Origin of the sequence: Variovorax sp. CCNWLW186, from assembly GCF_037203865.1 — a bacterium.
GTDB lineage: Bacteria > Pseudomonadota > Gammaproteobacteria > Burkholderiales > Burkholderiaceae_C > Variovorax.
Genome location: NZ_JBBCBO010000025.1, coordinates 42,501 through 95,332, shown reverse-complemented (window position 1 = coordinate 95,332; position 52,832 = coordinate 42,501). Strand labels below are relative to the sequence as shown.

The 52,832-nt window shown below is 65.6% G+C and carries 45 protein-coding genes and 2 rRNA genes (1 of these 47 only partly in view); 28 read left to right on the top strand and 19 right to left on the bottom strand.

Features of this window, described 5'->3' with window-relative positions; all coding sequences use genetic code 11:
- Positions 1 to 104 precede the first annotated feature (104 nt).
- Positions 105 to 518 (bottom strand): rhodanese-like domain-containing protein, encoded by a 414-nt coding sequence (locus tag V9K97_RS23550; RefSeq protein WP_337315389.1) that lies wholly within the window; start codon positions 516 to 518, stop codon positions 105 to 107.
- A 219-nt stretch (positions 519 to 737) separates the two neighbouring features.
- Here V9K97_RS23550 and V9K97_RS23545 point away from each other — a divergent pair, with 219 nt between their 5' ends.
- The 3 genes from V9K97_RS23545 (at position 738) to V9K97_RS23535 (ending at position 4,539) form a co-directional block, all read left to right on the top strand.
- Positions 738 to 1,853 carry a TRAP transporter substrate-binding protein gene (locus V9K97_RS23545; protein ID WP_258502745.1) on the top strand — a complete coding sequence of 372 codons (1,116 nt, stop codon included), beginning with the start codon at positions 738 to 740 and terminating at the stop codon, positions 1,851 to 1,853.
- Positions 1,854 to 1,942: 89 nt separating this feature from the next.
- A complete protein-coding gene (locus V9K97_RS23540; RefSeq protein ID WP_337298712.1) occupies positions 1,943 to 2,563 on the top strand; it encodes a TRAP transporter small permease subunit in 621 nt (206 codons plus the stop codon).
- A complete protein-coding gene (locus V9K97_RS23535) occupies positions 2,560 to 4,539 on the top strand; it encodes a TRAP transporter large permease (protein ID WP_337321059.1) in 1,980 nt (659 codons plus the stop codon). The genes V9K97_RS23540 and V9K97_RS23535 overlap by 4 nt, the downstream gene beginning before the upstream one ends.
- A 22-nt stretch (positions 4,540 to 4,561) precedes the next feature.
- Here V9K97_RS23535 and V9K97_RS23530 read toward each other — a convergent pair whose 3' ends face one another.
- A complete protein-coding gene (locus V9K97_RS23530) occupies positions 4,562 to 6,622 on the bottom strand; it encodes a PEP/pyruvate-binding domain-containing protein (protein ID WP_337321057.1) in 2,061 nt (686 codons plus the stop codon).
- 138 nt (positions 6,623 to 6,760) lie between these two features.
- Here V9K97_RS23530 and V9K97_RS23525 point away from each other — a divergent pair, with 138 nt between their 5' ends.
- The gene (locus V9K97_RS23525; protein WP_258502750.1) at positions 6,761 to 8,731 is read left to right on the top strand and encodes a DUF6600 domain-containing protein; all 1,971 of its coding nucleotides are present in this window, start codon (positions 6,761 to 6,763) and stop codon (positions 8,729 to 8,731) included.
- Between the two features lie 100 nt (positions 8,732 to 8,831).
- Positions 8,832 to 10,190 carry a glutathione-disulfide reductase gene (gorA, locus tag V9K97_RS23520; RefSeq protein ID WP_337321054.1) on the top strand — a complete coding sequence of 453 codons (1,359 nt, stop codon included), beginning with the start codon at positions 8,832 to 8,834 and terminating at the stop codon, positions 10,188 to 10,190.
- Here the strand turns inward: gorA and V9K97_RS23515 are convergent.
- Positions 10,187 to 11,098: a ketopantoate reductase family protein gene (locus tag V9K97_RS23515; protein WP_337321052.1), complete on the bottom strand. Its 912-nt coding sequence runs from the start codon at positions 11,096 to 11,098 to the stop codon at positions 10,187 to 10,189. The genes gorA and V9K97_RS23515 overlap by 4 nt on opposite strands.
- A gap of 103 nt (positions 11,099 to 11,201) precedes the next feature.
- Between V9K97_RS23515 and V9K97_RS23510 the strand changes: the two genes are divergently transcribed.
- Together V9K97_RS23510 and V9K97_RS23505 are read left to right on the top strand one after the other, a co-directional pair.
- On the top strand, positions 11,202 to 12,719 hold the full coding sequence (locus tag V9K97_RS23510; RefSeq protein ID WP_258502753.1) for an AMP nucleosidase: 1,518 nt from the start codon (positions 11,202 to 11,204) through the stop codon (positions 12,717 to 12,719).
- A 99-nt stretch (positions 12,720 to 12,818) separates the two neighbouring features.
- Positions 12,819 to 13,829, top strand: coding sequence for a Bug family tripartite tricarboxylate transporter substrate binding protein (locus V9K97_RS23505; protein WP_337321050.1), 1,011 nt, complete (start codon positions 12,819 to 12,821; stop codon positions 13,827 to 13,829).
- Between the two features lie 21 nt (positions 13,830 to 13,850).
- On the opposite strand, the gene V9K97_RS23500 is transcribed toward V9K97_RS23505, so the two are convergent.
- The gene (locus V9K97_RS23500) at positions 13,851 to 14,564 is read right to left on the bottom strand and encodes an ArsR/SmtB family transcription factor (protein WP_337321048.1); all 714 of its coding nucleotides are present in this window, start codon (positions 14,562 to 14,564) and stop codon (positions 13,851 to 13,853) included.
- A gap of 110 nt (positions 14,565 to 14,674) precedes the next feature.
- Between V9K97_RS23500 and V9K97_RS23495 the strand changes: the two genes are divergently transcribed.
- The gene (locus tag V9K97_RS23495; protein ID WP_337321046.1) at positions 14,675 to 15,820 is read left to right on the top strand and encodes a cytochrome P450; all 1,146 of its coding nucleotides are present in this window, start codon (positions 14,675 to 14,677) and stop codon (positions 15,818 to 15,820) included.
- A 39-nt stretch (positions 15,821 to 15,859) separates the two neighbouring features.
- On the opposite strand, the gene V9K97_RS23490 is transcribed toward V9K97_RS23495, so the two are convergent.
- A complete protein-coding gene (locus V9K97_RS23490; RefSeq protein ID WP_337321044.1) occupies positions 15,860 to 16,819 on the bottom strand; it encodes a pyridoxamine 5'-phosphate oxidase family protein in 960 nt (319 codons plus the stop codon).
- A complete protein-coding gene (locus V9K97_RS23485) occupies positions 16,816 to 17,481 on the bottom strand; it encodes a glutathione S-transferase family protein (protein WP_337321042.1) in 666 nt (221 codons plus the stop codon). The genes V9K97_RS23490 and V9K97_RS23485 overlap by 4 nt, the downstream gene beginning before the upstream one ends.
- Positions 17,482 to 17,592: 111 nt before the next feature.
- Here V9K97_RS23485 and V9K97_RS23480 point away from each other — a divergent pair, with 111 nt between their 5' ends.
- From V9K97_RS23480 to V9K97_RS23470, 3 genes are all read left to right on the top strand, one after another.
- Positions 17,593 to 18,483, top strand: a complete 891-nt coding sequence (locus V9K97_RS23480) for a LysR family transcriptional regulator (protein WP_337321040.1) — start codon at positions 17,593 to 17,595, stop codon at positions 18,481 to 18,483.
- 83 nt (positions 18,484 to 18,566) lie between these two features.
- A complete protein-coding gene (locus V9K97_RS23475; RefSeq protein ID WP_337321038.1) occupies positions 18,567 to 19,514 on the top strand; it encodes an ATP-binding cassette domain-containing protein in 948 nt (315 codons plus the stop codon).
- Positions 19,515 to 19,517: 3 nt separating this feature from the next.
- The gene (locus V9K97_RS23470; protein ID WP_337321036.1) at positions 19,518 to 20,366 is read left to right on the top strand and encodes an ABC transporter permease; all 849 of its coding nucleotides are present in this window, start codon (positions 19,518 to 19,520) and stop codon (positions 20,364 to 20,366) included.
- A 403-nt stretch (positions 20,367 to 20,769) separates the two neighbouring features.
- On the opposite strand, the gene V9K97_RS23465 is transcribed toward V9K97_RS23470, so the two are convergent.
- Genes V9K97_RS23465 through glyQ form a run of 5 tightly spaced genes read right to left on the bottom strand, consistent with a single transcriptional unit; the run spans position 20,770 to position 26,223 of the window.
- Complete coding sequence (locus V9K97_RS23465; protein ID WP_337321063.1) at positions 20,770 to 21,735, bottom strand: M48 family metallopeptidase; 966 nt, start codon at positions 21,733 to 21,735, stop codon at positions 20,770 to 20,772.
- Between the two features lie 41 nt (positions 21,736 to 21,776).
- Positions 21,777 to 22,547 carry a lysophospholipid acyltransferase family protein gene (locus V9K97_RS23460; protein WP_258502516.1) on the bottom strand — a complete coding sequence of 257 codons (771 nt, stop codon included), beginning with the start codon at positions 22,545 to 22,547 and terminating at the stop codon, positions 21,777 to 21,779.
- Positions 22,547 to 23,125: a D-glycero-beta-D-manno-heptose 1,7-bisphosphate 7-phosphatase gene (gene gmhB / locus V9K97_RS23455; RefSeq protein WP_126748264.1), complete on the bottom strand. Its 579-nt coding sequence runs from the start codon at positions 23,123 to 23,125 to the stop codon at positions 22,547 to 22,549. Before gmhB ends, V9K97_RS23460 begins: the two co-directional genes overlap by 1 nt.
- A gap of 32 nt (positions 23,126 to 23,157) precedes the next feature.
- The gene (gene glyS, locus V9K97_RS23450) at positions 23,158 to 25,314 is read right to left on the bottom strand and encodes a glycine--tRNA ligase subunit beta (RefSeq protein ID WP_337321034.1); all 2,157 of its coding nucleotides are present in this window, start codon (positions 25,312 to 25,314) and stop codon (positions 23,158 to 23,160) included.
- 3 nt (positions 25,315 to 25,317) lie between these two features.
- Positions 25,318 to 26,223 carry a glycine--tRNA ligase subunit alpha gene (gene glyQ, locus V9K97_RS23445; protein WP_055808465.1) on the bottom strand — a complete coding sequence of 302 codons (906 nt, stop codon included), beginning with the start codon at positions 26,221 to 26,223 and terminating at the stop codon, positions 25,318 to 25,320.
- A gap of 234 nt (positions 26,224 to 26,457) precedes the next feature.
- On the opposite strand from glyQ, the gene V9K97_RS23440 reads away from it, so the two are divergent.
- The 3 genes from V9K97_RS23440 to V9K97_RS23430 are packed head-to-tail and all read left to right on the top strand — an operon-like array spanning position 26,458 to position 29,076.
- Positions 26,458 to 27,423: a diacylglycerol/lipid kinase family protein gene (locus V9K97_RS23440; protein ID WP_337321032.1), complete on the top strand. Its 966-nt coding sequence runs from the start codon at positions 26,458 to 26,460 to the stop codon at positions 27,421 to 27,423.
- Complete coding sequence (locus V9K97_RS23435; RefSeq protein ID WP_258502521.1) at positions 27,420 to 28,247, top strand: metallophosphoesterase family protein; 828 nt, start codon at positions 27,420 to 27,422, stop codon at positions 28,245 to 28,247. Before V9K97_RS23440 ends, V9K97_RS23435 begins: the two co-directional genes overlap by 4 nt.
- 10 nt (positions 28,248 to 28,257) lie before the next feature.
- Complete coding sequence (locus V9K97_RS23430) at positions 28,258 to 29,076, top strand: phosphatase PAP2 family protein (RefSeq protein ID WP_337321030.1); 819 nt, start codon at positions 28,258 to 28,260, stop codon at positions 29,074 to 29,076.
- A 6-nt stretch (positions 29,077 to 29,082) separates the two neighbouring features.
- On the opposite strand, the gene V9K97_RS23425 is transcribed toward V9K97_RS23430, so the two are convergent.
- The gene (locus V9K97_RS23425) at positions 29,083 to 30,153 is read right to left on the bottom strand and encodes an asparaginase (RefSeq protein WP_337321028.1); all 1,071 of its coding nucleotides are present in this window, start codon (positions 30,151 to 30,153) and stop codon (positions 29,083 to 29,085) included.
- A gap of 151 nt (positions 30,154 to 30,304) precedes the next feature.
- Between V9K97_RS23425 and V9K97_RS23420 the strand changes: the two genes are divergently transcribed.
- Positions 30,305 to 30,982 (top strand): TetR family transcriptional regulator C-terminal domain-containing protein, encoded by a 678-nt coding sequence (locus V9K97_RS23420; RefSeq protein WP_337298803.1) that lies wholly within the window; start codon positions 30,305 to 30,307, stop codon positions 30,980 to 30,982.
- A gap of 27 nt (positions 30,983 to 31,009) precedes the next feature.
- Here V9K97_RS23420 and V9K97_RS23415 read toward each other — a convergent pair whose 3' ends face one another.
- Positions 31,010 to 31,951: a LysR family transcriptional regulator gene (locus tag V9K97_RS23415; protein ID WP_337321026.1), complete on the bottom strand. Its 942-nt coding sequence runs from the start codon at positions 31,949 to 31,951 to the stop codon at positions 31,010 to 31,012.
- A 111-nt stretch (positions 31,952 to 32,062) separates the two neighbouring features.
- Between V9K97_RS23415 and V9K97_RS23410 the strand changes: the two genes are divergently transcribed.
- The 8 genes from V9K97_RS23410 to V9K97_RS23375 all read left to right on the top strand — a co-directional run bounded on the left by V9K97_RS23410 (position 32,063) and on the right by V9K97_RS23375 (position 40,224).
- On the top strand, positions 32,063 to 33,286 hold the full coding sequence (locus tag V9K97_RS23410) for an MFS transporter (protein ID WP_337321024.1): 1,224 nt from the start codon (positions 32,063 to 32,065) through the stop codon (positions 33,284 to 33,286).
- A gap of 112 nt (positions 33,287 to 33,398) precedes the next feature.
- On the top strand, positions 33,399 to 33,986 hold the full coding sequence (locus V9K97_RS23405) for an NAD(P)H-dependent oxidoreductase (RefSeq protein ID WP_337321022.1): 588 nt from the start codon (positions 33,399 to 33,401) through the stop codon (positions 33,984 to 33,986).
- Positions 33,983 to 35,257 carry an amidohydrolase family protein gene (locus V9K97_RS23400; protein ID WP_337321020.1) on the top strand — a complete coding sequence of 425 codons (1,275 nt, stop codon included), beginning with the start codon at positions 33,983 to 33,985 and terminating at the stop codon, positions 35,255 to 35,257. Before V9K97_RS23405 ends, V9K97_RS23400 begins: the two co-directional genes overlap by 4 nt.
- A 16-nt stretch (positions 35,258 to 35,273) precedes the next feature.
- On the top strand, positions 35,274 to 36,137 hold the full coding sequence (locus V9K97_RS23395; protein WP_337298807.1) for a creatininase family protein: 864 nt from the start codon (positions 35,274 to 35,276) through the stop codon (positions 36,135 to 36,137).
- 78 nt (positions 36,138 to 36,215) lie between these two features.
- A complete protein-coding gene (locus V9K97_RS23390) occupies positions 36,216 to 37,196 on the top strand; it encodes an ABC transporter substrate-binding protein (RefSeq protein WP_258502530.1) in 981 nt (326 codons plus the stop codon).
- 10 nt (positions 37,197 to 37,206) lie between these two features.
- Positions 37,207 to 38,037, top strand: a complete 831-nt coding sequence (locus tag V9K97_RS23385; protein ID WP_337321018.1) for an ABC transporter ATP-binding protein — start codon at positions 37,207 to 37,209, stop codon at positions 38,035 to 38,037.
- Entirely contained in the window at positions 38,034 to 38,840 is an 807-nt protein-coding gene (locus V9K97_RS23380) for an ABC transporter permease (RefSeq protein ID WP_281146824.1), read from the top strand. Before V9K97_RS23385 ends, V9K97_RS23380 begins: the two co-directional genes overlap by 4 nt.
- Before the next feature lie 10 nt (positions 38,841 to 38,850).
- On the top strand, positions 38,851 to 40,224 hold the full coding sequence (locus V9K97_RS23375) for an FAD-binding oxidoreductase (RefSeq protein ID WP_337321016.1): 1,374 nt from the start codon (positions 38,851 to 38,853) through the stop codon (positions 40,222 to 40,224).
- Positions 40,225 to 40,240: 16 nt separating this feature from the next.
- Here V9K97_RS23375 and lnt read toward each other — a convergent pair whose 3' ends face one another.
- The 4 genes from lnt to V9K97_RS23355 all read right to left on the bottom strand — a co-directional run bounded on the left by lnt (position 40,241) and on the right by V9K97_RS23355 (position 44,195).
- Entirely contained in the window at positions 40,241 to 41,830 is a 1,590-nt protein-coding gene (gene lnt / locus V9K97_RS23370; protein ID WP_337321014.1) for an apolipoprotein N-acyltransferase, read from the bottom strand.
- Positions 41,830 to 42,708 (bottom strand): HlyC/CorC family transporter, encoded by an 879-nt coding sequence (locus V9K97_RS23365; RefSeq protein ID WP_126748280.1) that lies wholly within the window; start codon positions 42,706 to 42,708, stop codon positions 41,830 to 41,832. The genes lnt and V9K97_RS23365 overlap by 1 nt, the downstream gene beginning before the upstream one ends.
- A 175-nt stretch (positions 42,709 to 42,883) precedes the next feature.
- Complete coding sequence (locus V9K97_RS23360; protein WP_157616095.1) at positions 42,884 to 43,612, bottom strand: GNAT family N-acetyltransferase; 729 nt, start codon at positions 43,610 to 43,612, stop codon at positions 42,884 to 42,886.
- Positions 43,613 to 43,721: 109 nt separating this feature from the next.
- Positions 43,722 to 44,195: an Lrp/AsnC family transcriptional regulator gene (locus V9K97_RS23355; RefSeq protein WP_157616096.1), complete on the bottom strand. Its 474-nt coding sequence runs from the start codon at positions 44,193 to 44,195 to the stop codon at positions 43,722 to 43,724.
- Between the two features lie 164 nt (positions 44,196 to 44,359).
- Here V9K97_RS23355 and hppD point away from each other — a divergent pair, with 164 nt between their 5' ends.
- From hppD to V9K97_RS23330, 5 genes are all read left to right on the top strand, one after another.
- A complete protein-coding gene (gene hppD / locus V9K97_RS23350) occupies positions 44,360 to 45,487 on the top strand; it encodes a 4-hydroxyphenylpyruvate dioxygenase (RefSeq protein WP_293407860.1) in 1,128 nt (375 codons plus the stop codon).
- 28 nt (positions 45,488 to 45,515) lie between these two features.
- Positions 45,516 to 46,310 (top strand): transporter substrate-binding domain-containing protein, encoded by a 795-nt coding sequence (locus V9K97_RS23345; protein ID WP_337321012.1) that lies wholly within the window; start codon positions 45,516 to 45,518, stop codon positions 46,308 to 46,310.
- A 16-nt stretch (positions 46,311 to 46,326) separates the two neighbouring features.
- Complete coding sequence (gene phhA / locus V9K97_RS23340; protein ID WP_337321010.1) at positions 46,327 to 47,208, top strand: phenylalanine 4-monooxygenase; 882 nt, start codon at positions 46,327 to 46,329, stop codon at positions 47,206 to 47,208.
- A 152-nt stretch (positions 47,209 to 47,360) separates the two neighbouring features.
- Complete coding sequence (locus V9K97_RS23335; protein ID WP_258502540.1) at positions 47,361 to 49,052, top strand: AMP-binding protein; 1,692 nt, start codon at positions 47,361 to 47,363, stop codon at positions 49,050 to 49,052.
- Entirely contained in the window at positions 49,053 to 49,982 is a 930-nt protein-coding gene (locus V9K97_RS23330) for an MBL fold metallo-hydrolase (protein ID WP_337321008.1), read from the top strand.
- A 111-nt stretch (positions 49,983 to 50,093) separates the two neighbouring features.
- Here the strand turns inward: V9K97_RS23330 and rrf are convergent.
- Together rrf and V9K97_RS23320 are read right to left on the bottom strand one after the other, a co-directional pair.
- Positions 50,094 to 50,206, bottom strand: a 5S ribosomal RNA gene (rrf, locus tag V9K97_RS23325).
- Positions 50,207 to 50,349: 143 nt separating this feature from the next.
- Positions 50,350 to 52,832 (bottom strand): 23S ribosomal RNA (locus V9K97_RS23320) (it continues 391 nt past the right edge of the window).

Sequence of the window (52,832 nt, the reverse complement as noted above, 5' to 3'; positions counted from 1 at the left end):
GAAATAAAGGAGGAGGCCGCAGGCCGGGGGACATTCGCGGAGAAAGGTACCCCGTCGGCGGGTGCGCCGCCCTGAACTGAACCCTCAAACAAAAACCCCGAACCCTAGTTCTGCTTCCAGGGCAACCCGCGCTTGCGCCAGCCGCCAAGCACCCCACGGTGCCCGTTGTCGTCCGGATTGCCTTCAAAGCCCTCGAGGATGTTGTACGCCTCCAGGCCCAGTTCGGTTGCGCGCCTGGCGGCCGCGATGGAGCGCACACCGCTGCGGCACAGCAGCACCAGCTTCTTGTTGCCGTCCTCGCCCGCGGCCCGGATGCCGCCGTCGAAGGCCGGGTTGAGCGTCATGCCCGGCCACTGCTTCCAGGCGAGCGGCACGGCGCCGGGTACGTAGCCGACCCACTCGCGCTCGGCATCGCTGCGCACGTCGACCAATACGGCCTCGCCGCTTGCCATCCACTGCGCGGCCTGCTCGGGCGTCACGTCGCCGGCATAGCCCTTTTCCCCAACAGGTTCAGTCATGTCTTTGAGTCCTTTTGATGGACGGGGCTTTCTACACAGGCAACAGCGCCTTTGCGCCGCCCCCGGAGCCCCGCCGGATGATGGAATTTTTCACCAGTTCGTGAAAACCCTGTTTGTCGCATATTCCCGCGCGCCAAAGATGCGTGTCGGGCCTGCCGAACATAGCGCCAAGAAGGTGGGCAGGGTTTTTCGGTCAGAACTTGTATGGAGAGAGACAACATGACAGAGAGCAAATCACCCCGCCGCCGCAGCCTTCTCAAGGGCGCGGCCGTGGCTGCGGGCGCCATGTCGGCGCCCATGGTCAGCATGGCGCAGACCACTTCGCTGCGCTTTCAGAGCACCTGGCCGGCCAAGGACATCTTCCATGAATACGCGCAAGACTTTGCCAAGAAGGTCAATGACATGGCGGGCAGCCGCCTGAAGATCGAAGTGCTGCCGGCCGGCTCCGTGGTGCCCGCATTCCAGCTGCTCGACGCCGTCGCCAAGGGCACGCTCGACGGCGGCCACGGCGTGGTGGCCTACTGGTATGGCAAGAACTCGGCGCTCGCGCTCTGGGGGTCGGGCCCCGGCTACGGCATGGACGCCAACATGGTGCTGGCCTGGCACAACTACGGCGGTGGCAAGGCGCTGATCGAGGAAATCTACAAGAGCTTGAACCTCGACGTGGTTTCGTACCTCTACGGCCCGATGCCCACGCAGCCGCTGGGCTGGTTCAAGAAGCCGGTGGCCCGCGTGGAAGACATGAAGGGCCTGAAGTTCCGCACCGTGGGGCTGGCGGTCGATGTGTTCACCGACATGGGTACGGCCGTGAACCCGCTGCCGGGTGGGGAGATCGTGCCGGCGCTGGACCGCGGGCTCATCGATGCGGCCGAGTTCAACAATGCCTCGAGCGATCGCGTGCTGGGCTTCCCGGACGTGGCGAAGAACTGCATGCTGCAGAGCTTCCACCAGTCGGGCGAGCAGTTCGAGATCCTGTTCAACAAGGGCAAGCTCGCGGCACTGCCGGCGGAGCTCAAGTCGATCATCGACTACGCGGTGCAGGCGTCCAGCGCCGACATGAGCTGGAAGGCCATCCAGCGCAATTCGCAGGACTACATCGAGCTCAAGAAAGCCGGCATCAAGTTCTACAAGACGCCCGACGCGATCTTGCGCGCGCAGCTTGCGTCGTGGGACAAGACCATTGCCAAGAAGGCCGCCGAGAACCCGATGTTCAAGAAGGTGCTCGACTCGCAGATGGCCTTTGCCGAACGCGCCGGCCAGTGGCAGAACGACTACACGGTCGATTTCAAGATGGCCTACAACCACTACTTCGGCGCGAAGGCCAAGAAGTCCTGACGCTGATCCGGTGATGCGAGGGCACCCGGCGGGTGCCCTCTTTTCATGCCCGCCCATGCTGCGCCGGCCGCAGCGAGGAGTTCTTTTCGATGCAATCTTTCCTGTTGGCCGTCGATCGTTTCTCGACATGGATCGGCAAGACCTTCGCATGGTGCGCGCTGCTGCTCACGCTGCTCATCAGCTGGGAGGTGTTTTCGCGCTACGTGCTGAACCACCCGCATGCATGGGTGCTCGACGCGCAGATCATGCTGTACGGCGCCATGTTCATGACGGCCGGCGCGTACACGCTCTCCAAGAACGGCCACGTGCGCGGCGACGTGCTCTACGGCTTCTTTCGGCCCCGCACGCAGGCGCTGGTCGACCTGGTGCTGTACATCATCTTCTTCCTGCCCGGCATCGTCGCGCTGACCTGGGCGGGCTGGATCTATGCGGGCGAATCGTTCGCGATTCGCGAGCAGACCTTCTCGGCCGAGCCGCTGCCGCTGTACCCCTTCAAGTACATCATTCCGCTCGCCGGCTTCACGCTGCTGCTGCAGGGCGTGGTCGAGATCATCCGCTGCGTGCAATGCATCCAGACCGGTGCATGGCCTTCGCGTGAGCAGGACGTCGAAGAGGTCGACGTCGAGAAGCTCAAGGAAATGGTCAACGTCAAGGACGAAGACATTGCCGCACTCGACCGCGTGGTGGTGTCCAAGGAGGCCGCACGATGATCCGCCGCGAACTCTGGTTCGGCCTCTCGTTCATGGCGCTGATCGTGACCGGCGCGGCCGCGGTGCTCGTGAGCGCCGACACCATCACCAACGGCCACCTGGGCCTCCTGATGCTCTCGCTGGTGGTGGTGGCCATCATGCTGGGCTTTCCCACGGCGTTCACGCTGATGGGCATGGGCATGCTCTTCACCTGGCTGGCGTACGACCGCGACTGGCACCGCACGCTCGACCTGATGGTGCAGGCCGCCTACAAGACCATGGCCAACGACGTGCTCATTGCGGTGCCGCTGTTCGTCTTCATGGGCTACCTGGTGGAGCGCGCGAACCTCATCGAGTCGCTGTTCAAGAGCCTGCACCTGGCGCTTGCACGGCTGCCGGGTGCATTGGCGGTGGCCACGCTGGTCACCTGCACCATCTTTGCCACCGCCACCGGCATCGTGGGCGCGGTGGTCACGCTGATGGGCCTGCTGGCCCTGCCGGCCATGCTGCGCGCGGGCTACAGCGTGCCGCTGGCCGCGGGTGCCATCACCGCCGGCGGGTGCCTGGGCATCCTGATTCCGCCTTCGGTGCTGCTGATCGTCTATGGCGCCACGGCAGGCGTCTCGGTGGTGCAGCTGTATGCGGGCGCATTCTTTCCGGGGCTGATGCTCGCTTCGCTCTACGTGGTGTACGTGATCATCATCGCGCGGCTCAAGCCGCAATGGGCGCCGCCGCTGTCGCAGGCGGAGCGCGCGGTGCCGCTCACCCCGCTCTCGCAACGGCTGGCGGACAGCCCCGCCGCGCATGCGGTGGTCGGCCTGCTGAAAGGCCGGCGCAATGCGGACGTGCCGTTCTCGCACGTGCTGCGGCAACTCGGTATCGTTGCCATGCCCGGCGTGATCTTTCTGCTGCTCGCCGGCTTAAGCTACAAGGCCGTGACCACCATCGAGGCGCAGGCGCGCTACGAGATCGAGGAGATCGGCGCCACGCGCAGCGGCACCGCCGAGGCCCCAGGCGCTGGCGGATTGCAGGAGCCACCTTCCACCGGCGGGCTCCAGGAGCCGCCGGCCTCGGGAGGCTTGCAGGAACCGCCTTCTGGCGACACGCCTTCTGCTCCTTCCGCTTCAGGACCGCTCGCCGAACCGCCTGGCGCATCCAGCCCGCCGGCCGAAGCAGCCGCGGCGCAGCCGCCCGCCGCAGGCACAGCCGCCGCTGCCCCGGCGGCAGAGGGCGCATCGGTGCGCCCCGCGCCCACTTGGTGGTGGGTCACCTTTGCAATCTTCGGCGCGTTGGTCACGCTGTTCTACCTGTTCCTGAGCTTTGCGCGGCTCGAGATCTTCAAGATGCTGCTGGCCTCGTTTTTCCCGCTGGTGCTGCTGATCCTGTCGGTGCTCGGCTCGATCGTGCTGGGCTTGGCAACGCCGACCGAGGCGGCGGCCATGGGTGCGCTCGGCGGCATGCTGCTGGCGGCGGCCTACCGGCGGCTCAACCTGTCGGTGCTGAAGGAATCGGTGTTTCTCACGGCCAAGACCTCGGCCATGGTGTGCTGGCTCTTCGTGGGCTCGGCCATCTTCTCGGCGGCGTTCGCGCTGCTCGGCGGGCAGGCATTGGTGGAAGAGTGGGTGCTGGGCATGAACCTCACGAAGGTGCAGTTCCTGGTGCTGAGCCAGGTGATCATCTTCCTGCTGGGCTGGCCCTTGGAGTGGACCGAGATCATCGTGATCTTCATGCCCATCTTCATTCCGCTGCTCGACAACTTCGGCGTCGACCCGCTGTTCTTCGGCCTGCTGGTTGCAATGAACCTGCAGACGGCGTTCCTGAGCCCCCCGGTGGCCATGGCGGCGTTCTACCTGAAGGGCGTGAGCCCGCCGCACGTCACGCTGAACCAGATCTTCCTGGGCATGCTGCCTTTCATGGGCATCCAGGTGCTGGCCATCGTGCTGCTGTACATCTGGCCGCAGATCGGGCTCTGGCTGCCGCAGCTGCTCTACAAATAAGCGGCAGGGCGGCGCGCGAACTTCAGCGGCGCCGCTCTACATAGGGGCGCGCCTGCAGCAGCACGATGCGGTCGCCCACGGTGGCCCATTCGATGTCCTGGTCGACGCCGCCGAACGCGCGCTTCACCGCCGCGCCTACGCCTGCGAGGCGCACCACCAGCTCGTCCGTCAGCACGGTGCGGCCGGCTTCCACCGGCACTTCCTTCACGCCGCCGCCCTTGTCGAGCTGCAGGGCCGTTTCCTCGGCCGAGCGGCTCAGCACCTGGATGGCCTTGGACCAGCTCGAATACATCACCTGCTCCGCCACACGCTTGCCTTCGACCACGCGGATGCCGATGCCGCGCTTGGCCGAGATGTAGGTGACGTGCGGATGCCCGGCGTCGAAGGGGTCGCGCGTGATCATCACGCCGGCGTTGGTCGAATCGATGGCGGTCTGCACGAACACGCCCATCAGCACCGACTCGGCGCCAAAGCCCGCGGCGCTGCGCGCCTCCCACGCCTCGGGGTTGAACACCGAGGCCCACACCCTCTTCACCGCAAGCTCGAGTGCATCGCCCGTCTTGACGTTGGGCACCGTGCTGTAGAGCCCCGCGCCGCTGAAGCCGGGCAGGTCTTCCGAATTGGACGAACTGCGCACGAACACGCCGCCGCCGCCAAGCTGCGACTGCCAAGCGGCACGCCACGCCGCCGCGGTGGCCGCATCGACCGGCCACTGCACGATCTCATCGCGCAACTGCGCCAGCGCCTTCTGCCGGGCTTGCGGATCGCTCGCGAAGCCGGGCTGCTGCTGCATGCGTGCGATGCGATCGGCAAGACCGTTCGCGCGCATGAAGCGGTCGTAATGCGCAAAGGGAATGCAGAAGCCGTCCGGCACCGTGGTCTGCGGAATGCGCGCGGCCAGCACGGCCCCGAGGTTGGCCGCCTTGGAGCCGCACTGCGCGCTGTTGCGCGCACGCAGCGACGCGAGCGGCAGCAGGCGGGTTTCGCGCAGGTCGGGCCTGGCAGCTTTCGCACCGCCCGGCACCGCGCCGATGGCCGCGGTGCGCACGTTGCGCGGCGGCAGCGCTGCAATCTCTTCGGGCGTGAGGCGCCGCAGCTGGTAGCCCGAGGCCGCGACCTTGAGCGCCACCCAGTGGCCTTCGTGCTCGCGCAGCACGGATGCGGCGTCGCGCACATAGGCGTTGGGAATGCCCCAGCCCTTGGCCAGCAGGTTGACGTGCGAAAGCGCGGTCGAGGGCCGCTCGGTCAGCACGCCGGCCACGGGCGGCAGGCTGATCGGCACCTGGCGCAGCACGGCGATGTCGTCGGGCAGCAGCGCATTCAACACATTCGCCCCGGAGGCTTCGTCCACGATGCGCACCCGGCCGGTGGCCGTGCCGAGGTTCATCGGCATGTAGGGCTGCTCGCGGATCAGCGCTTCCTGGCTCACGAAGTCGACGCCCGTTTCCTTCGCAACCCGCTCGTGCAGCGTGGAGTTGGTCTTGAACTTCACGGGTGCGAAAAAGCTGGCCTTCACCTGCGCATCGGCCTGCCGCAGCAGCGCCGGCGTGAGCTGGTCGCCCTCCCAGAATTCGTAGGTGAAGGTGCCGATGTTCTGCTGCCAGCTCAGCGTGCCGAACAGGAAGCGGCGGTCCGGCACAAGGTAGTTGCGGTCGATTTCGCGCTTGCCGGCGCGCGGCGAAAGCCCCGTATCGCGCACGAAGCGCACGTGCAGCTGAAAGCGCGGCGTGTCGATGTAGTAGGTGCGCACCGGTTTGGCCTGGCGATCGACGGCGAAGAGCACGTGGGCCAGTTGCATCGGCGTGCCGGCGTCGTAAACGCGCGCCAGGGCGTCGAAGTCGCCCCGGCTGCGAAGCATGGGCAGCGACGCGGGCGCCGCGGGGCGGGCGACCGCGGACTCGGGAGCTGCGTTGCTGCTGTTCTGCTGCTGGTAATAAGAGGGCTTGCGCGCCAGCTGGGCCTCGGCACGTGGCGCCGCGAGGAAGATCGCCGCACCGAAGCCGAGCGCCATCATTCCCCACGATTTGCTATGGTTCCGGTAGCGCACTTTGCCCCATGCACCTGGGCTGTTGTCGTTTTTCATGCAGAGTCCCTCATTACAAGCAGTTGCCGAATGTGCGTGCGCTTCACCAAGCAGGGGGCATGCGCTGACAGCGGCAGCGGATTCTCGCGCGTTACATGTGCATCGCTTTCATCCGGTCCCGCGAACCAGAGACAAACCATGAACCGCACCGCCTTTTCCCCTCTTCACCGGCCGCTGCATCGATGGCTGCTCGGCCTCGCGCTGCTGTGCCTTGGCGCGGCGGCCGGCGCGCAGCAAGACCCGCCGGGCCGCGTGGCGCGCCTGAACCTGCAGCAGGGCACGGTGAGCTTTGCGCCGGCCGGCGAAGACAGCTGGTACGACGCGCAGCCCAACCGCCCCATCACCAGCGGCGACCGGCTCTGGACCGACCGCAATGCGCGCGCCGAGGTTCACATCGGCTCGGCGGCGCTGCGGATGGACGGGCAGACGCATGTTGAATTTTCCGAGCTCGACGACGACACCGTGCGCATCACCGCGAACCAGGGCAACCTGCAATTGCGCGTGCGAGATGACCTTTCGGGCCAACGCGTCGAGGTGGACACAGGCAACCTCGCCGTGGTGATCGACGCCCCCGGCGAATACCGCATTGCCGCCGACCCGTCCGCCGGCACCACCTGGGTTGCGGTGGCCTCCGGCCGAGCGACGCTCCATGGTGAAAACGGCCAATCGCAAACACTGGGCGCGCGGCAGCAACTCACCGTGTCCGGCCGCGACCTTGCCGCGGTGAACAGCTTTCCGCCGCAGAACGGCAGCTTCGACGCGTGGGTGGCCGAGCGCAACCGCATCGAGGACCAGTCCGTTTCGGCACGCTACGTGTCGCGCGAGGTGGTCGGTTACCAGCAGCTCGACAACTACGGCGACTGGCAGAACGACCCCTCCTACGGCGCCGTCTGGTTCCCGCGCAACGTGGACGCCGACTGGGCGCCCTACCGCGACGGCCAGTGGGTGAACGTGGCCCCCTGGGGCCTGACCTGGGTCGATGCCGCGCCCTGGGGCTTTGCGCCATTCCACTATGGCCGCTGGGCCCGCGTGGGTCCGCGCTGGGCCTGGGTGCCGGGGCAGGCCACCGCACGGCCCGTGTATTCGCCCGCACTGGTCGGCTTTGTGGGCGGCGGCAGCGGCGGCGTGAATGCCACCTTGCAGATCGGCGACGGCCGCAGCGGCGTGGGCTGGTTCCCGCTCGCGCCCGGTGAACAATGGCGGCCCGCCTACAGCGCGAGCCCCCGCTACATCGATCGCGTCAACCGCATGGCCGCCTACCGAAACCGCCAGGCCGAGATGCGCAACGACTTCTATGCCAACCAGCGGATGCCGGGCGCGGTGACCGTGGTGCCGGCCGACCGCTTCGGCCGTGGCCCTTTCGGCCGGCGCGACCTGGTGCGCTTGCCCGATGACCGCTTTGCGCGCGTGCCGGTTGCGCCCGCTCCGGGCATTCCGATGCACGGCTTTGGCGGCGGCTATGGCCGGCCCGCCGCGATGCAGCCGCCGCCGCAGCTGCGGGCTCGCCAGCAGCAGGAGTTCCAGTACGAGCAGGCGCGGCAAGTCCAGCAGATGCAGCAGGCGCAGAACATCCAGGCCATGCAGCAGCGCGCCGCGCAACAGCAGGCGGCACAGCAACAACAGCAGCAGCAAATGGAATGGCAGCGGCAGCAAGGCCAGCGCCAGCAGCAGGAGTGGCAGCAGCGCGCCAACCAGAACCAATGGCAGCAACAGCAGCATCAACAACAGCTCCAACTCCAGCAGCAGCAACAGGCGCAGCGGCAACAGCAGGAACTGCAGCAGCGCGCCGCCCAGGCCCAAGCGCAGCAGATGCAACTGCAACAACAGCAGCAACGCGCCGCGCAGCAGGCGCTGGCCCAGCAGCAGATGATTCGCCAGCAGCAGGAGACGCAACAGCGCGCCGCGCAAATGCAGCAGCAAGCGCTGGCCCAGCAGCAGGCTCAGCAGAACGCCATGCGGCAGGCCCAGGAAGCGCAGGTGCGCGCAATGCAGCAGCAACGCGGCTTTGCGCCGCCGCCCCAACAAGCCCAGCCCCAGCCTCCACCCGGCCAGCGGGGCGGTGACGACCGGCGCAGGCTGATGACCTCGCCGGACTCGCAGCAGCGCTGAACGTCGAGCGCGCGGGGGTAGCGCATCGCCCCGCGCAAGACCCGCGAATACCGGTGCTCCCCGCCGGCGGCTAAAGTCGCCGGCAAGGAGCACCCTTCACATGCGCACATTCGACTTCGACCTTTTCGTCATCGGCGGCGGCAGCGGCGGCGTACGGGCAGCGCGCATGGCGGCGCAGCACGGCGCGCGCGTGGGCCTGGCCGAAGCGGCGGACCTTGGCGGCACCTGCGTCAACGTGGGCTGCATTCCCAAAAAGCTCTACAGCTACGCCGCAGGCTACGCCGAATCGTTCGAGGAAGCGGCGGGCTACGGGTGGAAGCTGCCCGAGGCACCGCAGTTCGACTGGGGCCAGCTCAAGGCCCAGCGCGCCAAGGAGATCGAGCGTCTCAACGGCGTGTATGCCTCGCTGCTGAAAAACTCGGGCGTCAGGCTGATCACGGGCTGGGCGCAGCTGGTCGACGGCCACACGGTGGAAGTCGACGGCCAGCGCCACACCGCGCGCCACCTGCTCGTTGCCACCGGCGGCACGCCCTTCGTGCCCGAGATTCCGGGGCGCGAGCACATCGCCACCTCGGACGCGATGTTCGACCTCGACCCGTTTCCCAAGCGCCTGCTGGTGGTGGGCGGCGGCTACATCGCCTGCGAGTTCGCATCCATCTTCAACGGCCTGGGCGCCAAGGTGACGCAGCTGCATCGCCGCGCGCACCTGCTCACCGGCTTCGACGACGACGTGCGGCAGTTCGTCGCACACGAAATGGGCAAGGCCGGCATCGACGTGCGGCTCAACGTCGAGGCGGCGTCGATTGCGCGCGGCCCGGGCGGGTTGGTCGTCACGCTGGCGCGGGGCCAGCAGGTCGAGGCCGACACGGTGCTCTTTGCCACCGGCCGGGTGCCCAACACCCAAGGGCTCGGCCTGGAGGCGGCGGGCGTTGCGCTCGACAAGCGCGGCGCGATCGCGGTCGATGCGAACTACCGCAGCTCGGTACCGTCGATCTACGCGGTGGGCGACGTTTCCACCCGCGTGCACCTCACGCCGGTCGCGCTGGCCGAAGCCATGGTGGTGGTCGATGCCTTGTTCGGCCAGGGCAAGCGCAAGCTCGAGTACGAATACATTCCCACCGCGGTTTTCACGCACCCGAACATCGGCACCTGCGGCTACACCGAGATCGATGCGCGCGCCAGGTTCGGCGAGGTGACGGTGTTCTCGAGCGAGTTCAAGTCGCTGCGCCACACGCTCTCCGGCCGCAGCGAGCGCACCTTCATGAAGCTGGTGGTGCACAAGGCGACCGACCGCGTGGTCGGCCTGCACATGGTGGGCGCCGACGCGGGCGAAATTGTGCAAGGCTTCGCGGTGGCCATGCGCGCGGGCGCCACCAAGGCGCTGTTCGACAGCACCGTGGGCATCCATCCCACGGCGGCCGAAGAGTTCGTGACCATGCGCGAACCGATGCCGGGCTAGAGGCCTGGCTTCTGCTGCTGCTTGCCTTCGAGCAGCTTCACCAGCACCAGCAGTACGCGGTTCGCCGGCGTGGGCACGCCCAGCGCCTCGCCGCGCCGCACCACAAGGCCGTTGAGATGGTCGATTTCGCTCGGCTTGCCGCGCGCAAGGTCCTGTGCGGTCGATGAATATTGCGAGGGCATCGACTGCACGATGCCACGCACGGCGGCACCCGTGTCTCCGGGTATGACGATGCCTTCGGCCTTGGCGACAGCAAGGCATTCATCGACTACATCGCGAATGACATCGTCCACGCCCTGGCCTTTTGCGAGTTCGCCGTACGGCAGTTGGGTGATGGCCGAGAGCGCGTTGTACGCGCAGTTCAACACCAGCTTGGCCCAGAGCGCGCCGCGCACGTTGTCGGAGATCTGCGTCGGCACACCCGCGGCTGCGAGATGCTGCGCCACCTGTTCGCTGGCGCGCGAAGGCGCAATCACCAGCTCGCCGCGGCCATGGTGCTTCACATGGCCCGGCCCCGCCATCTCTGTGGCCACGTAGACCACCGCGGCGGCCACCTCGTGGCGCGGCAGCACCGAGCGCACGCGCTCGTCGTTGTCGACACCGTTCTGCAGCGTGAGCACCAGCGCATCGGCCGCAAGATGCGGCTCGATCTGGGCCGCGGCCAGCTCGGTGTCGGTGGACTTCACGCAGAACAGCACCAGGCCGGCGCCCTGCACCGCTCTGGCTTCGGTGCTCGCGTCGAGCCACACATGCTCGTCGAACGCCTTGGTTTCCAGCCGCAGCCCATTGGCGCGAACGGCCTCCACGTGCGATGGCCGACCGATCAGCACCACCTCATGGCCTGCGCGCGCCAGCATGGCACCGTAGTAGCAGCCGACCGCGCCGGCGCCCATCACTGCGACCTTCATTGCTTCACCTTTCGGGATGTCTGTGGAGATCGGCCGAGAGTAATCGCTTCGTTTGCCCTTTGTCGCCAGGGCCCTGCGCGCACGGACATTGCACAATGCCGTCATGCCTCACATGCCCACTTTCGTTGCTCCCGCCCGCTTCAACGACGCCACTGCGGCGCTGGACCAGGTCAAGTCCATCTACCAGGGCGGCCTCGCGCACCTGAGGGAATCGATGCTGCGCTTCGTCGCCGGCGAGGCACTGCCCGGCCGGGTGCGCGCCTGCTACCCCTTTGTGCGGGTGCACACGCACACGGTGTCGCGCCACACGCCGCCGGCCAATGCCGGCCTGAGCTACGGCTTTGTCGCGGGGCCGGGCCGCTATGAAACCACGCTGACGCGGCCCGATCTCTTTTCGCGCTATTACCTCGACCAGTTCCGCCTGCTGCTCGAAAACCACCAGGTCGAGATCGAAGTCGGCACCAGCACGCAGCCGATTCCGATCCATTTCTCTTTTGCCGAGAACGACCATATCGAAGGCACGATGAGCGACGAGCGGCGCGCCCTGATGCGCGACGTGTTCGACCTGCCCGACCTGGGCGTGATGGACGACGGCATTGCCAACGGCACCTACGAAGCGCAGGCCGGCGAGGCGCAGCCGCTGTCGCTCTTCACTGCCGCGCGGGTGGACTATTCGCTGCACCGCCTGCGGCACTACACCGGCACGGCGCCGGAGTGGTTCCAGAATTTCGTGCTGTTCACCAACTACCAGTTCTACATCGACGAGTTCGTGCGGCTGGGCCACGAAGCCATGGCCGACGAGAAGAGCGAGTACATCGCCTTCATCGAGCCCGGCAATGTGATCACTCGTCGCCGCGGCCTGCCTGCGGGTGCGAGCACCAACTTTGGCACGCTGCTCGACGGCACCCAAGGCACCGCGCCGCCGCGGCTGCCGCAAATGCCGGCCTACCACCTGGTGCGCGAAGACTGCAGCGGCATCAGCATGGTGAACATCGGCGTGGGCCCGGCCAATGCCAAGACCATTACCGACCACATCGCCGTGCTGCGCCCCCACGCCTGGATGATGCTGGGCCACTGCGCGGGCCTGCGCAATGCGCAGCAGCTCGGCGACTACGTGCTGGCCCACGCCTACGTGCGCGAGGACCACGTGCTCGACGAAGAGTTGCCGCTGTGGGTGCCGATTCCGGCCCTCTCTGAAATCCAGCTCGCGCTGGAAAAAGCCGTGGCCGACGTCACGCGCTACACCGGGCCCGACCTGAAGAAGATCATGCGCACCGGCACGGTGGCGAGCACCGACAACCGCAACTGGGAACTGCTGCCCGGCAACCAGCCGCAGCGCCGCTTCAGCCAGAGCCGCGCGGTGGCGCTGGACATGGAAAGCGCCACCATTGCCGCCAACGGCTTCCGTTTTCGGGTGCCCTACGGCACGCTGTTGTGCGTGAGCGACAAACCGCTGCACGGCGAGATCAAGCTGCCGGGCATGGCCAACCACTTCTACCGTGAGCGGGTGGAGCAGCACCTTCGCATCGGTATGCGGGCCATCGACATCCTTCGGGAACAGGGGTCGACCCGGCTGCACAGCCGCAAGCTCCGAAGCTTCGCCGAGGTCGCTTTTCAGTAATATTTAACACTCATTAGGGTTTTTACCTACTTCGACAGGTAGGTGACAGACTCATTTCGCGGACATCATTGGTTACTTCTGCCAACAAATGGAAACGAAATGCCTAGTTCGTCGCCCGCGAGCCTTTCTCGCCGCAACTTCAATGCATGGATGGCGAGCGCAGCCGCGGTTGCGGGCGCCGGCCACGCCGCGCTGTGGTCCCGCCCGGCGAGTGCCGCCGAGCCGCAGCTCATTTCCAAGCTGCGCATCGTCATTCCGGCCAACGAAGGCGGCGGCTGGGACCAGACCGGCCGCGCACTTGGCGCTGCGCTGGTCGCCTCTGGCGCCGCGGGCGAAGTGATTTATGAAAACATCGGCGGCAAGGGCGGCACCATCGGGCTGGCCAAGTACGTCGAGAAATACGATGCCGACCCCGACACCCTGCTGATGAGCGGCATGGTCATGGTCGGCGCAGTCGCGCTGCAGAAGCCGCCCGTCACCATGGCGCAGGTCGCGCCCGTGGCGCGCCTCACCAGCGACTACGAAGTGGTGGCGGTCAAGGCCGATTCCGCCATCAAGACGCCCAAGGACCTGATCGCACAGCTGCGCGCCGATGCGGCCAAGACCATCATCGCCGGCGGTTCGGCGGGCGGCGTCGACCACATGTACGCCGGCATGCTGGCGCGCGTGGCCGGCAACACCGCGGGGCTGGTCTACCAGCCGTACCCGGGCGGCGCGCAGGTGGTCGAGGCGCTCATCACCGGCAAGGCGGTGGCGGGCATTTCGGGCTTCAGCGAATTCAGCGAGGGCCTCTCGAGCGGCAAGCTGCGCGCGATTGGCGTGTCGTCGAAGCGGCCGTTCCTCGGCATTCCATCGGTGCGCGAGCAGGGCGTGGACGCCGACCTGGCCAACTGGCGCGGCGTGCTCACCGGCAAGAAGGTGCCGCCGGACCGCAAGGCCGTGCTGCTCGAAGCCGTGCACCGCGCCACCACCGCCGACATCTGGAACAAGACCATCAAGCGCAACAACTGGGATTCGTTCTGGATGGCCGGCAAGGACTTCGAGAGCTTCCTCGAACTGGACCTGGCCATGGCCGGGCCGATGATCTATTTGCTCAAGCTGAAGGCCTGACAGGCGCTTCGGGCAAAGAGTTCAGGCAAAGAGCTCCGGCAGTTCGCGCAGCGCCTTGGGCGTGAGCGCCAGCTCACGGCCGTCGAGTGCCTGGCGCACCCAGCCGCGGCGCAGCGACAACTGGAGCCATGCCGCGCCGAGCGCACCGCCCAGGTGCGGGCGGCGCTCGCTCCAGTCGAGGCAGGCGCAGGCAAAGCGCCGCCGCGATTGGCGCACGGCATCGATCTCGACACCCAGGCTCTCCAGCGCCACCGCGCCTTCGGGCGTGAGTTCGTACGAACCGCTCTGCAGCCCGCTGAGCCAGCCCTGCGCATGCAATCGGTCGTGCAATAAAACGCCGGCCGTACCGGCCATGTGGTCGTAGCAGGTGCGCGCGGTGCGCAGCCGGCTCGGCGTGCTCGGCTCGAACGCAGCCGTGCGCGGCGTGCCCGCGACGACCATGAGGCTTTCGAGTGCCGCGGCCACGTTGTCGTCGGCCAGGCGAAAGTAGCGGTGCTTGCCTTGCACCAGCAGTTCGACCAGCCGCTCTTCCTTCAGCCGCGCCAAGTGCGCGCTGGCCGTGGATGCGGCCACTTCGGCCACCGAGGCCAACTCGGTCGCGGTGCGCGCATGGCCGTCCATCAGGCAGCTCAGCATGCGCGCGCGCGCCGGTTCTGCAATGGCGCCGGCCAACCGGGCGAGTTGGACATCCGCGTTTTCGGACACGGCCGGGCGCGGCGCTGAAGTAGTGCTCATCCCTTCATCGTAAGGCGCCTGTGCAACCGACACTTCGTTCGCGGGCGAAGTGTGCCGGCGGCTGCAGTTGCACACTGCGCGGCATGAATTCGAGCCTTTCTTTCCCAGCCATGCCCGCCGATCCGGTCGCGGCCGTCACGCATGCCGATCCCTATCCCTTCTACGAAACCCTGCGTGCCGGACCATCGTTCGCGTGGAACGAAAGCCTGCGCCTGTGGGTTGCGAGCCGCGCCGAAGTCATCGAAGCGCTGCTGCTCGCACCGGGCGCCTTGCGGGTGCGCCCGGTTGCAGAACCGGTGCCGCGCGTGATTGCCGGCAGCCCGGCGGGCGAGGTGTTCGGCCACCTGGTGCGAATGAACGACGGTCCGGCGCATGCCGCGCACAAGCCGGCATTGCAGCGCGCGCTGGCCGGGCTGGATCTTGGCGCCGCGCATGCCGCCGCGCTGCAGGTTGCGCGGCAAGTGCCGGAGGAGCAATCGCTGTCGGACACCTTGTTTGCCATGCCCATCCAGGCGGTCGCCCACCTGCTCGGCTTTGCGCCCGAGGCATTGCCGCAGGTCGAACTGTGGATGCGTGACTTTGTCGCGTGCCTCTCGCCGCTGTCGACCGAGCCGCAATTGCAGCGCGCCAGCAGCGCAGCCGACGCGCTGATGACCCGCTTCGAGGCCTTGGCCGCGGGCACGCCGCCGCGGCACGGCACGCTGCTTGCGGCCGTGCTTGCAGACAGCGCGGTAGGCGCTCCGCTTTCGCGCGCGTTGCTCGCCAACCTGGTCGGGCTGCTGTCGCAGACCTGCGACGCGACCGCCGGCCTCTTGGGCAACAGCCTTGTCGCCCTGCTGCGAGAGCCCGCGTTGCGCGCTATCGCACGCACACGCGACGGCCTGCATGCCATCGTCGAGGAGACGGCGCGGCACGATCCTTCTGTGCAGAACACACGGCGTTTCGTGGCGCAGCCCGTCACCATCTCGGGCGTGCCGCTGGAGGCGGGGGACGCGGTGCTGCTGGTGCTGGCGTCGGCCAACCGGGATCCGGCTTTCAATGCGGAGCCCGACCGCTTCATGCCGGTTCGCGCGCAGCGGCGCATGCTGGGCTTCGGACATGGGGTACACGCCTGCCCTGGCCAGGCGCTGGCGTGCACGCTGGCGGCCGCCGGCCTCGAGGCGCTCCTTGCGCGAAGCCTCGACCTCGACGCACTGCGCGAGCGGGGCTGGCACTACAGGCCTTCGGCCAACGCACGCATTCCGTTCTTCGTCTGAAGCGAGAAGCCCTTTTCGAGCCGCCGGTGATGGATGGCGTCAGCCCACCCAGCGGCCTGTGCGGGCCAGGTGCGGCGACACTTCCGCGCCGCCCCATCGCAGCGGCAGCGCACCCGGACGCCGCAGCACCTGCTCCACACGCAGGCGCAGCAGACGCTCGGCGCCTTCGAAAGCAGCGACCTCAGGGCCATCCCATACGATCTCGGCAGTGGCTGTCAGGTGCAGCAGGTCGCCGCTTTCGAAATCGATGAACAGCAGCCCCGCTCGCGGGTGGACCGACAGGTTGCCCAGCGTATTGAAGAAGCGGTTGCCGGTGAAGTCGGGCACGGTGAGCACGCCGTCTTCGCCGACTCGAATGAAGCCGGGCAGCCCGCCGCGATGCGATACGTCGACACCCTGCGCCGCCGGGTCGGCCTCGTCGCCGTCTGCCGCATGCTGCGGAAACGCGGAGGCGATGAAGAAGGTGTCGGCACGTGCGATGAGTGCGCGCGCCGCGTCGTCGATGCCATCGAGTCGCTGCGCCGGCGCGGCCGCCTGGCCCGCTGCGAACAACGGCTCGCGCGCCTGGATGTACTTGGGGCAATTACCGAAGCTCTGCTGCACCTCCACCATGAAGCCGGTGGCATCGATCGCCTCGACATTGCCGTTCATGCGATTGCGCCGGCGCGTGTGCGGCTGAATCCCGAGCAGGCCCAGCGATGCGCCTTGCACCAGCTGCGCGGCCAGCGGATCGTCCGCCATCGGCAATGCGTCGATGCGCAAGTGCGTCGGGTCCGGCGAATGCGCGAAGCCGGGCGGAGCCGCCAGCACGCTGGCCCAGGGCTGCAGCTGTGCATCCATGCTGCCGACGACGAGGAACGGCAGTTGCGCGAAGAACTCGCGGTGCTGGTCGGGCATGAAGTCGCGAATCACGCGCGAACCGGCCGCGGCCATGACCTCGCGCGAACCCGCCAGCGTTTGCAACGCGCGTTCGCCGGCGTGGAACGGTGCGGCAATCATGCGGCCGCCGCAAGCCCGATGGGCGTACGCACCATGGGCACGAAGCCTGGCAACGCCTCGATGCGTTCGAGCCAGCCGCGCAACTGCGGATACGGCTCGAGCGACACGCTGCCCTCTGGCGCATGCGCCACGTAGGCATAGTTCGAGAGGTCCGCCAGCGTGACCGACGGGCCTGCGAGAAAAGCCTCGCGCTGCAGGTGCGTTTCCATGACCGACAGCAGCACGTGCGAGCGCGACACCGTTTCGGTCGGATCCGCGGGCAGGCCGAACAGCGCCATGACCCGGGCCGCCGCCGGCCCATACGCCAGCGGACCCGCGGCCACCGAGAACCAGCGCTGCACGCGCGCAGCGCCGACCGGATCCCGCGGCATCCAGCGCGCCGGATCGGCGGCATAGCGCTCGTTCAGGTACACCAGGATCGCGTTCGAATCGGCCAGTGTGATCTCGCCGTCCTCGATCACGGGAACCTGGCCGAACGGATTGCGCGCAAGGAATTCCGGCGTGCGCGTGGCCTTCTTGCGAAGGTCGAGATCAATGGCTTCGACAGGGAGCCCGAGCATCGAGAGAAACAGCCGCACACGGTGCACGTGGCCCGAGATCGGCGTGCCATAGAGCTTGATGGGCTGTGCGGGAAGACGGGCGGCGGCTGTGCTTGCGTTCATGGAGTTTCCTTCGATGGCTGTTGGATGCCTGCATTCTTTTCTAATCCGATAAACGAATGAATAGCCTTTTCAGGATTTCACTGCTGCGTTTTTCGGTTTAATAATCGCGCCATGGACCGCTTCAAAGCCATGCAGACCTTCGTGGAGATTGCCGAGCAGGGCAGCCTCACCCGTGCCGCCGATTCGCTGGGCAGCTCGCTGCCCGCGGTGGTGCGCTCACTGGCCGCACTCGAGGCGCACCTGGGCGTGCGGCTCTTTCACCGCACCACGCGCCGCCTGTCGCTTACCGAAGAGGGCCGCCACTACCTGGCCAGTGCGCGCGATGTGCTGCTTGCAGCGGATGCGGCAGACCTTGCGCTCAAGGCCGAAGCTCACGAGCCCGCCGGCCAGCTCACCATTACCGCCCCCGTGCTCTTCGGCCACATGTACGTGGCGCCCGCCATCACACGCTTCATGAAGCGCTACGACAAGGTGCACTGCAGCGTGCTGCTGTACGACCGCACGGTGAACCTGCTGGAAGAGAACATCGACATCGGCATTCGTATCAGCCCGCTGGAGGATTCGTCTCTTGTGGCCCAGACGCTCGGCACCATCCGGCGCGTGGTGGCTGCGAGCCCCGACTTTCTCGCGCAGCACGGCACGCCGCGGCATCCGCGCGACCTGGCCGGCGCTCCGTGCGTGCGCGGCCGCATCGGCGCGTCGCCGCAATGGCAGTTCCACGAAGGCGGCAAGACGCTGAACGTGACGCTGAGCAACCGCCTCGAATTCAATCACCTCGCGCCCGCTGTGGAGGCCTGCGCCGCGGGCATGGGCTTTGGCTCTTTCTTTTCTTACCAGGTGCTGCCGTACGTGGCGCAAGGGCGGCTGGCGATGGTGCTCGAAGACTACGAACCGCCGCCGCGGCCGGTGAGCGTGATCTACCCGAGCGCGCGCCTGCTGCCGGCCCGCACGCGGGCTTTCATCGACTGGATGAAGACCGAGTTCAGCGGCTTGCGGATGTAGGGCCCGGCGTCGGCTGCTCCGAACTCGGCGGGGCTGTCCATCGGATGAAGCGATGGCGGCAGGTTTCGCGTGCCTGGGCCAGAATGGCCGGCGTGCAATCTTCCTCTTCCACCCCCCTCTTCCACGCCAGCCATCTCCTCAAGCGCTATGGCAGCACCACGGTCGTCGACGACCTGTCGTTCGAGATCGCGCCCGGCGAATGCCTTGGCGTGATCGGCCCGAACGGCGCGGGCAAGACCACCACCATCCGCATGTGCCTGGGCCTGACAACGCCCGACGGCGGCGAGATCTCGGCGCTCGGTTTGCAGATGCCGCGCGACGCGCTGGCCATCAAGGCGCAGCTTGGCGTGGTCTCGCAGTTCGACACGCTCGACCCCGATTTCAGCTGCGCCGAGAACCTGGTGGTGTACGGCCGCTACTTCGGTTTCAGCAAGGCGCAGGTGCGCGAGCGCGTGCCGCAGCTGCTGGAGTTTGCGGCGCTTTCGCACAAGGCCGACGCAAAGCCCGGCGAACTTTCTGGCGGCATGCGGCGACGCCTTTCGCTGGCGCGTGCGCTGGTGAACGACCCGAGGCTGCTGCTGCTCGACGAGCCCACCACCGGGCTCGATCCGCAGGCCCGCCACCTGATGTGGGAGCGGCTGCAGGTGCTGCTGCAGCAGGGCAAGTCGATCCTGCTGACCACGCACTTCATGGACGAGGCCGAGCGCTTGTGCTCCCGCCTGCTGGTGCTCGACCATGGCCGCAAGATTGCCGAAGGACGCCCGCGCGACCTGATTGCCGAGCACCTGGAGCCCGACGTGGTCGAGGTGTACGGCAACGGCGCGCTCTCGCTCGCCGAGTCGCCCGAACTCAAGGCCATGGCGGCGCGTGTGGAGGTGAGCGGCGAGACCGTGTTCTTCTACACGCAGGACGCGCGGCGCCTGCTCGATGCGCTGGCGCAGCATGGCCGGCTGCGCACCTTTCATCGGCCGGCGAACCTCGAAGACCTTTTTCTCAAGCTCACCGGCCGGCAGATTCGCGAGGAGGGCTAGCCAATGAACAACACGACGACAACATCGACGACCGCAGCAAGCGGCGCCACGCCGCCGACGCGCTCCGTATGGCGCGCGCCCGAACTCTCGCTGCGCTGGTGGCCTGTGTTTTTGCGCAACCTGCTCGTGTGGCGCAAGCTCGCGATACCGAGCCTCATCGGCAACATTGCCGAGCCCTTGATCTGGCTCGTGGCTTTCGGCTATGGCATGGGAGCGCTGGTGGGGCAAGTGGCGGTGGACGGCGTGAAGGTGCCTTACATCCTGTTCCTGGCCAGCGGCTCGATCTGCATGAGCGCAATGAACGCCGCGAGCTTCGAGGCGCTGTACTCGGCCTTTTCGCGCATGCATGTGCAGAAGACCTGGGACGGCATCATGAATGCGCCTGTCGGGCTCGACGACATCGTGCTGGCCGAGATGCTGTGGGCGGCGTTCAAGTCGATCTTTACGGTAACCGCGATCCTGTTCGTGATGCTTGGGCTGGGGATCAGCCACAGCCCTAAGTTGATCGTCGCTTGGATGGTGCTGGCGGGCGCGGGGATTACCTTCTCGTCCATTGCGCTGATCTTCAATGCGCTGGCGAAGGGGTACGACTTTTTTACTTATTACTTCACGCTGTTCATGACGCCGATGATGTTCTTGAGCGGGGTGTTCTTTCCTTTGGAGCAGTTGCCTTCTGCTGTGAGGGCTGTGGCGGCTTGGCTGCCGTTGACGAATGCTGTGGCTTTGGTGAGGCCTCTTTTTATGGATCAGTGGCCTTTGGAGTGGTGGCGGCATGCATTGGTGTTGACGGTTTATGCGGTTGCTGCGTTTTGGGTGGCGTTGGGGCTTACTCGGAAGAGGTTCAGGGCGTAGTTTTTTTCCCGGGGCCGGGTATCGCCCCGCGGGCGACCTTCGCTTCGCTCGGTCCCAACAGCCAACAGCCGAAACCAACAGCCAATACAAACATCCAATTCATCCCAACCACGGCGGCGCGCCGCGCCGCCGTGGCTTGGTGGCCGAGCGAAGCAAAGGCCCGTTCGGTTTCCAAGCCCCTCTGTATGCGCCGAGGAGCGGAGGGTTTCGCGGATCAGGGCTCGCAGCTGTTTGAGCGAAGCGAGTTCTGCGAGACCCCGCGAAACCCGAGCACCGCAGGTTGCCCGCAGCGAAGCGGAGGGTCGCAGACAGTGGGGTCGCCTTTTCTTTGCTTACTTTCTTTTGGCGAAGCAAAAGAAAGTGAGTCCGCCGCCGGGCGGAATCCCGGCCTCGGAACTCAAAATCAGCCCCACCGAGGCACAGCCTCATCCTTCAACTGCTGCCGCAGCAAGTCATAGTCCGGCACCACACTCTCCACCGTCTCCCAGAACCGATGCGAGTGATCCATCACCCGCAGATGCGCCAACTCATGCGCAACCACATAGTCGATCACCGGCAGGCGAAAGTGAATCAAGCGCCAGTTCAGCCGGATCGACCCATCCGCACTCGCACTCCCCCATCGCGTAGCGGCATTCGACAACGACAGCTTCTGCCACCGCACCCCAAGCCGCGGCGCAAAGTGATCGAGCCTTTCGATGAACAGCCGCCGCGCCTGCCGCATGAGCCACGCCTGGGCGGCATCGCGAATTTGAGAAGGCTCGGCGTTCTGCGCCACGGCCAAGCGCAAGATGCGCGGCCCGGCGCCGTCGCCGCTTGCCTCATCGAGCGTGCCACCGACGCTTGCAAAGCCGTGCTTGGGGTCGAGGCGAATCACGACCGGCTCGCCCATGAAAGGAAACTCCGCGCCGTCCCTCCACTCGATGCGCGTGGCCTCGACGCGTGCGTGGCGTTGCCGCGTTTCGAGCAGCTTGCGGATGATCCAGTCGGCCTTCTCCTGGATGGCGGCGTCCACGTCGCGCAACGTGACCCAGCGCGGCGCACGCACCGATAAACCTTCGGGCCCGACCACGAAGCCGATGGTCTTGCGCTTGCCGCGCTTGAACTCATAGGCGACGCGCGCTGAACCCAGCACCGTTTCGCGCGTGGCCTGCGGATGCACGAAGCTCGCGAGCGTCAGCGTATCGCGCAGCGGAATGGCGGGCAAAGCAGCGGGGCCGGTGTTGTCTTGCTGCTGGGCATCGGCCACAGGAGGCGAGGCAGCCAACGGCGTGGCCACCGGCGGCGCGGCCTTCTTCTTCACTTTTCGCGGCTTGCGCTCGGGCGGCGTGGCCGGCGCAAGCTCGTTGCCCAGCCCTTCGAACAGATCCATCGTGAACTGAAGCAGTCCCCGCATTTCGGGCTTTCTCTTCTTCAGTGCACTTCTGGCGCCGCCTGCAGCGGCGGGCTGTCGCGATAAGCCTCAGGGTCGAGCCGGCGCATTTCCGATTCGATCCAGGCTTCGACCTCGCGCATCAGCTCATCGGGCTTGCGGCCGACGCTGGGAATGGCAGGGCCGATCGACACGTCGACCACACCGGGGCGCTTGATGAACGCCTTGCGCGGCCACACCTTGGCCGACGTAACGGCAACGGGAATCACCGGCACGCCGGTCTCGCATGCGAGCCGCGTGCCGCCGCTCTTGTAGGTGCCCTTCTGGCCGCGCGGAATGCGGGTGCCTTCGGGAAACATGATGATCCAGATGCCCTGCGCAAGCAGCTTGCGGCCCTGGTTCACCACCTTGTTGAACGCCTGCGCGCGCTGGCTGCGGTCGATGTGAATCATGTCGAGCCGGGCCATGGCCCAGCCGAAGAAGGGCACGTAGATCAGCTCTTTCTTGAACACGAATGCCAGCGGATGCGGCATCAGCGTGGGCATGAGGAATGTCTCGAACGTGGACTGGTGCTTGACCAGCAGGATCGCGCCGGCGAGCTTGTCGGTCGGCAGGTTCTCCATGCCGGTGACGCGGGTCTTGATGCCCAGCAGCACGCGTGCGCCGCCAATGGCCCAGCTGAGCCATTGCACCGCCATCCAGTAGAGCGGTATGCCGCGCTTCCAGAGCGAACTGACGCACATGATGATGCCCCAGGGCACCACGGTGACGAGCATCCACAGTGCATGGACAACGGAACGGAGAAACGCCATCAGACAGCCACCTGCAGTGCGGCCTGCGCTTCGCGCGCAAGCAAAAAGTCGACAAAGGCGGCGAGGTTCTCGTGAACCATGGTGTTCGCCGGGTATTCGGGGGGCAGCGGGTCGACGCCGATGCAGGCTGCCCCCATGCCTGTGAGCAAAAGGTGCGGCTCGCAGCCCGCGGCGGCGCCCGCCTGCAGGTCGCGCAGGCTGTCGCCCGCAGTTGGCACGCCCTGCAGATCGATGCCGTAGCGGTCGCCGATCTGCAGGAACAGGCCCGGCTTGGGCTTGCGGCAGTCGCAGTCCTCGTCGGGGCTGTGCGGGCAATAGAACACCGCATCGACCTTGCCGCCCACGGCCGCGAGCATCTTGTGCATCTTGGCGTGCATGGCGTTGAGCGACGCCATGTCGAACAGGCCGCGGCCCAGGCCCGACTGGTTGGACGCGATCACCACGTGCCAGCCCGCATGGTTGAGCTTGGCCACCGCTTCGAGCGCACCGGGCAGCGGTGTCCACTCGATGTCGCTCTTGACGAAGTCTTCGCGGTGCACGTTGATCGTGCCGTTGCGGTCGAGGATGACGAGTTTCATGGCGTTGGCAAAAAAGCCCGTGCTGCTTCGCTTCAGACTGCCAACCGTTCGAGTTGCGCCACGCGGTTCATCGCGGCGTGCAACGACATCAGCAAGCCCAGCCGGTTGAGGCGCAGGTCGGCCTGCTCGGCATTGACCATCACGCCGTCGAAGAAGGCATCGACCGGCTCGCGCAGCGCAGCCAGGGTCTGCAACGACGCGGTGTAGTCGCCGGCATCGAACTGCGCATTGGCCGCGGGCACCACTTCGGCCATGGCGGCGTGCAGCGCCTTCTCGGCGGGCTCCTGCAGCAGAAGTTCGCTGACGTGCGCGTCGGCCTCGGGCGCCTTCTTGAGGATGTTGCCTATGCGCTTGTTGGCAGCTGCCAGCGCGGCGGCGGCGGGCAAGGCGGCAAAGGCGCGCACTGCCGCCAGCAGCTTGGGCACTTCGCCCAGGCGCTGCGGTCGCGGCGCCAGCACGGCGTCGACCTCTTGCGCACTGGCGCCCTGCTCGCGCAGGCTGCCGGCCAGGCGGTCGAGAATGAAGTCCTGCAGTTCGACGGTGGCCTTGCCGCTGTCGAAGCCGTCGATGTCCTTGAACTGCGCGGCGGCGTCCTGCAGCAGCGCGTCGAGCCCCAGCGGCAGGTCTTTCTCGATCAGCATGCGGATCGCGCCGAGCGCATGGCGGCGCAGCGCGAATGGATCGCGGTCGCCGGTGGGCAGGTTGCCGATGCCGAACATGCCGACCAGCGTCTCGAGCTTGTCGGCCAGCGCAACCACCAGGCCGACGGTGTTGCGCGGCAGTTCGTCGCCCGCAAAGCGCGGCTTGTAATGGTCTTCGATGGCATCGGCCACTTCGGCGGACAAGCCGTCGTGCAGGGCGTAGTAGCGGCCCATGGTGCCCTGCAGCTCGGGGAACTCGCCGACCATGTCGGTCACGAGATCGGCCTTGGCAAGCTGCGCCGCTTGCACCGCGTGCGCGGTGAGCGTGGCATCCGCGGGTTGCCCCGGCTGCCCCAGTTGCGCCGCAATGCCGCGCGCAATACGCATCACGCGCTGCACGCGCTCGCCCTGCGTGCCCAGCTTGTTGTGATAGACCACCTTGCCGAGCGATTCGACGCGCGAGGCCAGCGATTTCTTGCGGTCCTGGTCGAAGAAGAACTTGGCGTCGGCCAGGCGCGGGCGCACCACGCGCTCGTTGCCGCCAACCACCGCGCTCGCGTCCTCGGGGCTGATGTTGCTGACCACCAAGAACTTGTTGGTGAGCTTGTTCGATGCGTCGAGCAGCGGAAAGTACTTCTGGTTGGCCTTCATCGTGAGGATGAGGCATTCCTGCGGCACTTCGAGAAATTCGCGCTCGAAGCTGCAGACCAGCACGTTGGGGCGCTCGACCAGCGCCGTGACTTCATCGAGCAGCGCATCGTCATGAATAGGCACCGTGCCGCCGCCCACCCGCACGGCCGCGGCCGCAAGCTGGCGCGCAATTTCGGTGCGGCGGGCTTCGAAGCTCGCGATGACCGCGCCGTCGTCCTGCATCTGCAGCGCGTAGCTGTTGGCATCGCGCAGCACCACAGGGTCGACCGCCGCCTCGAAGCGGTGGCCATGGGTCTCGCGGCCGGCATGCAGGCCCAGCGCCTCGACGGGCACCACGGCGTCGCCGTGCAGCGCCACCAAGCCATGGGCCGGGCGCACGAAGCTCACGCTGCTCCAGCCGGGCAGCTCGCAGCCGCTTTCGAGCTGGTAGCTCATCACCTTGGGGATCGGCAGCTTGGCGATGGATTCGGCCAGCGCCTTCTGCAGGCCTTCGGTCAGCGTCGCGCCCTTGGCGGTGCTTTCGTAGAAGAGGGCTTCGGCCTTGCCGTCCATCGCACGCTTCAGGCCGGGCACGGCCGAGGCATCGGCGCCAAGGGCGGCCAGCCGCTTGAGCAGCGCGGGCGTGGGCTGGCCCGCGGCATCGAGCCCCACGGCCACGGGCATGAGCTTTTGCGACACGGCCTTGTCGGCGGCGCGCTCGGCCACGTGCGTGAGGTGCGCAGCCAGGCGGCGCGGCGAGGCGTAGGCGGTGAGCACCGAGGCGGGCTCGGCGAGCCCCTGGGCCACGAGCTGGTCGCGCAGGCCGTTGGCGAAGGCATCGCCGAGTTTCTTCAACGCCTTGGGAGGCAGCTCTTCAACGAAGAGTTCGACCAACAGATTCTTTTGCACGCTCGTCATCGCTCAAGCCGCTTTCTTCGTGATTTGTGCAACCCACTCGCGCGGCGCCATCGGGAAACCGAGCCGCTCGCGGCTCTCGTAGTAGCTCTGCGCCACGCTGCGCGCAAGGTTGCGGATGCGGCCAATGTAGGCCGCGCGCTCCGTCACGCTGATGGCGCCGCGCGCGTCGAGCAAATTGAAACTGTGCGCGGCCTTGAGCACCTGCTCGTAGGCCGGCAGCGCGAGCTGCTCCGTCATGAGGTGCTTTGCCTGCTTTTCATGCGCATTGAAGGCGGTGAACAGGAACTCGGCATCGCTGTGCTCGAAGTTGTAGGTCGACTGCTCGACCTCGTTCTGCTTGTACACGTCGCCGTAGCTCAGGCCTTCGGTCCACGTGAGGTTGTAGACGTTGTCCACGCCCTGCAGGTACATGGCCAGGCGCTCCAGGCCGTAGGTGATTTCGCCGGTGATGGGCTTGCAGTCGATGCCGCCCACCTGCTGGAAGTAGGTGAACTGCGTCACCTCCATGCCGTTGAGCCACACCTCCCAGCCCAGGCCCCAGGCGCCGAGCGTGGGGTTCTCCCAGTCGTCTTCCACAAAGCGGATGTCGTTCTTCTTCAGGTCGAAACCCAGGGCTTCGAGGCTGCCGAGGTAGAGCTCGAGGATGTTGCTGGGCGCCGGCTTGAGCACCACCTGGTACTGGTAGTAGTGCTGCAGGCGGTTGGGGTTCTCGCCGTAGCGGCCGTCCTTGGGGCGGCGGCTGGGCTGCACGTAGGCGGCCTTCCAGGGTTCGGGGCCGAGGGCCCGCAGGAAGGTGGCAGTGTGCGAGGTGCCCGCGCCCACTTCCATGTCGTACGGTTGCAGCAGCGCGCAGCCCTTGTCGGCCCAGTACGACTGCAGTTTGAGAATGATTTGCTGGAAGGTCAACATGAAGCTGGCCGGCGCAGGCCGGACATTTGGACGGTAGCGCGGCAATGCGCCGCGAAAGCGGACGATTTTACGGTCGGAGGGCAACTCTCCCACAGCAAGCCGGCATGCCGGCTGCCGGCGCGGCGGCCTGGCCCGTGCGACAAAGGCAGGCCGGTTGCATGCAATCGCCTTTTATCGGTCTTTTGCCGGTCTTTTTTCACCCGCCGGGTGTCCTTTCCCCTTGCTTCCACCGACATGCTGCCGCCCCAAATCGGTCCGAATTCCCCTTTGTTCATCGTTCTCAATGCCGGCTCGGGCAACGCGGACACTGCCGAAACCCGCCGGGTCATCGAGGAAGGCTGCGCCGCGGCCGGCCGCAAGCACCGCATCTTTCTTGTGGATGGGCGCACCACGGTGCAGGCGCTGGCGCGCGAGGCGGTGGAGCGGGCCCGCGCTGTCGGCGGCGTGGTGGTGGCCGCGGGCGGCGACGGCACGATCAACACCGTGGCGCAGGCCACGCTCGGCAGCGGGCTGGCCTTTGGGGTGCTGCCACAGGGCACCTTCAACTACTTCAGCCGAGCCCATGGCATTCCGGGCGATACGGCCGAGGCGCTGCAGGTGCTGCTGACCGCGCAGCCGCAACCGGCGCAGGTTGGGCTGGTGAACGACCGCGTGTTCCTGGTCAATGCCAGCATGGGGTTGTATGCCGAGCTGCTGGAAGAGCGCGAAAGCTACAAGGCGCGCTACGGCCGCAGCCGCTGGATCGCTTTTTTCGCCGGGCTTCTGACCGTGATGCGCGGCCACCGGCTCTGGAATCTGCGCATGGCCTGGCGCGGACAGGAGCGCGACATTCGCACGCCGACGCTTTTTGTCGGCAACAACCCCTTGCAGTTGCTGCAGGTCGGCATCGAGCACGCCGACGCCCCCGAAAACGGGCAGCTGGCCGCCGTGGTGCTGAAGCCGACCGGCGTGCTGGCGATGCCCGGGCTGCTGGTGCGCGGCGCGCTGGGCCGCCTTGGGAGCGCAGACGAGGTGCTGAGTTTTCCGTTCGAGTCGATGACGGTAAAGACCGGCCGGCTGCATTCGCCCCGCCGCGTGAAGGTGGCCACCGACGGCGAGATCGCCTGGACCGAGATGCCGCTGCTGTTTCGGGTGTCGCCCGAGCCGCTGTGGCTGGTGCGGCCCGATTCCGCGCCCGAGCTGGAGGCCGCCAAGCAATGAACAGCTGCCTGCTTCAGATTTCAGACACGCATTTCGGCACCGAGCAGCCCGAGGTGATGGAGGCGCTCGAGCGGCTTGCGCACTCCCTGTCGCCGCAGGCGGTGGTGCTCTCCGGCGACATTACCCAGCGGGCCACGCGCGCGCAGTTTGCGGCGGCCCGCGCCTTTATCGACCGGCTCGCGCCGCCGGCGTTGGTAGCCATTCCCGGCAACCACGACATTCCGCTCTTTCACCTGGCGGCGCGGCTGTTCTCGCCTTATGAAAGGTACACCGAAGCCTTCGGCACCGACCTGGAGCCGGTGTTCGAATCCGCCGAATGGCTGGTGGTTGCGGTCAACACCACGCGCTGGTACCGGCACGAGGACGGCGAGGTTTCGCCCGCACAGGTCGAACGGGTCGAAGCCCGGCTGGCTGCGGCATTGCCTTCGCAATTGCGCGTGGTGGTGACGCACCAGCCGGTGATGGTCACGCGCCAGGAAGACATGCACAACCGGCTGCACGGCCGCGAAACGGCCGTGGCCCGCTGGTGCGCCGCCGGCGCCGACCTGATCCTGGGCGGCCACATTCACCTGCCCTTTGTGCGCTCGCTGCACGACGCCTATGCGGGTTGCCCGCGCACGACGTGGGCGGTGCAGGCCGGCACGGCCGTGTCGTCGCGCGTGCGGGCGGGGCATCCCAATTCGGTGAACGTGCTGCGCATGGAAAACATTGGTGGTACCCGCGTTTGCCAAGTCGAGCGGTGGGACCATTCGGCGGTTCACAAGGCCTTTGTGTGCGGCAAAGTATTGCGGCTTCGGCTTGCCAGCGGCGCGGTGCTCCCTTAGGGTGCCCCGCATGCCAATGGAAGCTCCCGCCCTCGTTCTCCTTGCCCGCCAGCTGGGCGAACATGCCCTTGCCTGGTTCCTGTGTGTTTTCGCGGTGTCGGTGCTGGGCACCGGCATCGCCTGCCAGCTGCTGCAGCGCCGCCGCGCCAGGATTTCGTCGAGCGACGAGCCTGACGAGCCGCGCGTGGCTGTCGGGCTGGCACTGGGTTTTGTGCTGATTCTCGCGGCGGCGAGCCTGGTGGCCTACATCGCATCGATGCTGGGCGACGGGCGCTTGCTCGGCCTGGCCGACCAGGCGCTGGCCGACGCGATCGGCGAGCATGTGCCGTGGGCGGCCCTCGTGGTTTTCAGCTGGCTCACGCATCTGGGCGACGCCGAACTGCTGGCGCCGGTGTGCGTGGTGCTGGCCCTAGTGCTGTGGCGCAACGCGCACCGCGGGCTTGCGCTGGGCTGGGTGATGGCGCTCGGCGGCATCGTGCTGCTGAACCCCGCGCTCAAGCGCATCTTCGCGCGGGCACGGCCGCTGCACGACCATGGGCTGGCGCTGGAAACGAGCTTCAGCTTTCCGAGCGGCCACAGCGCGGGCGCGATCGTGAGCTACGGTATGCTGATGTATTTGGCGCTGCGCCTGCTGCCGGCGCGCTGGCATGTGCCGGCGGCCATGGCCGCGGCCGCCGCCGTCGTCACCATTGCTTGCAGCCGCGTCTTTCTGCAGGTGCATTTTGCAAGCGACGTGGTGGCCGGCCTGCTGACCGGCCTGGCCTGGCTGCTCGTATGCGTGAGCAGCCTCGAATACGCGCGGCACCGCAAGCGGCGTGCCGCGCGCTGAACGGGATCAATACTCCCAGAAGATGCGCTGCAGTTCTTTCGTGTCGCTGGTCTTGGTAAGGGCCACCATCGCCAGGATGCGGGCCTTCTGCGGGCGCAGGTCGTGCGCCACCACCCAGTCGTACTTGTCGTCGGGCTGCTCGGCATTGCGGATCACGAAGCCGTCGGCCACGCGCGAGCTGCGGATGATGATGGCGCCGTCGGTGCGTGCTTTCTGCAGGTTGGGCACGATGCGGTTGGCCACCGAGCCGTTGCCCGTGCCGCCGTGGACGATCGCCTTGACGCCGCTCTTGGCGAACGCGTCGATGGCGATGGAAGAAACACCCTCGTAGCCCATCGCAATCTCGACCGCCGGCAGCGTGTTGATGCTGTCGATGTCGAACTCCGAGTTCATGGTGTGGCGCTTGACGGGTGCACGGAACCAGTAGTTCTTGCCCTCGACCACCATGCCCAGCGGGCCCCATTGGCTGGAGAAGGCGCTGGTCTTGATGTTGACGTTCTTGCTCACGTCGCGACCGCTGTCGATGTTGTCGTTCATCGTCACCAGCACGCCCTTGCCCGCGGCATCCTTGCTGCCTGCCACGCTCACTGCGTCATACAGGTTGAGCGCGCCGTCGGCCGAGAGCGCCGTGCCCGGACGCATCGAGCCGACCACGACGATCGGCTTGTTGGTGCGCACGGTCAGCGTGAGGAAATAAGCGGTTTCCTCCAGCGTGTCGGTGCCATGGGTGATGACGATGCCGTCCACGTCGGCCTGCTTGGACAGTGCCGAAACGCGCTTGGCGAGCGTCAGCAGGTTGTCGTTGGTCAGGCTCTCGGAAGCGACCTGGAACACCTGCTCGCCGCGCACATTGGCGATTTTCGAGAGTTCGGGCAGGCCGGCAATCAGCTTGTCGACGCCGACCTTGGCGGCCGCGTAGGTGGCGCTGTTCACCGCCGAGGCGCCGGCCCCCGCAATGGTGCCGCCGGTGGCCAGGATCACCACATTGGGCAATGCCTGCTGGGCTTGCGCGAGCGCGCTGGCCGCAAGCAACGCGGCGCCGGCCGCGAAGGCCCTGAAACGAGGGGAAAGGTACATGAAAGAACTCCTTTGTCTTGAATGAATTTCTGGAAGCGGCGAGAAGATACATGAACCGTGCCCGCATGCTCTTCGCTTCCATGCCGGCATGGCATGCGGCCATGCGCCAAGGATTACCATCGCCGGGGCGCACCGCCGCAAACACATGCCAATGAACGCCGATCCCGCCGCCCTTCCCCCGACCACCGCCCAGGAAATGCCCGCCCCCGACGGCCCGCTGTCGCGCGCGCGGCCGGGGCGCGAGCGCATCATGGCGGCCATCCGCACCGCTGCCGTGACCGAGTTCAGCCTGCATGGGCTCAAGGGCACATCCACCCAGGCCATTGCCGCGCGCGCCGGCCTGACCAAGCCCCAGCTGCACTACTACATCGCCGGCAAGGAAGAGCTCTACGAAGAGCTGCTGATGCAGGTGCTGCATGCGTGGAAGGTGGTGTTCTCGTTCGAGGACGCAAGCGACCCGGCCACGGTGCTGGGCGACTACATCCGCAAGAAGCTCGACCACGCCTTCGACAACCCCGAGATCTCGCGCATCTTCACGCGCGAGGTGCTGGACGGCGGCCGCAACCTCGACCGCTACTGGCCCAACGCCCGGGCGTGGACGCAGAAGAAGGTCGACGTGATCAACGGCTGGATTGCGCGCGGACAGATGCGCCCGCTCGACGCGCGCCTGCTGCTGATGCACATCTGGGCCATGACCCAGAGCTATGCCGACTACGCGATACAGACGCGCGTGATGCTCGGCCTGCCGCCGGACGCGCCGATCGACCGCGAGCCGATTGCGCGGGAGCTGGTGGCTTTTGTGCTGGGCGGCTGCGGCATCAAGGCCTAGCGTTTGCCGCGCCGTTAACGGCGCCGCTCACGACGCGCCGGCTTCCCAGGCGCGACCTGTCGGGTCGGCCAGCGCGAGCCGCATCATCTCGATGAAGCGGCGCAGCCGCGCCGGCTGGAAGCGCGCATGCGGATAGATCAAATAGACGGGTAGCGCCGCCACATGCCACTGCGGCACAAGCTGCACCATGCGCCCCGTGGCGATGTCGTCTTTCAAGAGCCAGGCCGAGCCCATGCAGGCTCCCAAGCCCATGCGCGCCGCGCTTTGCAGCGCATAGAGGCTGTCGGTGCTCATGCGCGGCCGGATGGGCACGTGCACAACTTCGCCGGACGGACTGTGGGTGAGCACCACCTCGTTGCGATAGAACGTGCGCAGCGCGATCCACGGCAGTTCGGCCAGTTGCGATGCATGCGTGGGCGGCGTGCGTCCAGCCAGCACCGTGGGGGCGGCGACCACCACGCGCGGCACTTCCGAAAGCTTGATGGCCACCGCCATGGTGTCCGTCACTTCGCCCACCTGAATGGCGCAGTCGACGCCTTCGGCAATGAAGTCGGGCCGGCGGTCGTTCAGCAGCCATTCGACTGAAACCCGCGGGTATGCGCGAAGGTAGTCGGCCAGGGGCCCCACCAGCAGCAGTTGCCCCAGCGCATGCGGCGCCACCACGCGCAGCGTGCCTTCGGGCTCGTCGCCCACCCCGCGGAGGTCAGCCTCGAAGGCGTGCCAGTCGGCGATCAGTTCCCTCGCTCGCTCGTAGCAGCGCTCACCGTCTTCCGTGAGCTTCATGGCGTGGGTGGAACGGCGCAGCAGCCGCACACCCAGCGAGCGCTCCAGCGTCTGCAGCCGCCGGCTCACCGTGGGCTGAGTGGCGCCCATCTGCTGGGCGGCGGCCGAGAGGCTGCCGGCCTCGACGATGTGAATGAAGGTCTGCATCAGCTCGATGCGGTCGGCGGCGGGGGGAGAGGTCGACATGGCTTGTCTTTATGCGTGTGGCGTATAGACATTGTGCGATCTCCAGGGCTACCAAGTCGCGCCTCAGAGGCGCACATTTCAACCCTCGCTCAGTATTCAAGGGTTAACGCCATGTCTTCCATTCAACAAACGCATGCACCGGCAGCCGCTGCTCCGGCGGCACGCGACCTGCCGGCCTCGCTGGTGCTGCTGCTCGCCACAGGCGCCGGGCTGTCCGTGGCCTCGCTCTACTACGCCCAGCCGATGCTCGGCGTGCTGGGCGCGGACATCGGCGCCTCCGCGCGGTCGGTAGGGTTCATTCCCACGCTCACGCAGTTGGGCTACGCGCTGGGCATCCTGCTGCTGGCACCGCTGGGCGACCGCTACGACCGGCGCCGCATCGTGCTGGCCAAGGCGGCCGCGCTGTGCGCCGCGCTGCTGGTGGCCGGGGCCGCGCCGTCGATCGGCATGCTGCTCGCGGCCAGCCTGGCCATCGGCCTCGCGGCGACGATGGCACAAGACATCGTTCCCGCCGCCGCCACGCTGGCGCCCGAAGCCTCGCGGGGCAAAACCGTGGGCACGGTGATGACAGGGCTGCTGCTCGGCATCCTGCTGTCGCGCGTGGTGAGCGGCTTCGTGGCCGAGCACTTCGGCTGGCGCGCCATGTTCATTGCGGCGGCGGCGAGCATCGCGTTCATCGGCGCGGCCGCCTGGCGCGGCCTGCCGCGCTTCAGGCCCACCACGCACCTGGCGTATGGCGCGCTGCTCGGATCGCTGGGCACGCTGTGGTCGCGCCACGGGGCCCTGCGCCGCGCTGCGCTGGCACAGGCACTGCTGGCAGTGGGCTTCAGCGCCTTCTGGTCGACGCTGGCGGTCATGCTGCACGGGGAGCCGTTCCACCTGGGCAGCGCCGCAGCGGGTGCCTTCGGCCTGGCTGGCGCCGCGGGCGCTCTGGCGGCGCCGCTGGCCGGACGGCTGGCTGATCGCCGCGGCCCGGAACTGGTGACGCGGCTCGGCGCAGGGCTGGTGGTGGTGTCGTTCGCGGCCATGGGATTCGCGCCGCTGCTGCCGCCGCATGCGCAACTCTGGCTGCTGGCGCTTGCCGCAATCGGCTTCGACCTGGGCATGCAGGCGGCGCTGATTGCGCACCAGACCATCGTCTACGGCATCGAGCCCGGTGCGCGCAGCCGGCTCAACGCGGTGCTGTTCACCAGCATGTTCATCGGCATGGCGGCCGGCTCGGCGCTGGGTGCGCTGGCGCTCGCGCAGTGGGGCTGGACGGGTGTGACCTGGCTGGCGACCGGCACGGCCGCGGCGGGGCTGGGCGTGCGGCTCTGGCGGGGGAAGGCGGCGTAACCGCCAACCTCTGAGCCGCGGGCAAGGCTCCCGCCTCCCCACTCCGGTGCATCCGGATTGGCACGCCGCTTGCATAACCTGACCACTTGCTCTGATTAAGCGGTCAAACACCATGCGCGTGCTCGTCGTCTACTGCCACCCGGTCGAAACCAGCTTCCATGCGGCCCTGCACCAGGAGGTGCTGAAGAACCTGCGCGCGGCCGGGCACGAGGTGGACGACTGCGACCTGTACGCGGAAGGCTTCAACCCGGTGCTTTCTCGCGAGGAGCGGCTCGGCTACCACGATGTGCCGGGCAACCAGCTGCCACTCAAGCCCTATGTGGAGCGCCTGCAGTGGGCCGAGGGCATCGTTTTCTGCTTTCCGACCTGGTGCTTCGGCCTGCCGGCGATGCTGAAGGGCTACTTCGACCGGCTCTTCATGCCCGGCGTGGCCTTCGACATCAGCGACCCGGCCAACGTGAAGCCGATGCTCACGCACATCAAGCGCATCAGTGCTGTGGTCACCTATGGCCGCCCGCGCTGGATGGCCTGGTACATGGGCGATCCGCCGCGCAAGATCGTCACGCGCTACATGCTGCGGCTCACAGGCCGGCGCGCCAGGGTGGACTACCACGCCCACTATCACATGAACGTGGCGACCGAGCCCCAGCTCAAGCGCTTCATGGCGCGGGTAGGCACCGCAATGGCGCGCTTCGCATGATGGCGCCCGCTTTTCTCGACAACGCGCGCCTGCCGCGCTGGCTGCTGTCCGCCGATTGGCCGCAGCAGGGTGGCGTGCCGGTGCTGGCGCGCGTTGCGCTCGAAGCCGGCCGCGTGCAATCGGTGCGGCCTGCCTCCGGTAGCGGGGAGCCTCATCCCGGGAACTGGGACCTCGCCGGCACGCTGGTGCTCCCCGGTTTTGTCGATGCACACACGCACCTCGACAAGGCATTCACCCTGCCGCGCATGAAACAGGTGCAGCCGGGGCTGCTCGGCGCCATTGACGCGATGCTGAACGACCGCGTGCACTGGAGCGCCGGCGACGTGCGCGAGCGCGCCTCTCGCGGCCTGCAGTGGGCGTGGGAATGCGGCACCACGCATGTGCGCACGCATGTCGACTGGTGGGAGCCCGATGCGGTGCCGCTGGCCTGGCCGGTGATGGCCGAACTGGCGCAGGAATGGGTAGGCAAGGTGCGGCTGGAGCAGGTCAGCCTCATCAAGCTGCCGCTGTTCGAAGATGCGGCACAGGCGATGCGGCTCGCGCAGCAGGTAAAGGGCACGGGTCCGCAGGCCGTGCTCGGCGGCTTCGTGCACTCCACCAACTGGAGCGAACGCGCGCTGCGCAACCTGCTGGTGTCGGCGCAGGCCTGCGACCTGGACGTCGACCTTCATGTCGACGAAGAACTGAATCCGGCGGCGGTCGGCTTGCAGACCGCCGCCCGCATCCTGCGAGAGATCGGCTTCGAAGGCCGCGTGGTGTGCGGCCATATCTGTGCGTTGGCCGCGCAGCCGGAAGCCCAGGCCTTTGCCACGCTCGACGCGGTGGCGCGCGCGCCGATTACCGTGGTGTCGCTGCCCGCCACCAACCTGCTGCTGCAGGACGCAGTGACGGGCCGCACGCCGCGCATGCGCGGCATCACGCTGGTAAAGGAAGCGCGCGAGCGCGGCATTCCGCTGCTGTTCGCAAGCGACAACGTGCAAGACCCGTTCTGCCGGCTCGGCAGCTTCGACCCCGTCGAGGCACTGGGCACGGCAGCCTTGGTGGCGCAGCTCGACGAACCTTTCGACAACTGGTCACAGGCGCTGTGCCGCGGCGACTGGCTCCAGCGTGGGTCCGCCACGTCGGCACCGACGCTCGTCGGCGCCAACGCCGACCTGGTGCTGTTCACCCAGGCCGACCGCCACGGCTGGCCTTCGCGCGGTGCGACCCGCGTGGTGCTGCGCGACGGCCGCGTGACGCACGGCGACGCGACGCCTTTTTATCCCCGCTAACGAACAAGGACCTCCCATGCTCCACGGCTACATACCACCCCATCGCTTTTTGCCCTACCTGAGCTGGACAGAAATCGCCGCACTGCCCGACCGCGAGAACACGGTCATCGTGCTGCCCTGCGGCGCCATCGAGCAGCACGGCCCGCACCTGCCGTGCTCGGTCGACAGCGTGATCGCCTCGGGCGTGATGGGGAAGGCGCTCGAAAAACTGCCGCCCGAAGTGCGCGCCTTCGCGCTGCCGACCATCACCTATGGCAAGTCGGAAGAGCACCTGCACTTTCCGGGCACCATGACGCTCACCGGCACCACACTGCTTTCGACCGTGACGGAAATCGGCGAATCGGTCTACCGGGCCGGCTTTCGCAAGCTGCTTTTCGCCAACGGCCACGGCGGCCAGCCGCAGGTGCTGGAGATGGCGGCGCGTGAACTGCGCCTGCGCCATGGCGACTTCGTGGTGGTGCCGCATGGCGTGTCGCGCCTGCCGAACGCATCGAGCAAGCAGATCAGCGAGCAGGAAAAGCGCCTCTCTATGCATGCCGGCCATTCCGAGACCGCGCTGATGCTCGCACTGGCGCCCGACACGGTGCACATGGAGCGCGCGGCTGCCAACTTTCCGCCGCCGTTCCCGATCAAGCTGCTGTCGGCCGACGGCCGGCCGGCCTGCGCATGGACCGCGCGCGACTTCGGCCCGAGCGGCGTGATCGGCGACCCGACCAGTGCCACCCGCGAACAGGGCGAAGAGATCCTGGACACGCTCTCCGACAGCTGGGTGCAGGCACTGACCGAGCTGCACGCGCTGCGCTGGGTCGTGCGCGAAGAGCCGACGTGGGAGCGCGGCCACCAGCAGGGCTTCATCCAGCAATCGTTCGAGCCCGCCTGAGGCGCGCTACTTGCATCGGTTCACCGGCTTTTCTTTCTTCTTCAACTGTTCTTCCACCAGCCTCGAGAGGTTCCCACCATGCGTTCCTTCGCTCTTTCCATGGCCGGCGCCGCCGCGCTCGCACTGTTCTCCGCCGCCGCGCCGGCGCAGGACAAGTTCACCTACATGACCAACTGGTACGCACAAGCCGAGCACGGCGGCTTCTACCAGGCGGTGGCTCAAGGCATCTACAAGAAACACGGGCTCGACGTGACCATCAAGATGGGCGGACCGCAGGTCAACATCACGCAGATGATGGCCGCGGGCCAGGCCGACTGCATCATGGGCTCGAGCGACATCCAGATGATGCAGGTGCGCGAAGGCGGCGTGCCGGTGGTCAATGTCGCGGCCTTCTTCCAGAAAGACCCGCAGGTTCTGATCGCGCACGACGACGTCAAGAAGTTCGAGGACCTGAAGGGCAAGACGCTGCTGATCGGCGCGCAAGCCAACCGCGGCTATTGGCCCTGGCTGAAGGCGAAGTTCGGCCTGACCGACGAACAGACGCGCCCCTACACGTTCAACATCCAGCCGTTTGTGGCCGACAAGAACACCGCGCAGCAGGGCTACCTGACCTCGGAGCCCTATGCCATCCAGAAAGCCGGCGTGAAGAGCACCGTGCTGATGTTCAGCGACCACGGCTTTCCGGCGTACGCCACCACGGTGTCGTGCATGGAAAAGACCGTGAAGGACCGCAGCAAGCAGGTGGCGGCTTTCGTGAAAGCCTCGGCCGAGGGCTGGAAGAGCTACCTCGCCGACCCGGCGCCCGCCAACGCGCTGATCAAGAAGGACAACCCCAACATGACCGACGACCAGCTGGCCTACAGCGTCGCCAAGCTCAAGGAGATGGGCATGATCACCGGCGGCGACGCGGCCAAGCTCGGCATCGGCGTGATCACCGACGCACGTTCCAAGGCGAGCTACGACTTTCTCGTGAGCGCCAAGCTGATCGACCCGGCCAAGGTGGAGCTCGCGAAGACCTACACCACCGAGTTCGTGAAGGACGCGAAGGTACTGCCTTGAGTCTTGCGCCATGAACCGCATCGAACCCCACACCCTTGCGCCGCCCGCGGTGCCTGCCGTGCCCGCGGTGGAAGTTCTCTCGGCCGAGAAGACTTATCCCAACGGTACGCAGGCGTTGCTGCCGGTGGACCTGTCGATCGCCGAAGGCGAATTCGTCACGCTGCTCGGGCCTTCGGGCTGCGGCAAGAGCACGCTGCTGAAAATGATCGCGGGCATGCTCGAGCCCAGCGACGGACGCCTGCTCGTGTGGCGCAAGCCTGTGGCGGAGATCCACAGCTGCCCGCACAAGCTGTCGTTCGTGTTCCAGTCGGCCACGCTGATGCCTTGGGCCAGCGTCAAGACCAACGTGCGGTTGCCGCTCGACCTGGCCGGCGTGCCGCGCAAGGAGGCCGACGCGCGCGTGATGGAGTCGCTTGCGCTGGTGGGCCTGGAGAAGTTTGCCGATGCGCTGCCGCGTGCGCTCTCGGGCGGCATGCAGATGCGCGTGTCGATTGCACGCGGCCTCGTGACGCAGCCTGACCTGCTGCTGATGGACGAGCCCTTCGGCGCGCTCGACGAGATCACCCGCCACAAACTCGATGCCGACCTGCTCGACCTGTGGCACAAGAAGAAGCTCACGGTGATCTTCGTGACGCACTCGATCCACGAGGCGGTGTTTCTCTCGACCCGCGTGGTGATGATGGCCGCGCGGCCGGGCCGGGTGGTGGAGCAGTTCCACATCGACGAGCCCTATCCGCGCACGCCCGACTTCATGGTGACGCCCGAATTCGCGCGCCATGCCAAGCGCCTGCAGGACAGCCTGCTGCGTGCGAGCCAAGGCGACGAGGAGCATGCGCAATGAAGAAGAGCACGCCCCTTCTGAATCAACCGCGCGTACAGCGTGTGCTCTACCCGGTGCTCATCGGCGTGGTGCTGGTGGCGCTGTGGCAATGGATGGTGGTGGCGATGGAGCTGCCGCCGTACCTGGTGCCCTCGCCCATCCTGATGGTGCAGACGCTCGTTACCGACTGGGCGCCGCTCGGCAATGCGCTGCTCGTCACGCTCAAGATCACGTTGCTGTCGTTCGCGCTGGCCACGGTGGCGGGCGTGCTGATCTCGTTTCTCTTCGTGCAGAGCAAGCGCATCGAGACCGCGCTCTTTCCGTATGCAGTGCTGCTGCAGGTGACGCCCATCGTGGCGGTGGCGCCGCTCATCATCATCTGGGTGAAGAACCCGGTGGCGGCGATGACGGTGTGCGCCGCGCTGGTGGCGCTGTTCCCGATCATCAGCAACACGACGCTCGGGTTGCGCAGCATCGACCCCGACCTGCAGAGCTACTTCAAGCTCAACCGAGCCACACGTTGGCAGCAGCTGGTGCGGCTGCGCATTCCGAGCGCGCTGCCCTACTTTTTCGGCGGGCTGCGCATCTCGAGCGGCTTGGCGCTGATCGGTGCCGTGGTGGCGGAATTCGTCGCCGGCACGGGCGGCTCGGGCGCGGGGCTGGCCTACCAGATTCTCCAGGCCGGCTTTCAGCTAAACATTCCGCGCATGTTCGCGGCCCTGCTGCTCATCTCGCTGACCGGCGTTGCGCTTTTCGTGCTGATGGCCTGGCTCACCAAGCTGGCGCTGGGCTCGTGGCACGCGAGTGAACTTTCCCAGGATTGAAACCTTGACCATGAACGCATCCATTTCCGCCATAGAGCAACTCCTGCTCGAACTGCCCGAGCTCGACTGGATCACCGACGAAAGCCGCGTGACGCGGCTGTCGCAAGACTTCTCATGGTTCAGCCCGGTACTGACCCGCCAGCTGAAAGACAAGCGTGCCGACGTGGTCGTGCGTCCGCGCACCGAGGACGAGATTCGCGCGGTGGTCGGCGCCTGCGCACGGCGCAATGTGCCGATCACCCTTCGCGGCAGCGGCACCGGCAACTACGGCCAGACCACGCCGCTCGCGGGCGGCGTGGTGCTCGACATGACGGGCTACAACGCCTTTCTTTGGGCAAAGCTAGGTGTAGCGCGCGCGCAGGCCGGCATTCGCCTGGGCGAGCTCGAGAAGCAGACCAAACCTTCGGGCCAGGAGATGCGCTGCCTGCCCTCCACCTACCGCAGCGCCACGCTCGGGGGCCTGTTCGGCGGCGGCTTCGGCGGCGTGGGCTCCATCAACTACGGACCGCTCGGTGCGCCCGGCAACGTGCTCGGCATTCGCGCGATGACCATCGAGGCGGAGCCACAGGTGGTCGAACTGCGGGGCGCCGAGGCCATGCGCATGCACCACCTGTGGGGCACCAACGGGCTGGTGCTCGAAATCGAGGTGGCGCTCGCGCCATCGCATCCCTGGCTCGAAACGCTGGCGACCTTCGACAAGTTTGAAGACGCACTTCACTTCGCCGACAAGCTCGCGAATGCACCCGGCATCGTGAAGCGGGAGATCGCTTTTTTTGCCGCGCCCATCTCCGATCATCTGGCACAGCTCGCGGCGCACCTGCCCAAGGACTGCCACACGGTGCTGTCGCTGGTGGCCGAATATTGCGAGCCGGCCATGCTGCAGCTGGCCGAAGCGCACGGCGGCACCGTGAGCTACCGCAAGACGGCGGCCGAAGTGCAGAAGAGCAACCGCACGCTGATGGAGTTCACCTGGAACCACACCACGCTGCATGCGCTGAAGGTCGACCCGACGCTGACTTACCTGCAGAGCGGCTTCATTCCGGGCCGGCACGTCGAGCAGATCATCGAGATGGAAAAACTGCTCGGCGGCGAGGTGATGATGCACATCGAGTTCATCCGCAACGTGGCGGGGCTCATGACCTGCAGCGGGCTTCAGCTGGTGCGCTTCAGCACCGAAGAAAGGCTCTCGGAAATCATCGACATTCACCGCGCCCACAACGTGCACATCAACAACCCGCACGTGAACATCGTGGAAGACGGCAAGGCCGGTGGGCCGCTGCCGCCCGAGGTCATCGAGGTGAAGAAGCGCTTCGATCCGCTGGGGCTGCTGAACCCGGGCAAGCTGCGCGATTGGCCTGTGAAGGCGGTGCCGGCAACAGCCTGACGACGATCGCCCTGCGTCAGCCGTTGCGGCGGCGCAGCGCGAAGGCCACGGCGACCACAGCCAGCGCCGAAATCCACAGCGGCCAGAGCCCGAACGGCGCCACCCAGCGCGCATAGGGCGTGAGCCCCTTGCGGCCTTCGACCGGCGCCTCGAGCACGCCGCGCGTAAGGCGCGGCAGCTGATGCGTGACGCGGCCTTCGGCGTCGATCACCACAGTGGCGCCGGTATTGGTGGCCCGCACCATCGGCCGCGCGAACTCGAGCGAGCGCATGCGCGAGATGGCCAGGTGCTGGTCGATGGCGACCGAGTCGCCGAACCACGCGATGTTGCTCACGTTGAGCAGGATGGTCGGCGCCGTGGCCTCGTCCTTGAAGTTGGCGCCGATCTCGTCGCCGAACAAGTCTTCGTAGCAGATGTTCGGCGCAATACGCTGGCCCTGCCAAGCGAAAGGCGCCTGCGCCAGGCCGCCGCGGGCGAAATCGCCGAGCGGAATGTTCATCATCCGGATGAACCAGCGAAAGCCCGGCGGAATGAATTCGCCGAAGGGAACGAGGTGGTGCTTGCTGTAGCTGTAGGGCTGCGCGACGCCGGGCTGGAAGCCGAGCACCGCATTGCTGTAGGTGCCTTGGCCGCCCATCGGAAGCCCGACGATGGCGGCTTGCATGCCCTGGCTGTAGCGCGCCTGGATGGCTTCGAGGTAACCGGCGGGCAGTTGCTGCGGCAGCAACGGCAAGGCGGTTTCGGGCGTGACCACGAGCGAAGCCTTGGCGTCGCGCAGCTGCTCGCCGTACCAGCGCAGCGCCAGGTCGATGCCGCCTCCGGGGATGAATTTTTCGTCTTGTGGGATGTTGCCCTGGAGCAGCGCCAGATGCAGGTTGCCGCTCGAACCCTTGGCGCCTTGGGCGTCGGCGGGCAGCGGTGCCACGAGGTGTGGTGCGGCGAATGCAACGGCGACGAGGACCAATGCCTGTGCCAGCCCCATGGTGCGGGCAGGCCGGGTCAGCGCGACAAGCGCCGCCACAACCGCAGCGACTGCGCCAATGCCGTACACGCCAATCCACGGGGCCCACGCTGCCAGCGGCCCTTCGACGTGCGCGTAGCCGCCGGCGCCCCACGGAAAACCCGTGAACCAGCTGCCGCGCACGAGCTCAGCCAAGGTCCACAGTGCGGCGAACACCAAGGCACCGGCCACCGGCCCGCGCGGCCCGCGGACGACGAACCAGGCGCAGGCCACCGCGTAGTAGAGCCCGAGCGCGGCTGCGAGCGAGAGCACTGCAATGGCCGCAAGCGGTGCCGGAAGCCCGCCGTAGGTGTGCATCGAGATGAAGAGCCACCAGAAGCTGCCGGTGAGCCAGGCCGTCGAGAAAAGCCAGCCGTGCAGGCCGGCGCGGCGCCAGCCGGCGCCTTCGGCGCGCAGCCGGTCCAGCAGGCCGACGAGCACCGCCAGCGAGAGCAGTTGCAGCCACCACAGCGGCTGGCCGTTCGCGGGCCAGGCAATGGCGGCGGCCTGCGCGAGACCCGCGAAAGCAAAGCCGAGGAGGCGCATCAGGCCCACGGCGGAAAAGATGCGCGAGGTGCGGAGCGTGGCCGCTGCGGGCAACGGCATCAGTCGGCCGCGTCGCTGCCGCGGGCCGGAGACACCTTGAACCAGCGCACGGCGCCGCCCTTGGTGTGCAGCACCACGAAGTCGAAGCCGCCGATGGCGTGGTGCTCGCCGCGCTTGGGTACGTGGCCCATCTCGTGTGCGATGAGGCCGCCGATGGTGTCGAAGTCTTCGCTCAGCTGTTCTTCATCGAAGACGATGCCGAATGCTTCGGCCACGCGCTCGATGGGCGTGTCGCCCGAGACGCGGTAGGTGTGGTCGGCCAGGCCGAAGATGTCGCCCTCGTCCTCGGCAATGTCGAACTCGTCTTCGATTTCGCCGACGATCTGCTCGAGCACGTCCTCGATGGTGATCAGCCCGGCCACGCGGCCGAACTCGTCGATCACGATGGCCAGGTGGTTGCGGTTGCCGCGGAACTCGCGCAGCAGGTCGTTCAGGCCCTTGCTCTCGGGAACGAAGGTGGCCGGGCGCAGCAGCGCACGGATGTTGAGGCCCGGCGCGCGCTGCAGCTTGAGCAGGTCTTTCGCGAGCAGGATGCCGATGATGTTTTCTTTTTCGCCCTCGTACACCGGGAAGCGCGAGTGCGCGGTGTCGATGACCAGGTGCAACAGCGCGTCGTACGGCGCGTCGATGTTCACCAGATCCATGCGCGGGGCGGCCACCATCACGTCGCCGGCCGTCATGTCGGCCATGCGCAGCACGCCTTCGAGCATCACGCGCGACTCAGCGCCGATCACCTCGTTGTCCTCGGCGTCGGCCAAGGTTTCGATCAGCTCGTCGCGCGAGTCGGGACCGGGGTGGATGAATTCGGCCAGTTTCTGGAGAAAGCCGCGCTTGTCTTCCCGTTCGACGGGTGCGCGTTCAGGGTGAGGTTCGGCCACTGCGGGAGGCGTAGTTGAAGAGATACAAGGATACCGGATTGCATGTGACAGGCTCTACCCCTGTCGCTCTACCTCCCAGCAATTCGGCTACAGGACGAAACAAGTGCGGCCGACGCCGGCACTGCGCTGGAGCCGTGCCGGGCGGCGCATGCCACGGCCAGACCTGGCTTGCTTCTTACTGCGCCGACTTGCTGCGGGCGTCGCGAATGCCGCTGCGCACTTCCTGCAGGCTCGCGAGAAAGGCCCAGAACTGCTTGGCGCGGGTCTTGAGGTGGTAGTCGACCGCCGCGTAGTGCTCGAGCGCGATTTCGCTCATGCGGCTGTCGAAGGTGGCGCTCGGCAGCTGCAGGTGCGCCTCGGATTCGGAACCGCTGCGCACCACGGTGGCGCCGGCGTTGCGGGCGATCTTCAGCATGGCGGCGTTTTCGCTCAGCGCATGGATGAAGAGCATGCCCACACCTTCATTGCGGGCGACCACCACGGCCCGCTCGAACAGGCGGGCGCCGTAGCCGCGGCCACGCGCATGCGCCGCCACGGACACGCCGAACTCGGCGCAGTCGCTGTGCTGGTCGTCGGGCGCGAACGCCAGGTGCGCCATGGCGATCAGGTCGAGGCGGCGGTTGTAGATGCCGAAGAGTTCGTCGCGGTCGAAGTCGAGGCCGTCGACGTAGCGCTGCACCTGCTCGTCCGACGCGGCGTAGCCGAAGCGCAGGTAGCGGTCATGGGGGGTCAGCGCCAGCAGGTGGCGCGCGATGCGGTCGCGTTCGCGCGGGCCGATCGAGCGGATCGGCACCATGACGGGCTGGGGCGCGGAGGTCGCGCGCGGTTGCGCCTCAACCATCGGCGCCTTCAGGAAAGAGCCGAGGCCGAGAGACGCTTGGATAAGGGTCTTGGCGGTGAGCATGGCTCAAATATAAGGGTTTCCCCTTAATCAACAAGTCCGAATGGGTACTTCCGGTTGTCATTTGTGAACCAGTACCAAAGCGCGTGTGATTCGAGCAACGAATTCGTTGCTAAACCGGTACAGCCGTTGTGGCCTTGACACGGTCCAGCACAAAGCTGGTCTTGCAGTCTTCAACACTCGGATGCTTGAGCAGGGTGTCCATGATGAACCGGCTGTAGTGGCCCATGTCGGCGACCACCACGCGCAAGAGGTAGTCCATTTCGCCAGTGAGCGCCGCGCATTCGACCACCTCGGGCCAAGTCTGGACGCTGGCGCGAAACAGGTCCATGGGGTTGCGCTTGTGGCTCTCGGTGTGCTTTTCGAGGCGCACGTTGAGATACGCGGTGAGGCCCAGGCCGATGACTTCGGGGCGAACGAGAGCCACGTAGCGGTCGATGACGCCGCTTTCTTCCAGCCGCTTGACGCGCCTGAGCACGGCACTCGGAGACAGGCTGACTTGCTCGGCAATCTGGTCGTAGGTAGCACGTCCGTCTGCTTGCAGCGTGCGCAATATGAGCCGATCAATCTTGTCGAGTGCTTCCATATTGCTATTTTTGCAGTTTTTCTGCGTCTTTGCTAATTAGGGCGCCCAACAACGCTGAAAACGTGAGCGGCATCCGCCCTACATTGCTGCAAAGGCCGCTTCGGTGCGCTTTTTCGCAATTTCCTTGCTTCTTTATCCATTCGAACCCCACCCTGGAGACCCCTATGAGCCATACCGACGCCCCCGCCTTCACGCCCTGGGAGAACCCGATGGGAACCGACGGCTTCGAATTCATCGAATACGCGGCGCCGGACCCGGTGGCCATGGGCCAGGTGTTCGAGCGCATGGGCTTCACGGCGGTGGCCAGGCACCGCCACAAGAACGTGCTGCTGTACCGCCAGGGCACGATCAACTTCATCGTGAACGCCGAGCCCGACTCGTTCGCGCAGCGCTTCGCACGCGAGCACGGCCCGAGCGTCTGCGCCATCGCTTTTCGCGTGCAGGACGCCAAGCAGGCCTATGAGCGCGCGATTTCGCTCGGTGCCTGGGGCTTTGCCGACAAGGCCGGCCCCGGCGAACTGAACATCCCCGCCATCAAGGGCATCGGCGACAGCCTGATCTACCTGGTGGACCGCTGGCCCGGCAAGAACGGCGCCAAGCCGGGCGACATCGGCAACATCGGCTTCTACGACGTCGACTTCGAGCCGCTGCCGGGCGTGGCATCGCAGGATGCGCTGGCGCCGAAGGGCAACGGCCTGACCTACATCGACCACCTCACGCACAACGTGTACCGGGGCCGGATGAATGTGTGGGCCGGCTTCTACGAGAAGCTCTTCAACTTCCGCGAGATCAAGTACTTCGACATCGAAGGCCAGGTGACGGGCGTCAAGAGCAAGGCCATGACCAGCCCCTGCGGCAAGATCCGCATCCCGATCAACGAAGAGGGCAAGGAGCAGGCGGGCCAGATCCAGGAGTACCTGGACATGTACCGCGGCGAAGGCATCCAGCACATCGCGATGGGCTCGGACAACCTGTATGAAACCGTCGACGCGCTGCGCGCCAAGGGCGTGACCTTGCTCGACACCATCGACACGTACTACGAGCTGGTCGACAAGCGCATTCCCGGACACGGCGAAAGCGTGGCCGAGCTGCAGAAGCGCAAGATCCTGATCGACGGCAAGAAAGACGCGCTGCTGCTGCAGATCTTCAGCGAGAACCAGCTCGGCCCGATCTTCTTCGAGTTCATCCAGCGCAAGGGCGACGACGGCTTCGGCAACGGCAACTTCAAGGCGCTGTTCGAAAGCATCGAACTCGACCAGATGCGCCGGGGCGTGTTGGCGGCCCCAAAATAAGCGCTTCTTTCATCGCCCAGGAGCCTCCATGCGCAGCACGTTTTCGATCGGCCTGACCCTCACCGCGGCCGCCGCCGTTCTTTCCGGTTGCGCGATGGCGCCGGCCGCTCCCGTGGCCGCGTCGCACCTGGACACGGTGCAGAAGGCCGCCGTGCTGCGCATCTGCACGCCGGGCGACTACAGGCCGTTCAGCTTTCACAAGGCCGACGGCTCGTTCGAAGGCATCGACGTCGACCTGATGGCGGGCTTCAGCGCCAGCCTGGGCGCCAAGCCCGAGTGGGTGAAGACCACGTGGGCCAACCTGCTGCCCGACCTCACGGCCGGGAAGTGCGACATTGCGGTTGGCGGCGTTTCGGTGACCACCGACCGGCAGAAGCGCGCCTTCTTCAGCGCACCCTACATGGTGAACGGCAAGGCGCCCATCGCGCGCTGTGCCGACGTTGCCAAGTATCAGAGCGTGGCCGACATCGACAAGCCCTCCACCCGGGTCATCTTCAATCCAGGCGGCAGTAACGAGCGCTTCGCACGCGCCAACTTCAAGCAGGCCAAGCTCACGCTGCACGGCGAGAACGTGACGATCTTCGACGAGATCCTTGCCAACCGGGCCGACGTGTTCGTGACCGAGTCCGCGGAAGCGATTACGCAGCAGAAGCTCAAGCCCGGGCTCTGTGCCATCAACCCCGAAAAGCCGCTGCAATACGGCGAAATGGCCTGGATGCTGCCGCGCGATGACGTGGCCTTCAAGGCCTACGTCGACCAATGGCTGCACCTGCAGCAAGCCGGCGGCGACTTTCAGCGTGTGATGAACCGCTGGCTCAAATAACCGAGAGCAATTTCCCATGGACACCCCCGCCGCCGCCACTGCTGCCGTCAAACCTGCTGTTTATGGCGCTTCGGATCGCCCGCCGCGCGGCGACTACTCGCGCGGCGGTGCGGTGCATGCCGACTACACCTGCCCGCAGGATTGGGCCAGCTACACGCCGGCCGACCACGACACCTACAAGCGGCTGTACGAGCGGCAGGCGGCGCAGTTGCCCGGGTTGGCTTGCGATGCATTCATCAAGGCCCTGCCTTCGCTGGGCGTGAAGGACCGCATCCCGCGCTTCGAGGAAATCAACGAGCGGCTGCATCGCGCCACCGGATGGGAGATCGTGGCGGTGCCGGGGTTGATTCCCGAACTGCCGTTTTTTACCTTGCTTGCGAACCGCAAGTTTCCAGTGACCGACTGGATCCGCAAGCCCGAGGAGTTCAACTACATCGTTGAGCCCGACGTGTTCCACGATCTGTTCGGGCATGTGCCGATGCTGTTCGACCCCACCTTTGCGGACTACGTGCAGCGCTACGGCGAAGGCGGCATCAAGGCACACGAACTCGGCGCCGGGGAGAAGCTGGCCAGGCTGTACTGGTACACGGTGGAGTTCGGCCTCATCCGCCAGCCGGACGGGCTGCGCGCATACGGTGCCGGCATCCTGAGTTCGGTGGGCGAGCTGCAGCATGCGGTGCGCAGTGACGAGCCGCACCGGCTGCCGCTGGATTTGCTGCGCACCATGCGCACGCGCTACAAGATCGACACGTACCAGGCCAACTATTTCGTGATCGAGAGCTTCGCGCAGCTGTTCGAACTCACGGCCCCCGATTTCACGCCGCTCTACCGGGCGCTGGAAGTCGAACCCGACATTCCGGCCGGGGTGCTGCTGCCGGGTGAATCCGGCAAGGCCTGAGAGCGCTCCTTTCGGGGCGGCGCCACCACGCCCGCCGAGGCCGGCCAAGCCGCGCAGCTATCGCGCGCGCGACAGTGCTTGCCGTTGCCCTAGGACAAGCCCGCTAGTGGGCGGGCGCATCTGGCTCCCACAATCCGCGCAAAGGAGCTTGCATGCAGACATCCGCGCGACAGAACTATCCGGCCGACGTGCCGCACGAGATCAACCCCGAGCAGTACCGGTCTCTGACCCACATGTTCGATGAGGCTTTCGGCCGCTACGCCGATCGACCGTTCTCCGTTTGCATGGAGCGCTGGATGTCGTACGGAGAGCTCGACACGCTCTCGAAGGCGCTGGGCGCCTGGCTTCAGTCGCTCGGCCTCGAGCCGGGTGCGCGAGTAGCCATCATGCTGCCCAATGTGCCCCAGTTTGCCGTCACGATGTGCGGCGTGCTCCGGGCGGGCTACACCTGCGTGAATGTCAATCCGCTCTATACGGCGCGCGAGCTCGAGCATCAGCTCAAGGACTCCGGGGCCACGGCCATCGTCATTCTCGAGAACTTCGCCTCCACTCTGGAGCAGGTGATCGAGCGCACTCCCGTCAAGCACGTCGTCGTCACTTCGATGGGCGATTTGCTGGGCGGCCTCTATGGCGCATGGATCACCATCGCGGTTCGCCACCTGGCCAAGATGGTCCCGCCCTACAAGCTGCCGCTGAGCGGTGGCCGCACGGTCACTGAGTTTTCCAAGGCGATTGCCGAAGGGCGCGGCCGGCCTCTCGGGCCAGATCAGAGCACGCTCGATTCGATCGCATTCCTGCAGTACACCGGCGGCACGACGGGCTTGTCCAAGGGCGCGGTGCTGACCCACCGCAACATCGTTGCGGCCACCCTGCAGGCGGAGGCGTGGTTCACGCCTGCACTGTCGCGGGCGGGCGACCTGTCGAAGGTCAACAGCATCGCAGCGCTGCCGCTGTATCACATCTTCGCGCTGACGCTGTGCCTGCTTGTCATCCGGCAGGGCTCGCACATGACGCTGATTCCCAATCCACGCGACTTCGACAAGTTCATTGCGGTGCTCAAGAAGCGCCCCTTCCACATGCTGCCGGCGGTGAACACGTTGTTCAATGCGCTGCTCATGCATCCGCAGTTCAAGTCGATCGACTTCTCGACGCTGTTCGTGTCGCAGGCAGGCGGCATGGCCGCCTCTGAGGGCACGGCACAGCGGTGGTTCGAAGCGACCGGCTGCCCGATGATCGAGGGCTGGGGCATGAGCGAGACCTGCGCGATCGGTACGAACAATCCAGTCTCGAACACGAAGTTCACCGGCACGATCGGCTTGCCGCTGCCGAGTATCGAGATCGCCATCAAGGACGATGAAGGCAACTCCCTGCCCGTCGGCACGGCAGGCGAGCTTTGCATCAAGGGCCCGAACGTGATGACCGGGTACTACAACCAGCCGGCCGAGACCGCGGCGGCCTTTACGGCCGACGGTTTCATGCGCACCGGCGACATCGCCGTCATGCAGGAAGACGGCTACAGCCGCATCGTCGACCGCAAGAAGGACATGATCCTGGTCAGCGGCTTCAATGTCTTTCCGAACGAACTCGAGAACGTGATCTCGCTGTGCCCGGGCGTTGTCGAATGCGCGGCCGTGGGCGTGCCGGACGAAAAGCAGGGCGAAGCGATCAAGGTGTTCGTTGTGCGCAGGGATCCCACGCTGACCGAAGAGGCGGTGCTCCAATACTGCAACAGCCAGCTCACCGGCTACAAGCGGCCGAAGCACATCGAGTTCCGGGAAACCTTGCCGAAGACCAATGTCGGGAAGATCCTGCGCCGTGAGCTGCGAACCAGCGCGAGCGTCTGAGTGAGCGAGCTCGCCGCGGCCGGGCTGCCGGCGAACCTCGTCGTCTTCGAGCGCGGCTGGCTTTCATCGAACAACGTTCTGTTTGTCGGGGCCGACGAGACCGCGCTGATCGATACCGGGTATGCCACGCATGCCGGTCAAACCTTGGCGCTTGTCGAATCGGCGCTGGGGACGCGGCCGCTCGATCGAATATTGAATACCCATCTGCATAGCGATCACTGCGGCGGCAACGCGGCGCTGCAGCGGCACTATCCGAAGGTGCAAACGGAGATTCCGCCTGGAGAGGCGGATCTTGTGGCGCAGTGGGACGAAGGCGGCTTGAGCTTTCGTGCGACAGGACAGATATGTCCACGGTTTCGGTTCGACGGGCTGCTGCGGCCTGGGACGGAATGCATGCTTGGCGACAGGGCTTGGCAGGTGCACAGCGCACCAGGCCACGATCCGCATTCGATCATTCTGTTTGACGCCGTCTCGCGAACACTGATCTCAGCCGACGCCCTTTGGGAAAACGGTTTTGGTGTTGCTTTTCCCGAGCTGGCAGGCGAGCCATCGTTCGGGGATATTGCGGCCACGTTGGATCGCATCGAAGCGCTGGCGCCGCTTCGGGTGATTCCTGGACACGGGCGCGTCTTCGCGGACGTTGGTAATTCTCTGGCTACCGCGCGCCGGCGGCTCGACGGGCTCCAGCGGGATCCGGTGAAGCATGCACGGCATGCCATCAAAGTGCTGATGAAGTTCAAGCTACTCGAGGTGCAGTCCATGGCACTGAACGAATGGGCCGACTGGCTTCGGAGCGCGTCATATTTCGGTGTTATCCGCGAGCGCTTCTTCGCCGACACGGAGCTGGATCAATTGGCCGAAGATATCTTGGCTGAATTGGTCACGGCCGGTGCGGCCGAGACGGATTCGGCGCTCATCCGAAATATTTGAAGCTCGCCACTTGGCAATAAAAAAAGCGCGTCTCCGTGAGATGACGCGCTTTTATAAAATCCAAAAGAAAAAAGCCCAACACGCTGTGTTGGGCTTTTCCTGGCTGTAAGAGCCTGACGATGACCTACTTTCACACGGGAACCCGCACTATCATCGGCGCTGACGCGTTTCACTGTCCTGTTCGGGATGGGAAGGAGTGGTACCACGTCGCTATGGTCATCAGGCATAACTTGTTGTCTGACTGATCACATGATCAATCAAACGAATTCATAGAGTTTGGAATCAGCACGCAATATCTGCGCTGTTTTGAATGTATTTTGAATGCGTCAACTTGGCATAACACCTTGATCAGATTGATCAAAGTTATAGGGTCAAGCCGCACGAGCAATTAGTATCAGTTAGCTTAACGCATTACTGCGCTTCCACACCTGACCTATCAACGTCCTGGTCTTGAACGACTCTTTAGGGGGCTCAAGGCCCCGGCAGATCTCATCTTGAAACGAGTTTCCCGCTTAGATGCTTTCAGCGGTTATCTCTTCCACACTTAGCTACTCGGCAATGCCACTGGCGTGACAACCGATACACCAGAGGTGTGTCCACTCCGGTCCTCTCGTACTAGGAGCAGGCTTCCTCAAATCTGCAGCGCCCACGGAAGATAGGGACCAAACTGTCTCACGACGTTTTAAACCCAGCTCACGTACCTCTTTAAATGGCGAACAGCCATACCCTTGGGACCGGCTACAGCCCCAGGATGAGATGAGCCGACATCGAGGTGCCAAACACCGCCGTCGATATGAACTCTTGGGCGGTATCAGCCTGTTATCCCCAGAGTACCTTTTATCCGTTGAGCGATGGCCCTTCCATACAGAACCACCGGATCACTATGTCCTGCTTTCGCATCTGCTCGACTTGTCAGTCTCGCAGTTAAGCACGCTTATGCCATTGCACTATCGTCACGATGTCCGACCGTAACTAGCGTACCTTCGAACTCCTCCGTTACGCTTTGGGAGGAGACCGCCCCAGTCAAACTGCCTACCATGCACTGTCCCCGATCCAGATAATGGACCTAGGTTAGAACCTCAAACACACCAGGGTGGTATTTCAACGTTGGCTCCACAAGATCTAGCGACCCTGCTTCAAAGCCTCCCACCTATCCTACACAGATCTGTTCAAAGTCCAATACAAAGCTACAGTAAAGGTTCATGGGGTCTTTCCGTCTTTCCGCGGGGAGATTGCATCATCACAAACATTTCAACTTCGCTGAGTCTCAGGAGGAGACAGTGTGGCCATCGTTACGCCATTCGTGCAGGTCGGAACTTACCCGACAAGGAATTTCGCTACCTTAGGACCGTTATAGTTACGGCCGCCGTTTACTGGGACTTCAATCAAGAGCTTGCACCCCATCATTTAATCTTCCAGCACCGGGCAGGCGTCACACCCTATACGTCCACTTTCGTGTTTGCAGAGTGCTGTGTTTTTAATAAACAGTCGCAGCCACCGATTTTTTGCAACCCATTCATGCTTCGTTGTTCACTACACACTAATAGGGCACACCTTCTTCCGAAGTTACGGTGTCAATTTGCCGAGTTCCTTCTCCTGAGTTCTCTCAAGCGCCTTAGAATACTCATCTCGCGCACCAGTGTCGGTTTGCGGTACGGTCGTATATAGCTGAAGCTTAGTGGCTTTTCCTGGAACCTCGTTCAGTCACTTCACGGACAAGTCCGCTCGATCGTTGGCCTCGGTATATGTGCACCGGATTTGCCTAATGCACGCCTACATCCAACTAAACCAGAATAATCCAATAACTGGATGACCTATTAAGATCCGTCCCCACATCGCACTATATATCGGTACAGGAATATTGACCTGTTTCCCATCAGCTACGCATCTCTGCCTCGCCTTAGGGGCCGACTCACTCTACGCCGATGAACGTTGCGTAGAAAACCTTGCGCTTACGGCGAGGGGGCTTTTCACCCCCTTTAACGCTACTCATGTCAGCATTCGCACTTCTGATACCTCCAGCACGCTTTACAACGCACCTTCACAGGCTTACAGAACGCTCTCCTACCACTTGCAATAAATTGCAAATCCGCAGCTTCGGTAACTGGCTTAGCCCCGTTACATCTTCCGCGCAGGACGACTCGATCAGTGAGCTATTACGCTTTCTTTAAATGATGGCTGCTTCTAAGCCAACATCCTGACTGTTTTAGCCTTCCCACTTCGTTTCCCACTTAGCCAATTTTAGGGACCTTAGCTGGCGGTCTGGGTTGTTTCCCTCTTGAGTCCGGACGTTAGCACCCGGTGCTCTGTCTCCCAAGCTGTACTCATCGGTATTCGGAGTTTGCCTTGGTTTGGTAAGTCGCCATGACCCCCTAGCCAAAACAGTGCTCTACCCCCGATGGTAATACTTGAGGCACTACCTAAATAGTTTTCGGAGAGAACCAGCTATTTCCAAGTTTGTTTAGCCTTTCACCCCTATCCACAGCTCATCCGCTAGTTTTGCAACACTAGTCGGTTCGGACCTCCAGTACCTGTTACGGCACCTTCATCCTGGCCATGGATAGATCACTTGGTTTCGGGTCTACACCCAGCGACTGATCGCCCTATTCGGACTCGATTTCTCTACGGCTTCCCTATTCGGTTAACCTTGCCACTGAATGTAAGTCGCTGACCCATTATACAAAAGGTACGCAGTCACCCCTTACGAGGCTCCTACTTTTTGTAAGCACGCGGTTTCAGGATCTATTTCACTCCCCTCCCGGGGTTCTTTTCGCCTTTCCCTCACGGTACTAGTTCACTATCGGTCGATGATGAGTATTTAGCCTTGGAGGATGGTCCCCCCATATTCAG

What these genes read in the sequence shown, in the direction of transcription:
- V9K97_RS23425 (WP_337321028.1), bottom strand. Translation starts at nt 30,153, where the DNA reads ATGTACCTTTCCCCTCGTTTCAGGGCCTTCGCGGCCGGCGCCGCGTTG.
- V9K97_RS23475 (WP_337321038.1), top strand. Translation starts at nt 18,567, where the DNA reads ATGGCCGGCGTGCAATCTTCCTCTTCCACCCCCCTCTTCCACGCCAGC.
- V9K97_RS23465 (WP_337321063.1), bottom strand. Translation starts at nt 21,735, where the DNA reads ATGGATCTGTTCGAAGGGCTGGGCAACGAGCTTGCGCCGGCCACGCCG.
- V9K97_RS23510 (WP_258502753.1), top strand. Translation starts at nt 11,202, where the DNA reads ATGCCTCACATGCCCACTTTCGTTGCTCCCGCCCGCTTCAACGACGCC.
- V9K97_RS23490 (WP_337321044.1), bottom strand. Translation starts at nt 16,819, where the DNA reads ATGATTGCCGCACCGTTCCACGCCGGCGAACGCGCGTTGCAAACGCTG.
- V9K97_RS23420 (WP_337298803.1), top strand. Translation starts at nt 30,305, where the DNA reads ATGAACGCCGATCCCGCCGCCCTTCCCCCGACCACCGCCCAGGAAATG.
- V9K97_RS23515 (WP_337321052.1), bottom strand. Translation starts at nt 11,098, where the DNA reads ATGAAGGTCGCAGTGATGGGCGCCGGCGCGGTCGGCTGCTACTACGGT.
- V9K97_RS23375 (WP_337321016.1), top strand. Translation starts at nt 38,851, where the DNA reads ATGAACGCATCCATTTCCGCCATAGAGCAACTCCTGCTCGAACTGCCC.
- V9K97_RS23545 (WP_258502745.1), top strand. Translation starts at nt 738, where the DNA reads ATGACAGAGAGCAAATCACCCCGCCGCCGCAGCCTTCTCAAGGGCGCG.
- V9K97_RS23405 (WP_337321022.1), top strand. Translation starts at nt 33,399, where the DNA reads ATGCGCGTGCTCGTCGTCTACTGCCACCCGGTCGAAACCAGCTTCCAT.
- V9K97_RS23400 (WP_337321020.1), top strand. Translation starts at nt 33,983, where the DNA reads ATGATGGCGCCCGCTTTTCTCGACAACGCGCGCCTGCCGCGCTGGCTG.
- V9K97_RS23390 (WP_258502530.1), top strand. Translation starts at nt 36,216, where the DNA reads ATGCGTTCCTTCGCTCTTTCCATGGCCGGCGCCGCCGCGCTCGCACTG.
- gmhB (WP_126748264.1), bottom strand. Translation starts at nt 23,125, where the DNA reads ATGAAACTCGTCATCCTCGACCGCAACGGCACGATCAACGTGCACCGC.
- V9K97_RS23415 (WP_337321026.1), bottom strand. Translation starts at nt 31,951, where the DNA reads ATGTCGACCTCTCCCCCCGCCGCCGACCGCATCGAGCTGATGCAGACC.
- V9K97_RS23530 (WP_337321057.1), bottom strand. Translation starts at nt 6,622, where the DNA reads ATGAAAAACGACAACAGCCCAGGTGCATGGGGCAAAGTGCGCTACCGG.
- V9K97_RS23355 (WP_157616096.1), bottom strand. Translation starts at nt 44,195, where the DNA reads ATGGAAGCACTCGACAAGATTGATCGGCTCATATTGCGCACGCTGCAA.
- glyS (WP_337321034.1), bottom strand. Translation starts at nt 25,314, where the DNA reads ATGACGAGCGTGCAAAAGAATCTGTTGGTCGAACTCTTCGTTGAAGAG.
- V9K97_RS23505 (WP_337321050.1), top strand. Translation starts at nt 12,819, where the DNA reads ATGCCTAGTTCGTCGCCCGCGAGCCTTTCTCGCCGCAACTTCAATGCA.
- V9K97_RS23435 (WP_258502521.1), top strand. Translation starts at nt 27,420, where the DNA reads ATGAACAGCTGCCTGCTTCAGATTTCAGACACGCATTTCGGCACCGAG.
- hppD (WP_293407860.1), top strand. Translation starts at nt 44,360, where the DNA reads ATGAGCCATACCGACGCCCCCGCCTTCACGCCCTGGGAGAACCCGATG.
- V9K97_RS23345 (WP_337321012.1), top strand. Translation starts at nt 45,516, where the DNA reads ATGCGCAGCACGTTTTCGATCGGCCTGACCCTCACCGCGGCCGCCGCC.
- V9K97_RS23525 (WP_258502750.1), top strand. Translation starts at nt 6,761, where the DNA reads ATGAACCGCACCGCCTTTTCCCCTCTTCACCGGCCGCTGCATCGATGG.
- V9K97_RS23440 (WP_337321032.1), top strand. Translation starts at nt 26,458, where the DNA reads ATGCTGCCGCCCCAAATCGGTCCGAATTCCCCTTTGTTCATCGTTCTC.
- V9K97_RS23485 (WP_337321042.1), bottom strand. Translation starts at nt 17,481, where the DNA reads ATGAACGCAAGCACAGCCGCCGCCCGTCTTCCCGCACAGCCCATCAAG.
- lnt (WP_337321014.1), bottom strand. Translation starts at nt 41,830, where the DNA reads ATGCCGTTGCCCGCAGCGGCCACGCTCCGCACCTCGCGCATCTTTTCC.
- V9K97_RS23495 (WP_337321046.1), top strand. Translation starts at nt 14,675, where the DNA reads ATGCCCGCCGATCCGGTCGCGGCCGTCACGCATGCCGATCCCTATCCC.
- V9K97_RS23430 (WP_337321030.1), top strand. Translation starts at nt 28,258, where the DNA reads ATGCCAATGGAAGCTCCCGCCCTCGTTCTCCTTGCCCGCCAGCTGGGC.
- phhA (WP_337321010.1), top strand. Translation starts at nt 46,327, where the DNA reads ATGGACACCCCCGCCGCCGCCACTGCTGCCGTCAAACCTGCTGTTTAT.
- V9K97_RS23460 (WP_258502516.1), bottom strand. Translation starts at nt 22,547, where the DNA reads ATGGCGTTTCTCCGTTCCGTTGTCCATGCACTGTGGATGCTCGTCACC.
- V9K97_RS23395 (WP_337298807.1), top strand. Translation starts at nt 35,274, where the DNA reads ATGCTCCACGGCTACATACCACCCCATCGCTTTTTGCCCTACCTGAGC.
- V9K97_RS23535 (WP_337321059.1), top strand. Translation starts at nt 2,560, where the DNA reads ATGATCCGCCGCGAACTCTGGTTCGGCCTCTCGTTCATGGCGCTGATC.
- V9K97_RS23385 (WP_337321018.1), top strand. Translation starts at nt 37,207, where the DNA reads ATGAACCGCATCGAACCCCACACCCTTGCGCCGCCCGCGGTGCCTGCC.
- glyQ (WP_055808465.1), bottom strand. Translation starts at nt 26,223, where the DNA reads ATGTTGACCTTCCAGCAAATCATTCTCAAACTGCAGTCGTACTGGGCC.
- V9K97_RS23410 (WP_337321024.1), top strand. Translation starts at nt 32,063, where the DNA reads ATGTCTTCCATTCAACAAACGCATGCACCGGCAGCCGCTGCTCCGGCG.
- V9K97_RS23540 (WP_337298712.1), top strand. Translation starts at nt 1,943, where the DNA reads ATGCAATCTTTCCTGTTGGCCGTCGATCGTTTCTCGACATGGATCGGC.
- V9K97_RS23480 (WP_337321040.1), top strand. Translation starts at nt 17,593, where the DNA reads ATGGACCGCTTCAAAGCCATGCAGACCTTCGTGGAGATTGCCGAGCAG.
- V9K97_RS23335 (WP_258502540.1), top strand. Translation starts at nt 47,361, where the DNA reads ATGCAGACATCCGCGCGACAGAACTATCCGGCCGACGTGCCGCACGAG.
- V9K97_RS23470 (WP_337321036.1), top strand. Translation starts at nt 19,518, where the DNA reads ATGAACAACACGACGACAACATCGACGACCGCAGCAAGCGGCGCCACG.
- V9K97_RS23550 (WP_337315389.1), bottom strand. Translation starts at nt 518, where the DNA reads ATGACTGAACCTGTTGGGGAAAAGGGCTATGCCGGCGACGTGACGCCC.
- gorA (WP_337321054.1), top strand. Translation starts at nt 8,832, where the DNA reads ATGCGCACATTCGACTTCGACCTTTTCGTCATCGGCGGCGGCAGCGGC.
- V9K97_RS23500 (WP_337321048.1), bottom strand. Translation starts at nt 14,564, where the DNA reads ATGAGCACTACTTCAGCGCCGCGCCCGGCCGTGTCCGAAAACGCGGAT.
- V9K97_RS23360 (WP_157616095.1), bottom strand. Translation starts at nt 43,612, where the DNA reads ATGCTCACCGCCAAGACCCTTATCCAAGCGTCTCTCGGCCTCGGCTCT.
- V9K97_RS23380 (WP_281146824.1), top strand. Translation starts at nt 38,034, where the DNA reads ATGAAGAAGAGCACGCCCCTTCTGAATCAACCGCGCGTACAGCGTGTG.